This window comes from Streptomyces sp. NPDC006733, assembly GCF_040636125.1.
In the GTDB taxonomy this organism is placed as follows: domain Bacteria; phylum Actinomycetota; class Actinomycetes; order Streptomycetales; family Streptomycetaceae; genus Actinacidiphila.
On record NZ_JBEYJD010000007.1, the window covers coordinates 54684 to 112354 of the forward strand.

Annotated in this window: 47 protein-coding genes (1 of these 47 only partly in view); 31 read left to right on the plus strand and 16 right to left on the minus strand. The window is 72.0% G+C overall.

All coding sequences use genetic code 11. From position 1 onward, the window contains the following. Positions 1–7 precede the first annotated feature (7 nt). A complete protein-coding gene (locus ABZ721_RS08745; protein WP_358787887.1) occupies positions 8–1330 on the plus strand; it encodes a sensor histidine kinase in 1323 nt (440 codons plus the stop codon). Between the two features lie 83 nt (positions 1331–1413). Here ABZ721_RS08745 and ABZ721_RS08750 read toward each other — a convergent pair whose 3' ends face one another. After that, entirely contained in the window at positions 1414–1626 is a 213-nt protein-coding gene (locus ABZ721_RS08750; RefSeq protein WP_358787888.1) for a hypothetical protein, read from the minus strand. A gap of 259 nt (positions 1627–1885) precedes the next feature. Here ABZ721_RS08750 and ABZ721_RS08755 point away from each other — a divergent pair, with 259 nt between their 5' ends. Further along, positions 1886–2533, plus strand: coding sequence for a response regulator transcription factor (locus ABZ721_RS08755; protein WP_358787889.1), 648 nt, complete (start codon positions 1886–1888; stop codon positions 2531–2533). A gap of 72 nt (positions 2534–2605) precedes the next feature. Here ABZ721_RS08755 and ABZ721_RS08760 read toward each other — a convergent pair whose 3' ends face one another. Beyond that, positions 2606–3157 carry a DUF1203 domain-containing protein gene (locus ABZ721_RS08760; protein ID WP_358787890.1) on the minus strand — a complete coding sequence of 184 codons (552 nt, stop codon included), beginning with the start codon at positions 3155–3157 and terminating at the stop codon, positions 2606–2608. A gap of 336 nt (positions 3158–3493) precedes the next feature. On the opposite strand from ABZ721_RS08760, the gene ABZ721_RS08765 reads away from it, so the two are divergent. Further along, the gene (locus ABZ721_RS08765) at positions 3494–5515 is read left to right on the plus strand and encodes a hypothetical protein (protein ID WP_358787891.1); all 2022 of its coding nucleotides are present in this window, start codon (positions 3494–3496) and stop codon (positions 5513–5515) included. 14 nt (positions 5516–5529) lie between these two features. On the opposite strand, the gene ABZ721_RS08770 is transcribed toward ABZ721_RS08765, so the two are convergent. Continuing rightward, entirely contained in the window at positions 5530–6015 is a 486-nt protein-coding gene (locus ABZ721_RS08770) for a GNAT family N-acetyltransferase (protein ID WP_358787892.1), read from the minus strand. A gap of 66 nt (positions 6016–6081) precedes the next feature. Between ABZ721_RS08770 and ABZ721_RS08775 the strand changes: the two genes are divergently transcribed. Beyond that, positions 6082–6609, plus strand: a complete 528-nt coding sequence (locus ABZ721_RS08775; RefSeq protein ID WP_358787893.1) for a GNAT family N-acetyltransferase — start codon at positions 6082–6084, stop codon at positions 6607–6609. On the opposite strand, the gene ABZ721_RS08780 is transcribed toward ABZ721_RS08775, so the two are convergent. From ABZ721_RS08780 to pulA, 3 genes are all read right to left on the minus strand, one after another. After that, on the minus strand, positions 6602–7165 hold the full coding sequence (locus ABZ721_RS08780) for a Fic family protein (protein WP_358787894.1): 564 nt from the start codon (positions 7163–7165) through the stop codon (positions 6602–6604). The two genes, ABZ721_RS08775 and ABZ721_RS08780, sit on opposite strands and share 8 nt — an antisense overlap. Further along, the gene (locus tag ABZ721_RS08785) at positions 7162–7512 is read right to left on the minus strand and encodes a type II toxin-antitoxin system Phd/YefM family antitoxin (protein WP_358787895.1); all 351 of its coding nucleotides are present in this window, start codon (positions 7510–7512) and stop codon (positions 7162–7164) included. The genes ABZ721_RS08780 and ABZ721_RS08785 overlap by 4 nt, the downstream gene beginning before the upstream one ends. Positions 7513–7619: 107 nt before the next feature. Further along, positions 7620–13031 carry a pullulanase-type alpha-1,6-glucosidase gene (gene pulA / locus ABZ721_RS08790; protein WP_358787896.1) on the minus strand — a complete coding sequence of 1804 codons (5412 nt, stop codon included), beginning with the start codon at positions 13029–13031 and terminating at the stop codon, positions 7620–7622. A 344-nt stretch (positions 13032–13375) separates the two neighbouring features. On the opposite strand from pulA, the gene ABZ721_RS08795 reads away from it, so the two are divergent. From ABZ721_RS08795 to ABZ721_RS08820, 6 genes are all read left to right on the plus strand, one after another. Then, positions 13376–14665 (plus strand): extracellular solute-binding protein, encoded by a 1290-nt coding sequence (locus ABZ721_RS08795; protein ID WP_358787897.1) that lies wholly within the window; start codon positions 13376–13378, stop codon positions 14663–14665. 206 nt (positions 14666–14871) lie between these two features. Beyond that, complete coding sequence (locus tag ABZ721_RS08800) at positions 14872–15855, plus strand: sugar ABC transporter permease (protein ID WP_358787898.1); 984 nt, start codon at positions 14872–14874, stop codon at positions 15853–15855. 12 nt (positions 15856–15867) lie between these two features. Beyond that, entirely contained in the window at positions 15868–16779 is a 912-nt protein-coding gene (locus tag ABZ721_RS08805) for a carbohydrate ABC transporter permease (RefSeq protein ID WP_358787899.1), read from the plus strand. Positions 16780–16864: 85 nt separating this feature from the next. Then, positions 16865–18559 carry a glycoside hydrolase family 13 protein gene (locus ABZ721_RS08810; protein ID WP_358787900.1) on the plus strand — a complete coding sequence of 565 codons (1695 nt, stop codon included), beginning with the start codon at positions 16865–16867 and terminating at the stop codon, positions 18557–18559. 34 nt (positions 18560–18593) lie between these two features. Then, positions 18594–19685: a LacI family DNA-binding transcriptional regulator gene (locus ABZ721_RS08815; RefSeq protein ID WP_358788017.1), complete on the plus strand. Its 1092-nt coding sequence runs from the start codon at positions 18594–18596 to the stop codon at positions 19683–19685. 36 nt (positions 19686–19721) lie between these two features. Beyond that, the gene (locus ABZ721_RS08820; protein WP_358787901.1) at positions 19722–20594 is read left to right on the plus strand and encodes a phosphatase PAP2 family protein; all 873 of its coding nucleotides are present in this window, start codon (positions 19722–19724) and stop codon (positions 20592–20594) included. A gap of 247 nt (positions 20595–20841) precedes the next feature. Here the strand turns inward: ABZ721_RS08820 and ABZ721_RS08825 are convergent, their stop codons facing one another. After that, the gene (locus tag ABZ721_RS08825; RefSeq protein ID WP_358787902.1) at positions 20842–23805 is read right to left on the minus strand and encodes a bifunctional [glutamine synthetase] adenylyltransferase/[glutamine synthetase]-adenylyl-L-tyrosine phosphorylase; all 2964 of its coding nucleotides are present in this window, start codon (positions 23803–23805) and stop codon (positions 20842–20844) included. Positions 23806–24138: 333 nt separating this feature from the next. Here ABZ721_RS08825 and ABZ721_RS08830 point away from each other — a divergent pair, with 333 nt between their 5' ends. Both ABZ721_RS08830 and ABZ721_RS08835 read left to right on the plus strand, forming a co-directional pair. Continuing rightward, complete coding sequence (locus ABZ721_RS08830; RefSeq protein ID WP_358787903.1) at positions 24139–25029, plus strand: alkaline phosphatase family protein; 891 nt, start codon at positions 24139–24141, stop codon at positions 25027–25029. A gap of 20 nt (positions 25030–25049) precedes the next feature. Next, the gene (locus ABZ721_RS08835; RefSeq protein WP_358787904.1) at positions 25050–26072 is read left to right on the plus strand and encodes a TolB-like translocation protein; all 1023 of its coding nucleotides are present in this window, start codon (positions 25050–25052) and stop codon (positions 26070–26072) included. Positions 26073–26088: 16 nt separating this feature from the next. Here ABZ721_RS08835 and ABZ721_RS08840 read toward each other — a convergent pair whose 3' ends face one another. Together ABZ721_RS08840 and ABZ721_RS08845 are read right to left on the minus strand one after the other, a co-directional pair. Further along, positions 26089–27216 (minus strand): sulfite oxidase, encoded by a 1128-nt coding sequence (locus tag ABZ721_RS08840; RefSeq protein ID WP_358787905.1) that lies wholly within the window; start codon positions 27214–27216, stop codon positions 26089–26091. 105 nt (positions 27217–27321) lie between these two features. Then, positions 27322–28683 (minus strand): glutamine synthetase family protein, encoded by a 1362-nt coding sequence (locus tag ABZ721_RS08845; protein WP_358787906.1) that lies wholly within the window; start codon positions 28681–28683, stop codon positions 27322–27324. A 298-nt stretch (positions 28684–28981) separates the two neighbouring features. On the opposite strand from ABZ721_RS08845, the gene ABZ721_RS08850 reads away from it, so the two are divergent. The 8 genes from ABZ721_RS08850 (at position 28982) to ABZ721_RS08885 (ending at position 39475) form a co-directional block, all read left to right on the plus strand. Next, a complete protein-coding gene (locus ABZ721_RS08850; protein ID WP_358787907.1) occupies positions 28982–29383 on the plus strand; it encodes a hypothetical protein in 402 nt (133 codons plus the stop codon). Between the two features lie 90 nt (positions 29384–29473). Further along, a complete protein-coding gene (locus ABZ721_RS08855; RefSeq protein WP_358787908.1) occupies positions 29474–31042 on the plus strand; it encodes a multicopper oxidase family protein in 1569 nt (522 codons plus the stop codon). A 103-nt stretch (positions 31043–31145) separates the two neighbouring features. Beyond that, positions 31146–32195: a LacI family DNA-binding transcriptional regulator gene (locus tag ABZ721_RS08860; RefSeq protein ID WP_358787909.1), complete on the plus strand. Its 1050-nt coding sequence runs from the start codon at positions 31146–31148 to the stop codon at positions 32193–32195. Between the two features lie 241 nt (positions 32196–32436). Beyond that, positions 32437–33837, plus strand: coding sequence for an extracellular solute-binding protein (locus tag ABZ721_RS08865; protein ID WP_358787910.1), 1401 nt, complete (start codon positions 32437–32439; stop codon positions 33835–33837). A gap of 113 nt (positions 33838–33950) precedes the next feature. Beyond that, positions 33951–34928, plus strand: a complete 978-nt coding sequence (locus ABZ721_RS08870; RefSeq protein ID WP_358787911.1) for a sugar ABC transporter permease — start codon at positions 33951–33953, stop codon at positions 34926–34928. Positions 34929–34943: 15 nt separating this feature from the next. Next, positions 34944–35834, plus strand: a complete 891-nt coding sequence (locus ABZ721_RS08875; protein ID WP_358787912.1) for a carbohydrate ABC transporter permease — start codon at positions 34944–34946, stop codon at positions 35832–35834. Between the two features lie 108 nt (positions 35835–35942). Continuing rightward, positions 35943–37616, plus strand: coding sequence for an alpha-amylase family glycosyl hydrolase (locus ABZ721_RS08880; RefSeq protein ID WP_358787913.1), 1674 nt, complete (start codon positions 35943–35945; stop codon positions 37614–37616). Positions 37617–37711: 95 nt separating this feature from the next. Further along, positions 37712–39475, plus strand: coding sequence for an NAD+ synthase (locus ABZ721_RS08885; RefSeq protein ID WP_358787914.1), 1764 nt, complete (start codon positions 37712–37714; stop codon positions 39473–39475). Between the two features lie 12 nt (positions 39476–39487). On the opposite strand, the gene ABZ721_RS08890 is transcribed toward ABZ721_RS08885, so the two are convergent. The 3 genes from ABZ721_RS08890 to ABZ721_RS08900 form a co-directional block, all read right to left on the minus strand. Next, positions 39488–40489 (minus strand): endonuclease/exonuclease/phosphatase family protein, encoded by a 1002-nt coding sequence (locus ABZ721_RS08890; protein ID WP_358787915.1) that lies wholly within the window; start codon positions 40487–40489, stop codon positions 39488–39490. 183 nt (positions 40490–40672) lie between these two features. Further along, positions 40673–41302, minus strand: a complete 630-nt coding sequence (locus ABZ721_RS08895) for a TetR/AcrR family transcriptional regulator C-terminal ligand-binding domain-containing protein (RefSeq protein WP_358787916.1) — start codon at positions 41300–41302, stop codon at positions 40673–40675. Beyond that, on the minus strand, positions 41299–42891 hold the full coding sequence (locus tag ABZ721_RS08900) for an MFS transporter (protein ID WP_358787917.1): 1593 nt from the start codon (positions 42889–42891) through the stop codon (positions 41299–41301). The genes ABZ721_RS08895 and ABZ721_RS08900 overlap by 4 nt, the downstream gene beginning before the upstream one ends. Positions 42892–43051: 160 nt before the next feature. Between ABZ721_RS08900 and panB the strand changes: the two genes are divergently transcribed. From panB to ABZ721_RS08925, 5 genes are all read left to right on the plus strand, one after another. After that, positions 43052–43915 (plus strand): 3-methyl-2-oxobutanoate hydroxymethyltransferase, encoded by an 864-nt coding sequence (gene panB / locus ABZ721_RS08905; protein WP_358787918.1) that lies wholly within the window; start codon positions 43052–43054, stop codon positions 43913–43915. Positions 43916–44228: 313 nt separating this feature from the next. Continuing rightward, positions 44229–44762: a sigma-70 family RNA polymerase sigma factor gene (locus ABZ721_RS08910; RefSeq protein WP_358787919.1), complete on the plus strand. Its 534-nt coding sequence runs from the start codon at positions 44229–44231 to the stop codon at positions 44760–44762. Then, positions 44759–45526 carry a zf-HC2 domain-containing protein gene (locus ABZ721_RS08915; protein WP_358787920.1) on the plus strand — a complete coding sequence of 256 codons (768 nt, stop codon included), beginning with the start codon at positions 44759–44761 and terminating at the stop codon, positions 45524–45526. The genes ABZ721_RS08910 and ABZ721_RS08915 overlap by 4 nt, the downstream gene beginning before the upstream one ends. Before the next feature lie 98 nt (positions 45527–45624). Then, entirely contained in the window at positions 45625–46692 is a 1068-nt protein-coding gene (locus ABZ721_RS08920; RefSeq protein WP_358787921.1) for an ATP-binding cassette domain-containing protein, read from the plus strand. After that, the gene (locus ABZ721_RS08925) at positions 46689–47519 is read left to right on the plus strand and encodes an ABC transporter permease (protein WP_358787922.1); all 831 of its coding nucleotides are present in this window, start codon (positions 46689–46691) and stop codon (positions 47517–47519) included. The genes ABZ721_RS08920 and ABZ721_RS08925 overlap by 4 nt, the downstream gene beginning before the upstream one ends. A gap of 47 nt (positions 47520–47566) precedes the next feature. Here the strand turns inward: ABZ721_RS08925 and ABZ721_RS08930 are convergent, their stop codons facing one another. After that, positions 47567–50917, minus strand: a complete 3351-nt coding sequence (locus ABZ721_RS08930; RefSeq protein ID WP_358787923.1) for a BTAD domain-containing putative transcriptional regulator — start codon at positions 50915–50917, stop codon at positions 47567–47569. Between the two features lie 68 nt (positions 50918–50985). On the opposite strand from ABZ721_RS08930, the gene ABZ721_RS08935 reads away from it, so the two are divergent. Then, complete coding sequence (locus tag ABZ721_RS08935; protein ID WP_358787924.1) at positions 50986–51759, plus strand: site-2 protease family protein; 774 nt, start codon at positions 50986–50988, stop codon at positions 51757–51759. Here the strand turns inward: ABZ721_RS08935 and ABZ721_RS08940 are convergent. Together ABZ721_RS08940 and npdG are read right to left on the minus strand one after the other, a co-directional pair. Next, positions 51726–51935: a hypothetical protein gene (locus tag ABZ721_RS08940; RefSeq protein ID WP_358787925.1), complete on the minus strand. Its 210-nt coding sequence runs from the start codon at positions 51933–51935 to the stop codon at positions 51726–51728. The two genes, ABZ721_RS08935 and ABZ721_RS08940, sit on opposite strands and share 34 nt — an antisense overlap. Positions 51936–52056: 121 nt before the next feature. After that, complete coding sequence (gene npdG, locus ABZ721_RS08945; protein WP_358787926.1) at positions 52057–52794, minus strand: NADPH-dependent F420 reductase; 738 nt, start codon at positions 52792–52794, stop codon at positions 52057–52059. Positions 52795–52892: 98 nt separating this feature from the next. Here npdG and ABZ721_RS08950 point away from each other — a divergent pair, with 98 nt between their 5' ends. Next, positions 52893–53537, plus strand: a complete 645-nt coding sequence (locus ABZ721_RS08950) for a hypothetical protein (RefSeq protein ID WP_358787927.1) — start codon at positions 52893–52895, stop codon at positions 53535–53537. An 82-nt stretch (positions 53538–53619) separates the two neighbouring features. Continuing rightward, positions 53620–54972 carry an MFS transporter gene (locus ABZ721_RS08955; RefSeq protein ID WP_358787928.1) on the plus strand — a complete coding sequence of 451 codons (1353 nt, stop codon included), beginning with the start codon at positions 53620–53622 and terminating at the stop codon, positions 54970–54972. Between the two features lie 15 nt (positions 54973–54987). Here the strand turns inward: ABZ721_RS08955 and ABZ721_RS08960 are convergent, their stop codons facing one another. Then, a complete protein-coding gene (locus tag ABZ721_RS08960) occupies positions 54988–55236 on the minus strand; it encodes a hypothetical protein (RefSeq protein ID WP_358787929.1) in 249 nt (82 codons plus the stop codon). A gap of 67 nt (positions 55237–55303) precedes the next feature. Between ABZ721_RS08960 and map the strand changes: the two genes are divergently transcribed. From map to efeB, 3 genes are all read left to right on the plus strand, one after another. Then, complete coding sequence (map, locus tag ABZ721_RS08965; protein ID WP_358787930.1) at positions 55304–56161, plus strand: type I methionyl aminopeptidase; 858 nt, start codon at positions 55304–55306, stop codon at positions 56159–56161. 168 nt (positions 56162–56329) lie between these two features. Then, on the plus strand, positions 56330–57460 hold the full coding sequence (gene efeO, locus ABZ721_RS08970) for an iron uptake system protein EfeO (RefSeq protein WP_358787931.1): 1131 nt from the start codon (positions 56330–56332) through the stop codon (positions 57458–57460). 10 nt (positions 57461–57470) lie between these two features. Then, positions 57471–57671, plus strand: the 5' end (the start) of a protein-coding gene (efeB, locus tag ABZ721_RS08975) for an iron uptake transporter deferrochelatase/peroxidase subunit (RefSeq protein ID WP_358787932.1). 1122 nt of this gene lie beyond the right edge of the window; 201 of the gene's 1323 nt are visible here — the first part of the coding sequence; it begins with the start codon at positions 57471–57473; its stop codon lies off the right edge, out of view.

Genomic DNA, 57671 nt, shown 5'->3' on the forward strand with positions numbered 1-57671 from the left:
GGCGGGCATGAACATCCGCAACGCGGGACTCGCAGGGGTGAGGGCGCTCGCCCTGGCGGTGCTGGGCCTGGCCGAGTCGATCGTCCTGTTCGTGTTCTCCGTACTGTCGATCGCCTTCGTCGTGCTCGGCATCGGGATCTTCACCACGCCGCTGGTGCTCGGCGGGGTGCGGGCCGCGGCCGACCACCGCCGGGGGCTGGCGCTGCGCTGGTCCGGCGTCGAGATAGCCCGGCCCTACCGCCCCGCGCCGAAGTTCGTGCCCGGGCCAGCCGGCCGGGTGCAGCGCCTGCAGTGGCTCCTCAAGGACCCCGCCACCTGGCGTGACCTGCAATGGCTGCTGGTCGACATGACGGCGGGCACGATCCTCGCGTTCCTCATCGCCGGACTGTTCACGGAGGGCGTCTTCGGCTGGTTGCTCGCCGCTTCCCTGTGGCGGCCGATCGTGTCGGCGGGCGGCACGTACTGGTACGCGTTCATCCCGGTGCACAACCAGACGACGGCCGTGCTGGCGGCCCTCCTCGGCACCGTCTGGATCCTGCTCGGAGTGCGCTACGCCCCGGCGCTGCTGCACCGGCACGCCCTGCTCACCCGGGTGTTCCTCGCTCCCACCCCGGCGGCGGCGGAGGAGGCGCTGAAGCGGCGGGTGGCCCGGCTGGCGGAGACCCGTTCCGACGCGGTCGACAGCTCCGCCGCCGAGCTGCGGCGCATCGAACGGGACCTGCACGACGGGGCGCAGGCCCGGCTCGTCGCCATGGGCATGAACCTCGGACTCGTCGAGCGCCTCATCGAGCAGGACCCGGAGAAGGCCCGGAAGATCCTCTCCGAGGCCCGGCAGTCCTCCGCCGACGCCCTCACCGAACTGCGCGACCTGGTGCGCGGCATCCACCCGCCGGTCCTCGCGGAGCGCGGACTCGGCGACGCCGTGCGGGCGTTGGCGCTGCGCGGGGTGATCCCGGCGGACGTCGAGGTCGACCTGCCGGGCCGCTTCGAGGCGCCGGTGGAGTCCGCGGCCTACTTCACCGTCTCCGAGCTGCTCACCAACGCCGCCAAGCACGCGGACGCCGGGCGCGTCTGGATCGACCTGCGGTACGAGGACGGCATGCTGCGCGTCTCGGTCACCGACGACGGCACCGGCGGCGCCGACCCCGCGCGCGGCACCGGGCTGCGGGGCGTCGAACGGCGGCTGGGCGCGTTCGACGGCGTGCTGGCGGTGAACAGCCCGGTGGGCGGCCCGACGATGGTGACGATGGAACTTCCGTGTGCGCCGGTCGCGCCGGGGATCCCGGATGCTCCGGCGGACGGGGAGGGGCGGAGGGCCGGGACGGCCTGAACGGGAGCGACGGCCCGGGGCGGGTCAGGGACCGGCCCGGCTCGCTCGGTTCACCGACCGTTCCGGAAGGGGCCCGGGCCCGGTCAGGTGCCCGGCCGGTCGCCGCATCGGTCCGCCGTGCGATCCGCGCTCAGATCGCCGCACCTGGCCCGGCGCCAGGCGCGGCGCAGCCGGTCGAGCTCGGCCAGCTCCGCCCGCGTCCAGGCGCTGCCGGACCGCGACCGGACGAAGCGGCGGATCGCCTCGTTCGCCGCGGAGGCCGGGCTCTGGTCGGAGGCGGGCGAAGGAGCGGACATGCCCCTCACTGTGGACCGGCGGTGTGACAGGCGTGTGAGCCCGGCTTAAGAGCCGGATGAAGATTCACTGTCGTCCGCCTGTCGCGCGTGGGGCTGGTGAGGCCGGTGTGACGAGACCGGCCGTTCAGGTCCCGTTGTCGGTGGCGGCCGCTACGGTGAGCGGTATCCCATCAGCGCTGGCTGCGCCGGGAGGGCCCCGCCGACAGCGCGGCGGGGCCCAGCACCGCCCCACCCCGCTCCCGCCCACCATGGAGTCACCGTGCGCGTCGTCCTCGCCGAAGACTTGTTCCTGCTGCGCGACGGACTGGTCAGGCTGCTGGAGGCGTACGACTTCGAGATCGCCGCAGCGGTCGACAACGGGCCGGAACTGCAGCGCGCCCTGGTGGAGTTGCGGCCGGACGTGGCGGTGGTGGACGTGCGGCTGCCGCCGTCGTTCACCGACGAGGGACTGCAGGCGGCGCTGTACGCCCGGCGCGAGATCCCCGGCCTCCCGGTGCTCGTGCTCTCCCAGCATGTGGAGCAGCTGTACGCGCGGGAGTTGCTGGCCGACGGCAGCGGCGGGGTCGGCTACCTGCTCAAGGACCGGGTGTTCGACGCGGACCAGTTCGTCGACGCGGTGCGGCGGGTGGCCGGTGGCGGTACGGCGATGGACCCGCAGGTGATCTCGCAGCTGCTGGCCCGCAATGTGCGCAACGAGCCGCTGGGCCAACTGACGCCCCGCGAGAGCGAGGTGATGGCCCTGATGGCCGAGGGCCGGTCCAATGTCGCGATCGCGGAGCGGCTGGTGGTGACGGAGCGGGCCGTCGCCAAGCACACGTCCAACATCTTCGCCAAGCTCGACCTGCCGCTGTCCGACGACGACAACCGCCGGGTGCTGGCCGTGCTCGCCTACCTGGACCGCTCCTGACCGTCCGCCCCGCGCGCCGGGGCACGGACCGCCGCACCGGCCACCGGGCCGACCGCCGCGCGGCCGGGAGCGTCAGTCCGCCCGGCGGACCGCGAACATGAAGCAGCCGTACTCGACGGCCCGGACGTGCACCAGCGCGATCTCCGGGTCGGCGAACATCTCCGCCAGCTCCGCGTCCGCGGCGCCCGCCGCCACCTCGTCGTCGGTGAGCCGGACCTGCCGCCCGCCCAGGATGCGGCCGTCGGCGCTGTAGGCGCGGAAGACCCGTTCGGCGCCGTGCATCGCCGCCGGGTAGCCGGCGGCGGACGGCGGGCCGGGGCAGCCGGCGGCGTCCGCGTGCACGAAGACCGGTCCCAGCTCCACGTACGGGCCCGGGTCCGCGCCGGTCTCCGCCGCCCAGTGGCGCAGGGGGGCGTAGGAGAGCAGCGCGATCCGGTCGCCGGGCGCCGCGTGCCGCAGGCAGCAGCGCAGTGGGGCGCCGCCCTCCAGGTCGGTGCTCAGCTCGGGCGCCCGGCCCGCGTCGTCGGTGACACGCAGGCGGTCGAGCAGGGCCGGGTCGATGGCCCGGGTGCGGAAAGCGGTGGTCCGGGTACGCGATGGGGTGATCTGTTCCGTGGTCGTCATGGGTCAACGATCGCCCGGGGAGCGGCCGGGGTCCGGCGGGAATCGGACCTCGCGCTGGAGGGGCGCCACGCCGCCCTGCGCAGGGCCGACGTGCGTCGCGCGGGCTCCGGCGGAGAGGAATAATGCGGGGTCCGGGGTGCCCGCCGGACGGGCCGCCCCGGGCCGCCAAGGGCCGGGCGGGCGGCAGCGCCTTGAGTGACCATCGCACCAATCACTCGTTTGACGCCGTGTGGACACATCGGAAGCGAAAGTTCTGCACTCTTTCGGGGGGCACCCCCTGACCACCCAGGCATGTCCCGGGCCCAACTCCCGTGCTGCGCAAGGGGGTGAGGGCCGGTGAAGAGCCCGGCGAACCGCCCGGCGCGGGGTGCCGAGCCCCCCGAGCCCGGACCCGTGGAGGTCGAGGACGCCGAGGCCTCGATCGTCGAGAACTACCCGCACCTCGTGCGGCTGGCGTACCTGACGCTGCCGGCCGCCCTCGGCAAGCACCGCAGGGTGCTGACCGCGCACGCCCTCGTCCAGCGGGCCCTGCCGCGCGGGCGGCGCACCCCCGATCCGGTCGCCGCCGACACGGGCGGCCCGCGCGGTGGTCCGCCCGATCCGGCGTACTCGCTGGTGCGCCAGGAGGTGCTGCGCGGGGCGGTCGCGCACGATCCGGCGGAGGGGTGGCGCCGGCGGGTCGTCGAGGCCCGCGACCGGCTGCCGCTGCCGTACGTGTGGGGCCTGCGGTTGCACCCCAAGGCGGGCGGCACGGACGAGCTGGCGCTGGACCGCACGCTCTCCGGGCTCGGCAGCCCCGCGCGGGCCGCGTTCGCGCTGAGCGCGCTGGAGGGGCTCGGCGAGCGCGAGGTCCGCAAGGTGCTGGCCGCGGCGGGCGTCGCCGACCCGCGGGCCGCCGTCGCCGAGGCCGCGGCGGCGAGCGCCGAGGGCAGCGAGGGCGCCGGGGCGGTCCGGGTACTGCTGGGCGGGGGCGAGTTCGACCCGTGCACGGTGCAGGCGCGCCCCACCGACCTGCTGCGCCGCCGCCAGCACCTGCGGGCCGCGGGCGCCGCGGCCGCGGCGGCGGCGGTCGCCGCGCTGCTGCTGCCGCTGACCGGCACGGGCGGCGGCGACCCCGAGTCGTACGCGGGCGGTGCGTACACCGACGGCGCCCCCGCCGGGTCCGGCAGCCCGCTGGAGACGTCCGCGCTGGTGCGTACCGACGCGGCCCTGTGGGAGCACACGTCGCGGATGGACTTCACCGCCTGGCCCGCCCGGGGCGACCGGAAGGACGACACCGCGCTGCTGCGCCGCGCGCTCGCCGTGTGGTCGTACCCGGGGGAACGCGTGCAGGTCTCGGCGACCCCCGGCACCTCGCGCGGGCTGCCCGCCCAGCCGCCGCAGCTGCTGTACGCGGGCGACGTGGGCGAGGCGTCCGTGGTCCTGCTCTACGACGGGATGCGGATCGTGCGCTACGCGGAGCCGCAGGACGGCAAGGGCTTCGCGGCGCTGGACTTCGCGCGGGTGGACGACGCGGACGTCACCACCGGCGCGGCCGTCGTCGTCGGCCGCGTCGACGGCAACACCCGCTTCCTGACCGCCCCCTGGGTCGACGAGACGCAGACCCGCGACCTGCTGCGGCCCAACCAGCCGGGACAGCCGCTGCGCGTCGCGGCCGACGGGGTCACCGACCCCGTGCGCACCCCTGGTGCGGGCGCTCCGGCGGGCCAGTGCGGGACGGCGTGGCCGGTGCTCCAGTTCCGCTCCTCGGCGAAGATCGTGGAGCAGCACTCGTTCCTGCTGACCGATCTGGGCGACCTGACCCCCGTCCACCTGACCTACACCCCGCCGCCGGGCGGCTCGCCCGCCCCGGCGCGGCAGCCGCGCGAGGCCACCGGGACGCAGGCCCTGCTGAACTGGGCGCACAGCGCGTGCCGGCTCGGGGCGCTGCGCGGGCAGGGCGTCCGGGCCGTCAACAACTGGGAGTTCGCCGCGCAGCGGCTGCCCGAGGGCGGCGCCGCCGCGTCCTGGGTGTGCACGCGCACGGACACCTGGCGCGGGTCCGGTACCGCGATGGTGCAGTTCCTGCCGCCGGGCTCGTCGCCGACCGCCCTCGCCTCGGTGGCCGCCGAGGCCCAGGACACCAACGCCTGCAGCCGGTTCGGCCAGCACGTACTGGCCGGCGTCATGTGGAAGTCCCCGGCCGGTCACTGGTTCCTGCTCGCGGCGGGCAGCCGCGACGTCACCAAGGTCTCGGCCACCGGCGGCGTCCGCGCCAGCGCGGACGGCCCGCTGCTCGCGGTCCGCGTGGAGCGCGGCGCGAACGCCAAGCTGACGGCCCGGCTGACGACCGGAAAGACGCTGGAATCGCTGGGGTAGCGGCAGGGCGGAGGTCAGGCGCCGGGAACGCGCAGGAGCATCGTCACGTGGTCGTCCGCGCGGCCGTCCTCGACCCAGCCCTGGCGGGCGTAGAAGGCGCGGGCGCGCCGGTTGGGCTCGAAGACGTCCAGCCGGGCCGCGGTGACGGCTGCCTCCTGCCAGGCCGTGACGCAGGCGGCGTGCAGGACGCTGCCGAGCCCCGCCCGCCAGTGGTCCGGGTCGACGTGGAACTGGAAGAGCTTCTCCTCGCCGGGCCGGAACCCGAGCACCGCGAAGGCCACGATCCGGTCCTCGCGCACCGCGCAGAGCACCCGGCGGTCGGCCGACCCGATGGCCCGCCCGGTGCCGGCCCGGCAGCGGGCCAGCTCGTCGGGGCCGTTGTACTCCTCCTCGGGCAGGTGCCCCGCGTAGTACGTGGCACGCGCCCTGCGGTGCACGTCGGCGATGTCGTCCAGGTCGTCGGGGTGGGCGTCACGGACCGTGACGGAGGTGGCGTTCATGATCCCCTGGACGCCGTCGCGGGGGCGCCCGGTTCCGGGCCGGGGGCGCGGGCGACAATGGCGGCCATGAACGATCTCCACCGCGACGACATCACCTTCCGGCAGGCCACCGAGGCCGACGTGCCCACCCTCGTCGCCCTGTACGACGGCGCCGCGCACTGGATGCGGGAGCACGGCATCGACCAGTGGGTGCCCGGCCAGAAGGGCGCGGACCACTTCCTGCTGCGCATGAAGGAGGGCGAGGTCTGGCTCGCCGACGCCGGCGGCGTCCCGGTCGGCGGCTGGGAGCTGTGGTGGGACGACGAGCCCGCCTGGGGCCCGCAGCCCCCGATCGCGGGCTACATCCACCGCCTGATGACCGACCGCGCCACCGCCCCGCGCGCCCTCGGCCGCGCGATGCTCGCCCGGGCCGAACACCGCATCACCGCCACCGGCCGCACCCTCAGCCGCCTGGACTGCGTCTCCACCAACCCCCGCCTGCGCACGTACTACGAGTCGGCCGGCTACACGGTGACCGGCGAACAGCCCCACAAGGACGGCGGCGGGGGCAGCAGGTACGCGGTGACGCTCCTGGAGAAGCGGCTCGTCAGCTGACCAGCTCGGACAGCATCGCCTCGAGCGGCCCCGCGTCCCCCAGGAAGCTCTTGATGGAGGCCTCCTGGTTGCGCGCGGGGTCCATCGCCGCCCACGACACCGGGTGCCCGGCGGCCGCGCAGAGCTGCCCGAGGAACGCGCGCTGCGCTCGGCCGTTGCCCTCGCGGAACGGATGCAGGGCGTTGATGTCCCCGTACAGCTCGGCGAGTCGCGGGACGAAGTCGGCACGGGACAGGCCCCGCAGATGATCGGCGGAACGCAGGCGGTCGAAGACCTCGTCCGCATACGACCGCAGGTGGATCACCGGGCAGAACGGGGTGTGCTTGGCGATGTCCACCGTGCGCAGTTCGCCCGCCCACGGATAGATGTCGCCGAAGATCGTCCGATGTAAGCGGCAGAGGTGCGCGAGGTCGTACGCGCCGGCCGGAGGATCGGCCGCGAGTGCGATGAGCCGGGCACGGGTGATGTCCGCCTCGGCCTGGTCCAGGAGGGTCGGATCGGTGATGCCCAGGTTGTTGCGCAGCACACCGTTCGGCAGCGCGTAGGGGTCGCTCATCCGGCTTGCCGGTCCGACGTGCCGCGGTAGCGCTCGAGGGCCCGGGCGACGATCTCGTCGGCGCTGAGGCCGCCCCGCACGTACGCCTCGACGTCCCGGTCGGACTCCGCCGAGGCCCGCAGGCCTTCCGCCTCGATGGAGCCGGTCGCGGACTCGGCCGCTTCGCGGCGCTGCTGCCGTCCGGTCAGAGCCTCGAACGCTGCGACGGAGAGCAGCACGCCCTGCGGTTTGCGGTGGGCGCCGATGAGGACGGGGTCGGCGTCGGCTCCGTCCTGCGAGAGCACTGTCAGTATCTGCGAGAGGTGGGCGCGGGCATCGCTGACGGTGACGACCTCGGGAACCTTCATCTGTCCATCCTACCCAGTTTCTGTCCAGAAATCTGTACAGGAACAAGACAGGGCCCGCCCCCCGGGTCGGGGGCGGGCCCTGTGGTGGTTGTCGTGGGCGGCCGGTGTCAGTGGGTCGTGTAGACGGCTACCGTGCGGGCCGGGACTGTGAAGGTGCCGGTGGGGCGGTCGTAGGACGCCTGCTTGACCGTGGGGTCGGAGCCGGCGGACTGGATCGGGTGGAGGGTGTAGGGCGTGCCCGCCAGGGCGGGCACCTTCTGGGTCTGGGTGGCGGGGGTGGCGTTGAAGACCACCAGCAGGGCGCCGAGGCGCATCGTGATGACGCCCGGGGTCTCGCCCTGGCCCGACAGCGGGAAGGAGAGCCGGTCCTGGACCTGGGCCGCGGAGGTCAGGGCGAAGGCCGGTTCTGTGGAGCGGATCCTCAGCAGGTCCTGGTAGGCCGCGGAGGCGCCGGTGATCTCGGCGCAGCCGGGGCGCAGGGCCGGGGAGGCCAGCAGCGGCTTGGCGAACGGCCACTTGGACTGGTTGTCCGCGGCCGGCGGGAGGCCGCGGCCGAAGCCGTTGCCGGTGGCGCAGTCCCAGTGGATGGCGTTGAACCAGTCACCGGAGTCGAAGGAGTTGCGGTCCAGGGACTTGGACCGCAGCAGATCGCTGCCCGCCTGGTAGAGCGCCGGGCCCTGCGAGAGCATGGCGGTCGATTCGGCGAGCACCTGCATCCGGGCCCGGTCGGCGGCCGTCGTGGCGGCCGGGAGCTTGAACGCCAGCGCGTCGTACAGCGCCTCGTTGTCGTGCGCGTCGACGTACGCGAGCGCGTCGCCCGGCGCCGCCGCGTATCCGGCGGGCTGGCCGTTGTAGTCGACCCCGGAGCCCTTGACCTCCTTGCCGGTGGAGTCGGTGAAGGTGAACGCGCTCAGGTTGCCCGACAGCCCGACCTTGATCAGGTCCTGGTAGTGCAGCAGCCGGGCCTTCTGCTCGGCCGGGGTGCCGTTGGCGGTCGAGGCGTTGGGGTCGGTGTAGAGGCCGGTGGCGAAGCCCTGCACGCCGGGGTCGGCGTCGAACGGGCTGCCGCCGCGTACCGCGTCCCGCGCCCGGTCGCTGAAGGTGGCGATGCCGGTTCCGGCCATGTTCGCCTGGGTGGCCTGCTCGAAGCGGGCGTTGTCGGCGACCTCGCCGAAGTTCCAGCCCTCGCCGTACATGATGATCTTCTTGCCGTCGACGCCGTCCCTGGCGGGCGTCAGCGCGTCCAGCGCCTTGCGCACGGCGAGGATGTTCGCCTTCGGGTGGTGGCCCATGAGGTCGAAGCGGAAGCCGTCGACCTTGTACTGCTTCGCCCAGGTGACGAGCGAGTCGACGACCAGCTTGCCCATCATCGCGTTCTCCGGCGCGGTGTTGGAGCAGCAGGTGGAGTTGGCGACGCTGCCGTCGGCGAGCAGCCGCTGGTAGTAGCCGGGGACGATCCTGTCGAGGACGGAGGTGTCGGCCTGGCCGGAGGCGGAGGTGTGGTTGTAGACCACGTCCATCACCACCCGCAGCCCGGCCCCGTTGATCCCCTGCACCATCTGCCGGAACTCGGTGGTGCGGCCGGTGCCGTTCGGGTCGGTGGCGTAGGAGCCCTCGGGGACCGTGTAGTGGTACGGGTCGTACCCCCAGTTGTAGGCGTCCTTGGCCGCGACCTTCGCCACGCACTCCTGCTGCTTCTCGGAGTCGGCGGGGAAGGACGCGAGGTCGCACGCCGGGACCGCCTGGTCGGCGGCCTTCTCCGGGACGGTCGCGAAGTCGAACGCGGGCAGCAGGTGCACGTAGTCCGTGCCGGCCTTCGCCAGCGCGCGCAGGTGCGTCATGCCGGCCGAGCCGGACGCGGTGAAGGCGGTGTACTTGCCGCGCTGCGCGGCCGGGACGGTGCTGTCCGCGACCGAGAAGTCACGGATGTGCAGCTCCTGGATCTGCGCCTGGTTCAGCGGCACCGCCGCCGGCTTCGCCTGCCGCTGCCAGCCCTTGGGGGCGAGCTTCGGGTCGGCGAGGTCCACCAGCAGGCTGCGCGCCGAGTCGGCGGTCAGCGCGACCGAGTACGGGTCGGTCACCAGGTTCGTGACCAGCTTCTGGACGCTCGGCGCCCAGACGGTCACCGCGTACCGGTACGGCTTGCCGGACCAGTCGCGGCCGCCGGTCACCGACCAGACGCCGCTGGCGGCGTCCCGCCGCATGGGTACGGTCCTGCCGTTGAGCTCCAGCGCCACGCGGTGCGCGGTGGGCGCCCACACCGACAGGGTGGGCCGGCCGTGGTCGAAGACCGGGCCGAGCGCCGCGCGCTGCGCCGTCGCGGCGTACAGGTCGTCGAGCACCCCTTGCGTCTGCACGCCGGTGGCGGCCAGCAGCGCGCCGTTCGCGGCGCGCTGGGTGGCGATGAGCTGGCCGCGCAGCGCGGCGCCGATCCGGTCGCGGTCGCGCGGGTCGACGGTGAAGGCCGCGTACTCCTTCAGCTGCGGGTACTTCGCCTTCTGGGCGGCGGTCAGGCCGCCCGCGACCTGCGACAGGCGCAGCCAGTGGCCCTCGTCGGACAGGGCGCCGTCCTTGACGGTGATGCCGCCGTCGGGGGCGTAGACGAGCTGCCGGCTGGCGGACGCGCTCGCGTCGGTGTGCCAGGCGACGGTGTACCGGTCGATCCACTGCGCCTGCGCCTTGGTCAGGTCCAGGTCGCCGCCCGCGCCCTTGGGCTGCGGGAGCAGGTACTTCGGGGTCGCGGCCAACAGCCACACCTCATGCCCGTTGGAGGCGAGGTCCAGGGACTGGTCGGAGGGCAGGTCCTTGGCGTCGCCGTTGTGGAGGATGTAGCTCAGTGACGTGGCGCCCGGGGCGAGCGGCACTTCGTACACCGCACCATAGGCGTCGATCCGGGCCGGCTGGAGCGGCTTCGTCCAGTCGGTGGGCTCGGCGGCGCCGGTCCAGGTGTGCAGGCCCCAGTGGGCGTAGTCGCCGTCGGCGCGCTGGTAGTGCAGGACGGCCTTGGTGGTGTCCTGCGGCGGGTAGGAGCCGGCGGGCGCCGCGTTGAGCACCTGAGGGTCGCCCTGCTTGATCCACACCTCACCGGTCCGGGTGAGGTCGACGGCCCGGTCGGCGTCGGTGTCCTTGACGCCGTTCTTGTCGACGGCGATGAAGCCGACGCTGGACGCGCCCGGCTTGAGCTTGACCCAGGCGAAGGCGCCGTAGGCGTCGCGCCCGGTGAAGGGCTTGCCGTCCGGCCAGGTGGTGGCCTCGCCGTCCGCGATGTCGCCCCAGGTGTAGAGGCCCGAGTCGGCGTAGTCGCCGTCGGTGCGCTGGTAGTGGACGACGGCGTAGTCGCGGGAGACCGCGCTGGGCGGCGGCTCGTGGGCGGGCGTGCCGCTGGTGGTGGCGGCGATGGCGCTGCTCGTGTGCCCGGCGGAGTCGGTCACCACGGCCTTGTAGCGCAGCGCGGTACCGGCGGGGACGGCCGCGTCGAGCACCTGGGTGACGGTGTAGGGCGCGTGGTCGGCGGAGCCGAGCACCTGCCACTTGCCGTTGCCGACCTGGGCGGCGAAGACCACCCGGTCGAGCTGCCCGCCGGTCACGGCGGCGGTGAGCTCGACGGTGCCGGTGGCGCCGGCCGCGGGGGCGTGCAGCGCGATCGAGGGCCGGGTGACGGGGGCGCCGAGCGGCTTGCCCGCCTTGTAGACGACGGAGGAGAGCGCGGGGACGGTCAGGGTGATCGTGCCGTCGCCGCCGCTGCGCACGGTGCCGGTGGCGCCGTAGAGCGCGCCGAAGTCCGCTCCGGCGGAACCGGTCGGCACCGCCGCGGTCTTCGCCGTGGTCGCGTTGTTCACCGCGACCACGTACTCGGTCCGCGTCTTCACGTCCGTGCGGGAGTAGGCGTACACGCCCGCGCCGTCGGCCGCGTACCGCTCGGTCTGCACGCCGTCGCGCAGCGCCGGGTTGGCCTTGGTCAGCTGCGAGAGCGCGGCGATCGTCCGGTAGAGCGGGGCCGCGGTGTCGTAGGCGTCACTGGCGTGGGTGCGGTCGGTGCCCAGCTCGTCGTCGTCGAGGTAGTCGGCGACCTTCGAGGCGAACATCGTCTGCCGGGCGTCCTTGTCGCCGCCGGCGCCGGTGAAGCCCTGCTCGTCGCCGTAGTAGACGACGGGGTTGCCGCGGCTGAGGAACATCAGCTCGTTGGCGAGCCGGTCGCGCCGCACCAGCTCCGCGTCGGTGGCGCCGGGGTTGTCCTGCTTGAGGAAGGTCCCGAGGCGGCCCATGTCGTGGTTGCCGAGGAAGGTCACCGACTCGTAGGCGTTGGCCTTGTCGGTGGTGTACCGGTAGTCCTGCGCGAACAGGCCGGCGAGCTTGGCCGCGGAGCCGCCCTGGGAGGCGTAGGAGCGGGCGGCGTCCTGGAAGGGGAAGTCCAGGGTGGCGTCGAGCCGGCCCTGGGTGACGTAGGGCGAGGTGATCGCGGTGTCGGCGGAGTAGACCTCGCCGAACATGAAGAAGTCCTTGCGCCCGTGCCGGGCGGCGTACTGGTCGAGCGCGGTGGCCCACTGGGTCCAGAACGGCAGGTCGACGTGTTTGACGGTGTCGATCCGGAAGCCGTCGATCGCGAAGTCCCCGACCCACTTCTCGTAGATCTTCTCCATCCCCCGCACGACCTCGGGACGCTCGGTCCACAGGTCGTCGAGGCCGGAGAAGTCACCCTGGTCGGTGCTCTCGCCGGCGTAGGTGGAGTCGCCGCGGTTGTGGTACATCGTCGGGTCGTTGAGCCACGCCGGGACCTTGGCGTTCTCCTTCTCCGGTGCCACGACGGGCGTCCGCGGGAAGGAGCCGGCGTCGACGGCGGGGAAGTTTTTGCCGGTGGCGGCCGTGGAGTAGTCGGTGTCGTCGAAGGGCCTCCCGTCCTTGCTCAGGTACGGGAAGGCGCCCTTGGAGAGGTAGGAGTACGCCTTCTCCTGGTAGTCGACGACGTCGGCGGTGTGGTTGGTGATGACGTCGAAGAAGATCTTCATGCCCTTGGCGTGGGCGGCCGCGATGAGCTTCCTCAGGTCGTCGTTGGTCCCGAAGTGCGGGTCGACCTGGGTGAAGTCGGTGATCCAGTAGCCGTGGTAGCCGGCCGAGGCGTCCTTGCCGGTGCCCTGCACGGGCTGGTTCTTGAAGATCGGCGCCATCCAGATGGCGGTGGTGCCGAGCCCCTTGATGTAGTCGAGCTTCCCGGTCAGTCCCTTGAGGTCGCCGCCCTGGTAGAAGCCCTTGTCGGTGGGGTCGTAGCCGGTGACCAGCCGGGAGCCGGTGAGGCCGCCGGTGTCGTTGCGGGTGTCGCCGTTGGCGAACCGGTCCGGCAGGACGAAGTAGAACTGCTCACGCGTGAGGTCGTGGCGGGCCGGCTGGGCGGCGAGCGCCGCGTCGGACGGCGGGGCGGGTGGCGCGGCGGCCAGGGCGGGCACGGCGGCCGGCACGGTGGCCAGCAGCAGCGCCGACACCACCGTCGCTGCCACACGTCGTATGCGTGCGGGTACGGACACGGGCGGGTCTCCTCGTAGCGGAAAAAGCTCGTGCCGGGGGCACTACGCGCCGAGGTCCCGCGGCTGCCCGGCGACACCGCCGGGCGCTGCGGACGCTATCGCTGCCCGCCCCTTGCAGCAAGACCTTGCAACGTACTTCTGAGGCCCTGGGCCTGCATCGGACATCTGCAGGTAACGGCAACGTCACATTTGGGAGAGGTGGCCGAAACTTTCTTGCAGGCTCTTTCGCAAGGTCTTACATCGCTGTTACGTTCCTGCCCAGCCCGAGCAGCCGCACAGCACCAAGCGGTGCGCATCACCCACTCCAGGGTGAACCGGGTTTTACCCTCATCAAGGAGACAGGTATGCGACGCGGCATATCCGCCGTGGCGATGGCCGCGGCCATCGTTCTCGGGGCCACCGCCTGTGGCGGCAGCAGCGACGACAAGAGCACCGGGGACGCGGCGAAGGACCCGGCCGGAGTCTCCGGCGAGATCACGTACTGGGACACGTCGGACGCCACGAACGAGGCGCCCGTCTACCAGGCCCTGATCAAGACCTTCGAGGCCAAGTACCCGAAGATCAAGGTCAAGTACGTCAACGTCCCCTTCGCGGACGTGGAGCAGAAGTTCAAGACGGCGGCGCAGAGCGGCAAGGGCGCGCCCGACGTGGTCCGCGCCGACGTCGGCCTGATCCCGGAGTACGCGTCCCTGCACTACATCGCCCCGCTGGACGGCACCGCCGCCCTGAAGGACACCGCGGACTTCACGCAGGGTCCGCTCAACACCACCAAGTACGAGGGCAAGACCTACGGGGTCCCGTCGGTCACCGACACCCTGGGCCTGCTCTACAACAAGGAGATCTTCGCCAAGGCCGGCATCGCCAAGCCGCCGGCCACCTGGGACGAGTTCATCTCCGTCTCGAAGACCATCAAGGAGAAGACCGGGGTCACGGGCACGTACCTCAACCCGGACACCTACTTCCTGATGCCGATGCTCTTCGGCGAGGGCACCGACCTCGCGGACGCCGCCGCCAAGAAGATCACGATCAACTCCCCGGAGGCGGTCAAGGCGGTCACCAAGGCGAAGGAGATCTACGACACCTCCTCGCAGAAGGTGGACTTCGCCAGCGCCTACGACAACATGCAGACCTCGTTCAAGAACGGCAAGGTCGCCATGTTGATCCAGGGCCCCTGGTCGGTCAGCGACGACGTCAGCGGCTCGGCCTTCAAGGGCAAGGAGTCGAACCTCGGCTACGCCCCGGTCCCGGCCGGCTCCACCGGCAAGCCGCAGGCGCCCACCGGCGGCCACGACCTGGCGGTCTACCAGGGCTCCAAGAACCTGGACGCGAGCTACCTGTTCACCGAGTTCATGACCAACTCGGCCAGCCAGGTCACCATCGCGACCAAGACCGGCACCCTGCCGACGCGCACCTCCGCGTACACCGCGGCGGTCACCGCCGACCCGAAGATCGCCGGCTTCAAGGGGATCATGGACACCGCCCGCCCCCGCGTGGCGCTCCCCCAGGTCGGCAGCCTCTTCACCCCGCTGCAGCAGCAGTACGTGAAGATCCTTCAGGGCCAGGTCACGGTCCAGGCCGGACTGGACGCGGCGGCGAACGAGTTCGCCAAGCTCCTGCCGGGCTTCAGCAAGTAACCGCCACCGCACCAGACTCCGGTCCGGTCGGCCGGGGCCCCGTCCTCCCTCGGGAGGGTCGGGGCCCACGCGCCCGGCCGTCCGGGCCGGGCCGAACGCGCGGCCCCGGAGATCGAGCCACCCCGCCCGCCCCGCTCCGAGGGGCGCTCCGGGGCCGCGACACCACCAGCACCATCATCCGTAATCGTGGAAAGAGCCGATGAGTGATGACCACCGCAGCCCTTGACGGGCAACAGCACGGCAAGGCCCCGCGCCCCGGCCTCGTGACCCTGTTCAAGCGGTCGTGGGACAAGCACTGGTACGCCTGGGCCATGGTCGCCCCGGTGGTCATCGTGATCGGCGTCCTGGTGCTGTACCCGCTGGGATACGGCATCTACCTGTCGTTCACCGACGCCACCGAGACGAACATCGCCAAGGACATCGGGCCCGTCCACATCCCGGCGACCTACCACGTGGTCGGCTTCGACAACTACTGGAAGATCCTCTCGGGCCAGGACGGCGACTTCTACCCGCGGCTCACCTGGACCGTCATCTGGACGCTGACCTGCGTCGCCTTCACCTATGCCATCGGCATGGGCATGGCGCTGCTGCTCAACCGCCCGGCGAAGTTCCGGCTCTTCTACCGCCTGTCGCTGATCCTGCCCTGGGCGATCCCGGCGTTCGTCAGCGTCTTCGCCTGGCGGCTGATGCTCAACTCGCAGTACGGCGTCTTCAACTCGATCCTGACGCACGTCGGACTGCCGGCCCAGGACTGGCTGGGCACGCCCTTCGCGCAGAAGGTCGCCGTCATCATGGTGAACGTCTGGGCGGGCGTACCCTTCATGATGGTGGCCCTCCTCGGCGGCATGCAGTCCATACCCGCGGAGCTCTACGAGGCCGCCGAGATGGACGGCGCCTCCCCCTGGAAGCGGTTCCTGCACATCACGCTCCCGGGCCTGCGGCCGGTCAGCAACACCGTGATCCTGCTCGGGGTGATCTGGACGTTCAACATGTTCCCGATCATCTTCCTGCTGCTGGGGCAGACGAACAGCGGGGACACCGACATCCTCGTGACCTACGCCTACCGCAAGGCGTTCACCGGGGTGTCCGACTACTCGGGTGCCGCGTCCTACGGCATGGTCATCCTCGCCATCCTGCTGGTCTTCTCCACCTTCTACCGCCGCTACCAGGCCAAGACCGAGCAGGCGTAAGGAGCCATGACGATGAGTGCAACAGCCCACACCGGCACCACGGGGAGCGCCGACGCGTCCCGTTCCGCCGCGGTGCCCGCCCGCCGCACGGGCCGCAGGCGCGGCGAACGCAGCCGCGGCGCCTCGCTCGCCCTGCACACCACGCTCATGGTCGCCAGCGCGGTCGCCGTCTTCCCGGCGCTGTGGATCGCGTTCATCTCCTTCGGGCCGAAGAACGCGTGGACCGACCCGGGCGAGATCCTCTCCCACCTGAGCCTGCAGAACTACCGGAACATCCTGCACACCAACTTCCCGAAGTGGTTCCTCAACTCGGCGATCGTGGCGGCGGCGACGACCGTGCTCGGCGTCATGCTGTCGGCGAGCGCCGGGTACGCCATCTCGCGGATGAAGTTCCCCGGCCACAAGCAGCTGATGTGGACCTTCCTGACGACGCAGATGTTCCCGATGGCCGTGCTGATCGTGCCGCTGTACAACCTGCTCGGCGAGCTGGGGCTCCTCGACAGCTACCTCGGGCTGATCGTCACCTACTGCACGATCTCGGTGCCGTTCTGCGCCTGGATGCTCAAGGGGTACTTCGACACCATCCCGCACGAGATCGACGAGGCGGGCCGGATCGACGGCCTCACCCCGTTCGGCACGTTCTGGCGGCTGATCCTGCCGCTGGCCCGCCCGGGACTCGCCGTCACCGCCTTCTACAGCTTCCTGACCGCGTGGGGCGAGGTCGCCTACGCGAGCCAGTTCATGAGCACCAACGAGAACTTCACGCTGGCGGCGGGCATCCGCACCCTCGCCACCGACCAGCGCGCGGACTGGGGTTCGCTGACCGCCGCCGCGGTGATCATCGCCATCCCGGCCGCCCTCGTCTTCTTCGTGGTCCAGCGCCACCTGGTGTCCGGCCTGACCGCCGGCGCCGCCAAGTCCTGACCGAGCCACAGCGGCACCGCGGCCCGCAAGCAACCGTCTCCTGTCGTGCCCAGCGCACCAAGGCCCGCCACACCCGAAGGAAGTCATGAGCCAGCACCTCACCGACGCGCCCCGCTCCGCCGCCGACAACGCCGCCGACGCCGCGCGCAGAGACTGGTGGCGTGACGCCGTGATCTACCAGGTCTACCCGCGCAGCTTCGCCGACGGCGACGGGGACGGGATGGGCGACCTGCCCGGGATCACCGCCCGGCTGCCCTACCTGCGGTCGCTCGGCGTGGACGCCGTGTGGCTGTCGCCGTTCTACGCCTCCCCGCAGGCCGACGGCGGCTACGACGTGGCCGACTACCGGGCCGTCGACCCGATGTTCGGCACCCTGACGGACGCCGACGACCTGGTGCGGGCCGCCCACGGGCTGGACCTGCGGGTCATCGTGGACGTGGTCCCCAACCACTGCTCCGACCAGCACGAGTGGTTCAAGCAGGCGCTGCGCGAGGGCACCGGGTCCCCGATCCGCGAGCGCTTCCACTTCCGCGCCGGCAAGGGCGCCGACGGCGAACTCCCGCCCAACGACTGGGAGTCCATCTTCGGCGGCCCCGCCTGGACGCGGACGGTCGACGCCGACGGCACCCCGGGCGAGTGGTACCTGCACCTGTTCGCCCCGGAGCAGCCGGACTTCAACTGGGACCACCCGGCGGTGCACGACGAGTTCCGCTCGATCCTGCGCTTCTGGCTGGACCTGGGCATCGACGGCTTCCGCATCGACGTCGCGCACGGCATGGTCAAGGCCGAGGGCCTGCCCGACATCGGCTCCCACGAGCAGCTCAAGCTGCTGGGCACCGCGACGATGCCGTACTTCGACCAGGACGGCGTGCACGAGATCTACCGTAGCTGGCGCAAGATCCTCGACGAGTACTCCCCCGACCTCCGGCCGGGGGTGCCCGCAGGCGACCGCATCGCCGTCGCCGAGGCCTGGACGCCGACCGTCGAGCGCAGCGCGCTGTACCTGCGCCCCGACGAGCTGCACCAGGCGTTCAACTTCGAGTACCTGACGACCGGCTGGGACGCCGAGGCGCTGCGCCGCGTCATCGACACCTCGCTGGCCGCGATGGGTTCCGTCGGCGCGCCCGCCACCTGGGTGCTGTCCAACCACGACGTGGTGCGGCACTCGACCCGCTTCGCCGACGGCGACCAGGCGCTCGGCCTGCGCCGGGCGCGGGCCGCGACCCTGCTGATGCTGGCGCTGCCCGGCTCCGCCTACCTGTACCAGGGCGAGGAGCTCGGCCTGCCCGAGGTCACCGACCTGCCCGACGAGGTGCGCCAGGACCCGGCGTTCTTCCGCAACGCCGGCCAGGACGGCACCCGTGACGGCTGCCGCGTCCCGCTGCCGTGGTCGGGCACGGCGGCGCCGTACGGCTTCGGCCCGGTCGAGGGCGGCCCCAGCTGGCTGCCGCAGCCCGACGCCTGGGCCGGTCTCAGCGTCGAGGCCCAGGAGGGCGACCCGACGTCGACGCTGGAGTTCTACCGCGCGGCGCTGGCCGTCCGCCGCGAACACCCCGCCCTGGGCGCGGGTTCCGAGGTGATGTGGCTGGAGGCTCCGGAGGGCGTGCTGGCCTTCCGCCGGGACAGTGCGGAGGGCTCGTTCGTCTGCACCGCCAACGTCTCCGCGGCGCCCGTGACGATCCCGGCCCCGGGCCGCGTGCTGCTCGCCGAGGCCGGATTCGGGGTGGAGGGAGCGTACGCCGTCCTCCCCGCGGACACCACGATTTGGTGGGCGATCTGACGTGGCCACCATCCGTCCCATAACATCCGGTGCTGTGACCGCAAGGCTTGCTGACATCGCAACCCAGGCGGGTGTCAGCGAAGCAACGGTCAGCCGGGTCCTCAACGGCAAGCCCGGCGTATCAGCCACCACCCGCGAATCCGTGCTGGCCGCGCTCGATCTGCTCGGCTACGAACGACCGGTCCGGCTGCGGCAGCGCAGCGCGGGTCTGATCGGCCTGATCACCCCCGAGCTGGAGAACCCGATCTTCCCCGCGTTCGCGCAGGTGATCGGCCAGGCGCTGACCCGCGACGGGTACACCCCGCTGCTGGCGACCCAGACGCCGGGCGGATCGACCGAGGACGAGCTGGTCGAGATGCTCGTGGAACGGGGGGTCGCCGGGATCATCTTCGTCTCCGGCCTGCACGCCGATTCCACCGCCGACACCGAGCGGTACGCCAGGCTGCACGGCCAGGGCGTGCCGTTCGTGCTGATCAACGGCTTCTCGGAGAAGATCAAGGCGCCGTTCGTGTCCCCCGACGACCGGGGCGCGATGCGGCTGGCCGTCACCCATTTGGCGGCACTCGGACATGAGAAAATCGGACTGGCGGTCGGACCGAAGCGCTTCGTCCCGGTACTCCGCAAGATCCAGGGCTTCATCAGCAGCATGCGGGACGTGCTGGGACTGAGCACCGAGGAATCCGAACACCTGATCCAGCACTCCCTCTACACGCTGGAAGGCGGCCAGGCGGCCGCCACGGCGCTCATCTCGTCCGGGTGCACCGCGATCGTCTGCGCGTCCGACATGATGGCGCTGGGCGCCATCCGGGCCGCACGGCAGCTGGGGCTGGCGGTGCCCGAGGACGTCTCGGTCGTCGGTTTCGACGATTCCCCGCTCATCGCCTTCACGGATCCGCCGCTGACCACCATCCGCCAGCCCGTGGCGGCCATGGGGCAGGCGGCGGTGCGGGCGCTGCTGGAGGAGATCGGCGGCACCCCCGCCCCGCACAGCGAATTCGTCTTCCTTCCGGAGCTGGTCGTGCGCGGTTCCACGGCCGCGGTGCCCAGCATCCGGAACCCTCCGCTCCTGGTCCAGCAGGCGGCCGGGAGGCATACATCGAACGCACAGGGTCCGGCCGGCGTCTGAGCGGCGGGCTCCGTGTGTCTGGCAGACTATTCCTCCATGGGGGAACCGACCGCGAAGATCATGGACGGCCGTACCGCCGTCCCGCCGCGCTCCATCGGTTCCACTGATTCCGATGGAGCGCCGAGCGAGGGCCCAGGGGCACCCCGCAGAACTCTCGTGTCCCGGCTCCGTACCCCCCGCAGACCGCGCCTGTGGTTCGAGATCGCCCTGATCGGGGTCAGTTACTGGGTGTACTCGCTCGTGCGCAACGCCGTTCCCGAGCAGGAACCGGCGGCGATGCGGCACGCGAACGCGATCTGGAAGCTGGAGAACCAGCTCGGCCTGGCCGTCGAGCACGGCGTCAACCACGCGGTCAACTCGGTGACTTGGCTGATCGTAGGAATGAACTACTACTACGCGACGCTGCACTTCGTCATCACGATCGGCGTCCTGGTGTGGCTCTACCGCAGCCATCCCGGCCGCTACGGGCCGGCGCGCACGGTCCTCTTCGTCACCACCGGCATCGCGCTGGTCGGCTTCTACTTCTACCCGCTGGCCCCGCCCCGGCTGATGCAGGGCATCGACTTCATCGACACCGTCAAGGCGCACCACACGTGGGGCTCGATGGCCTCCGGCGACCTGGCGCAGGTGTCCAACCAGTACGCCGCGATGCCGTCGATGCACATCGGCTGGTCGCTGTGGTGCGGCATCACCCTCGCGACGCTCGCCCGGCCGCTGTGGGCCAAGGTGCTGGGCATCCTGTACCCGGTGGCGACCCTGGTCGTGATCATCTCCACGGCCAACCACTTCTGGCTCGACGCCATAGGGGGCGCCGTCTGCCTGGGCGCCGGCTTCGCCGTGGTCTTCCTGCTCTACGGCCGCTACGTCTACCGCCTGCCGCGCTACCCGGCGACGGCGCGCAGGCGCTGAGCCGCCTGCGGCGGGCCCGGGCGTGGAGGGCGGGCCGCGGCACTCTCCGCCGCCGCGCGGCGTCCGCCGTACGCGCTGCGCGCGGCCGTACGGGTGACGGTGTGAGCGCGCCCGGCGGACGCGCACGTCATCCCACGAAGCCGCGCGCCTGGCGCCGCCGACGGCACGCGCGGCACCCGCGGCGGGCAGGCGTCCGTCCTCCTGCGGGCCGGCGGCAGGCCGCCGTCACGCCTCGTACTCGTAGCCGTCACGCCTCGTACTCGTAGAAGAGCCGCTCGACGACCGTGCGGGCCCGGCGGGTGGTCCGGCGGTACTCCTCCAGCATGTCGCCGACGTGGCCGGCCGAGTAGCCGAGGTAGCGGCCCACGGCGGCGAGCTCCCGGCCGTCGCCGGGGAACGTGTCCCCGGGGCGGCCGCGCACCAGCATCACCGCGTTGCGGACCCGGGTGGCCAGCACCCACGCCTCGTCCAGGACGGCCGCGTCCTCGGCGCCGACCAGATCGGCGGCCCGCAGGGCGGCCAGCGCCTGGCGGGTGCGGGTGGTGCGCAGCTCCTTCAGCCGCCCGCCGTGCTGCATCTGCAGCAGCTGCACGGTCCACTCGACGTCGGAGAGCCCGCCGCGGCCGAGCTTGGCGTGGGTGGTGGGGTCGGCGCCGCGCGGCATCCGCTCGGACTCCATGCGGGCCTTGAGCCGGCGGATCTCGCGCACGGCGTCGTCGTCCAGCCCGTCCGCCGGGTACCGCAGCGGGTCGATCAGCTCGATGAAGCGCTCGCCGAGCCCCTCGTCCCCGGCCATCGGGTCGGCGCGCAGCAGCGCCTGGCTCTCCCACCCCAGCGACCAGCGCCGGTAGTAGGCGGCGTACGAGCCGAGCGTGCGGACCAGCGGGCCGCTCTTGCCCTCCGGGCGCAGATCCGCGTCCACGAGCAGCGGCGGGTCGGGGGTGGGGATCTGCAGCAGCCGGCGCAGCTCGTTGGCGATCTTGAGGGCCTGCCCGGCGGCCCGGGGCTCGTCGGCCCCCTCCAGCGGCTCGTGGACGAACATCACGTCGGCGTCCGAGCCGTACCCCTGCTCCCGGCCGCCGAAGCGGCCCATGCCGATGACCGCGAACCGGGTCGCCAGCGGCCCGTCCGCCGCCTCGACGGCGTCCATGGCGGCCCGCAGGGCGCCGACGACGGTGGTCGCGTTGATGTCCGTGACGGCGGTCCCCACCGCGTCGACGTCCAGCTCGCCGATGACGTCGGCCGCCGCCGTCCGGAACAGCTCGCGGCGCCGGACGCCGCGGACCGCGGTGACCGCCTGCTCGGGGGTGCCGGCGCGGCCGACCGCGGCCAGCACCTCCTGTTCGAGCGCCGCCGCGTTCCGCGGCCGCAGTCCCTCGGGGGCGCCGAGCAGCGCCACGGCCTCGGGGGCCCGCATGAGCAGGTCGGGGGCGAGCCGGCCGGAGGAGAGGACCCGGGCGAGGTGTTCGGCGGCGGCGCCCTCGTCGCGCAGCAGCCGCAGGTACCAGGGGGTCTTGCCGAGCGCGTCGGAGACCTTGCGGAAGCCGAGGAGCCCGGCGTCCGGGTCGGCGGAGTCGCCGAACCAGCCGAGCAGGACGGGCAGCAGGGTCCGCTGGATGGCGGCCTTGCGGCTGACGCCGCTGGCCAGCGCCTCCAGGTGGCGGATGGCGGAGGCCGGGTCGGCGTACCCCAGGGCCTGCAGGCGCTGCCGGGCGGCGTTGGCGCTGAGCCGGGTCTCGACCGGTTCGAGCTGGGCGACCGCGTCGAGCAGCGGCCGGTAGAAGAGCTTCTCGTGCAGCCGGCGCACCTCGACGGCGTGCCGCTTCCACTCCCGGTTCAGCTCGGCGACGGGATCGGCGCGAAAGCCCAGCGACCGGCCGAGCCGGCGCTGCCCGGCCGTGTCGTCCGGCACCAGGTGGGTGCGGCGCAGCCGGTACAGCTGGATCCGGTGCTCCATCAGGCGCAGGAACCGGTAGGCGGCGTCGAGCGAGGCGGCGTCCGCGCGGCCCACGTAGCCGCCGGCGGCGAGCTGGGCGAGCGCGGTGAGGGTGGTGCCGCTACGCAGTGAGGAATCGGTTCTGCCGTGCACGAGCTGCAGCAGCTGCACGGCGAACTCGACGTCGCGCAGCCCGCCGGGGCCGAGCTTCAGCTCCCGCTCGACGTGCGCGGCGGGGATGCCCTCCACGACCCGGCGGCGCATCTGCTGGACGTCGCTGACGAAATGGTCGCGGTCCGCGGCCTGCCACACCATCGGCGACAGCGCCTCGACGTACGCCAGGCCCAGCGCCCGGTCGCCCGCCATCGGCCGAGCCTTGAGCAGCGCCTGGAACTCCCAGGTCTTGGCCCACCGCTTGTAGTAGGCGACGTGGCTGGAAAGCGTCCGCACCAGCGGGCCGTTCTTCCCCTCGGGCCGCAGGTTGGCGTCGACCGGCCAGATGGTGCCCTCGGCGGTGGTGTCGGAGCAGACCCGCATCATCCGGGCCGCCAGCCGCGTCGCCGCCCGCAGCGCCGCGGCCTCCTCGGCGCCCTCGACCGGCTCCGCCACGAAGATCACGTCGACGTCCGAGACGTAGTTCAGCTCGTGGCCGCCGCACTTGCCCATGCCGATCACCGCGAGCCGGCACAGCGCCACGTCCTCCGGCGCCTCGGCGCCCGCGATGGCGAGGGCCGCGCGCACGGTCGCGGTCGCCAGGTCGGCCAGCTCCCCGGCCGTCTGCGCCAGGTCGCTCGTGCCGCACACGTCCCGCGCGGCGATCGCCAGCATGCAGCGGCGGTAGGCCGCCCGCAGCAGGTCCGGGTCGGTGGCCGCGGCCAGCCCGCGTTCGAACTCGGCGACGCCGGGGTGCAGGTCGGCGGACTCGTACGTCACCAGCGCGTGCCAGTCGTGCGGGTGCCGGGTGAGGTGGTCGCCCAGCGCCTCCGAGGCGCCGAGCACCCCGAGCAGCCGGTCGCGCAGCGGCTTCGCGCTGGTCAGGGTGTCGAGCAGGGTCCGCCGCTCGCCCTCGTCCAGCACCTCCACCAACCGGACCAGGCCCAGCAGCGCCTGGTCGGGGTCGGCGGTCGCGCCGAGCGCGTCCAGCAGCACCGGGTCGGTCCGGACCGCGGTCAGCCCCGCGGTCTCCACCAGCGCCTCGGCCGCCGCAGGATCGGTGAACCCGTGGCGCAGCAGCCGGGAGAACGTGCTGCTCCGGCGCCCCTGCGGCAGCGACATCTCGCCTCCGGTATGTCATGGCTCGCTACGACTCGTCCTAGGCCGTCACGGGCCGTCGTGGCCTGTCCTGGCCCGTCATGGCCTGTCATGCCTGCGATCAAGGTCTCAGGTGAGCGTAACCGCCCGGCCGCCGACCTGGAACGGTCGCGCCTCGCGCGGCGGTGGCCGGGCCGTCCGGGCGGCGGGGTGCCGGGCCGCCGGCGGGCGGCGCCCGCCCCCTGCGCCGGCCCCGTTCGTTTCCCGGCCATTCACGTCAACGGATCTTCTCTCTTCCAGCCGCCGCTCCTACGCTGACAGCGCTCTGCGCCCCCTTCCCCCCACCGGAGGTAAGCCGTGCCCGGCTTGTCCATATCCGCACCGCGTCCCCTCACCGCCCTCGCCGCCGCCCTCGGGCTGGCCGGCGCGTCCTTCGGTCTGTGGGCCGGCCTCGGCGGCGCGTCCACCGCGAGCGCCGCGGCCGCCGTCCCCACCCCGGACCACGTGATCGTCGTGATGATGGAGAACCACGCGTACAACCAGGTGATCGGCAGCTCCAGCGCCCCGTACATCAACTCGCTGAAGACCGGCGGCGCGAACCTCACCGCCTCGTACGGCGTCACGCACCCGAGCCAGCCGAACTACTACCAGGTGTTCTCCGGCAGCAACCAGGGCGTGACCGGCGACAGCTGCGTCACCCCCGGCTTCAGCTCCGCGCCCAACCTCGCCTCCGAGCTGATCGCCGCGGGCAAGACGTGGGCCAGCTACAACGAGACGCTGCCCAGCCAGGGCTCCACCACCTGCAGCAGCGGCAAGTACGCGCAGAAGCACAACCCCTGGTTCGGCTTCAGCAACGTGCCGACGTCGAGCGCGAAGACGTTCGCGCAGTTCCCGACGGACTACACGACGCTGCCGCAGGTCTCCTTCGTCGTGCCGAACCTCTGCAGCGACATGCACGACTGCTCCGTCGGCACCGGTGACACCTGGATCAAGAACAAGCTCGGCGCCTACGCCACGTGGGCCAAGACCCACAACAGCCTGCTCATCGTCACCTTCGACGAGGACAACCGGCTGGCCGGCAACCGCATCCCGACCGTCCTGTACGGGCAGCGCGTGACCCCGGGCAGCACCTCGGCGACGACGTACAACCACTACAACCTGCTGCGCACGCTGGAGGACATGTACGGCCTCCCGCACGCGGGCAACGCCGCCTCCGCGACCGACATCACCGGCATCTGGACCAGCTGACCATGGACGGAGCCGGCGCCATGAGCACCCGGAACCGGCTGCTGGTCCTCGTCGCGGCGCTCGCCGTGCTCGCCTGCGTGGCGGGCGCGGCGGTCTGGCACGCCTCCGACCGGGCCGCCCGCAAGGACACCGAGCAGGCGGGCGGCCCGCCGGTCGTGGGCGGCACGGTGTCGCTCGCCCCGGCCGGGGCCCGCGCCATGGTCTTCCGCAACATGGCCTGGGGCCCGCACCGCGACGAACTGGCCACGGTGCCGGCCGCCTCGCCGGGGGCGGTCCGCACCGCCTCGGGCGTGCGCTGCCTGCGCTTCCACGCCGCCGCGGGCACCGGGATCTGCCTGCAGTCCGTGCACGGCGCGGTCCAGGACACCTACCGCGCCACCGTCCTCGACGCGCGGCTGAAGGAGACCCGCCACTACCCGCTGAACGGGATCCCGACCCGCGCCCGGGTCTCCCCCAGCGGCCACCTCGCCGCCTGGACGGTCTTCGTCGGCGGCGACTCGTACGCGGGCACGGACTTCTCCACCCGCACCTCGCTCCTCGACGTGCGGACCGGGAAGCTCGACGCGACCCTGGAGGACTTCACGATCCTCAAGGACGGCAGGCGCTACCGCGCCGCCGACGTGAACTTCTGGGGCGTCACCTTCGCCGACGACGGCCACTTCTACGCGACCCTCGCCACCGGCGGCAGCACGTACCTCGTCCACGGCGACCTCGCGGCCCGCACCGTGACGACGCTGCGCACCAACGTCGAGTGCCCGTCCCTCTCCCCCGACGGCACCCGCCTGGTCTTCAAGAAGCGCGTCGCGGGCCTGTCCGCCGACGCGCCCTGGCGCCTGTACGCCCTCGACCTCGCCACCCTGCGCGAGACCCCGCTGGCCGAGGCGCGCAGCGTCGACGACCAGGCCGTCTGGACCGACAACGGCACCGTCGCCTACTCCCTGCCGGGCGACTTCGGCGCGGACCTCTACACGGTCCCCGCCAACGGCACCGGCACCCCCCGCCCCCTGACAGCGGCTGCCCTGGCCCCCGCCTACATCGGCTGAGCCGCGGGCGAGCCCGTCAGCCGGCGGGGCCGTCGGGCAGGCAGTGCACGGTGACCCGCTGGACGAGGTTGTTGCCGAAGCCGCCGCGGTTCCAGGGCTGGACGAGAGGCTGGGTGTTGCCGTCGGCGTCGGTGGCGCGGGCGCTGAGCACATGGCGGCCGGGCCCGGCCGTCCAGGGCGCCCGCCAGCTCCGCCAGGCCCGGTCGTGTCCGTCCGGCGGGGCCAGTTCGGCGTCCCGCCAGCGGTCTCCGCCGTCCGTGCTCACCGCGACCGCCGTGACCGGGGCCATCCCGGACCACGCCCTGCCTTCCAACAGCACCGGCCCCGGGCGCACCACGCGGGTCCTGGACATGAAGTCGGGGAATCCGGGCGGGATCAGCAGCGCCCGCGGGGCGATCCGGGTGACCGGCTCGCCCGGCTCACCGGCCCGCTGCCGGTAGCGGTACGCGACCGTCGGCTGGAACCCCGCGAACGGGGTGTCGGTGAGGACGATTTCGCGCAGCCACTTCACGTGCGCCATGCCGTACCAGCCGGGCACCACCAGCCGCAGCGGGTGGCCGTGCTGCGGCGGCAGGGGCAGGCCGTTCATGCCGTACGCCACCAGTACCTCGGGATCGCGCCCGGTGGCCGCCTCCAGCGGCAGACTCCACCGGTACGCCTGCTCGACCCCGCGCTCGACGCCGTGGTCGGCCCCGCCGAAGACCGCCTCGACGGCATCCGGCAGCGCCCCCGCCTCGGCGAGCAGCACGCGCAGCGGCACCCCGGTCCACTCCGCGGTTCCCACCCCTTCGACCAGCCACGGCTGGCTCACCGGCCGCGGCGTGAGCCGGGCCCGCCCGTTGCCCGCGCACTCCATCGTCACGCGGTGGGTGACGGCGGGGAAGGACCGCAGGGTCGCCATGTCCAGCGTCAGCGGCGTCCGGACGCCGCCGCCCACGGTGAGCCGCCAGTCGTCCTCGCGGGCGGCGGGGATGTCGTAGTGGACCAGCACGTAGTGCAGTCCCGGCGGCGTCACGTCGTAGCGCAGCGCCTCCAGCGGCAGGCCGTGGTTGCGCGCCGCGAGCGCGAGTTCGTCCGCGCCGATCCCCTCGCCGTCCTCCGCGAGGCGGCCGGCCGGACTGATGTCGCCGTAGCGCCCGTCCATACCTCCATGGTGCGCCCCCACCCCGAACCGGGCACCCGCACCACCGGACACAGCACCGGGCCGACGGCGTGACGCCGTCGGCCCGGACGCGGTCGCGGCCCGCGACTACAGGTTGGGCAGGTTCTTGCGCAGCTCGAAGGCGGTGACCTCGGAGCGGTACTCCTCCCACTCCTGCTTCTTGTTGCGGAGGAAGAAGTCGAAGACGTGCTCGCCGAGGGTTTCCGCGACCAGTTCGCTGCGCTCCATCAGGGTGATGGCCTCGCCCAGGTTCTGCGGGAGGGGCTCGATGCCCAGGGCGCGGCGTTCGGCGTCGGAGAGGGCCCAGACGTCGTCGTCGGCGCCGGGCGGGAGCTCGTAGCCCTCCTGGATGCCCTTGAGACCGGCGGCGAGCAGCACCGCGTAGGCGAGGTACGGGTTGGCGCCGGAGTCGATGGAGCGGACCTCGACGCGGGTGGAGCCGGTCTTGCCGGGCTTGTACATCGGGACGCGGATGAGCGCGGACCGGTTGTTGTGGCCCCAGCAGATGTAGGAGGGGGCCTCGCCGCCGGCGCCCGCGGTGCGCTGCGAGCCGCCCCAGATGCGCTTGTAGGAGTTCACCCACTGGTTGGTGACGGCGGAGATCTCGCCGGCGTGCTTGAGCAGGCCCGCGATGAAGGAGCGGCCGACCTTGGAGAGCTGGAACTCCGAGCCGGACTCGTAGAACGCGTTGCGGTCGCCCTCGAAGAGGGAGAGGTGGGTGTGCATGCCCGAGCCGGGGAACTCCGAGAACGGCTTGGGCATGAAGGTCGCGTGCACGCCCTGCTCCAGGGCGACCTGCTTCATCACCAGCCGGAACGTCATCACGTTGTCGGCGGTGGACAGCGCGTCGGCGTAGCGGAGGTCGATCTCCTGCTGGCCGGGCGCGCCCTCGTGGTGGGAGAACTCCACCGAGATGCCCATCGACTCCAGCATGGTGATCGCCTGGCGGCGGAAGTCCATGCCGACGTTCTGCGGAGTGTGGTCGAAGTAGCCGGAGTTGTCGGCCGGGGTGGGGATGCTGCCGTCGAGCGGCTTGTCCTTGAGCAGGAAGAACTCGATCTCGGGGTGGGTGTAGAAGGTGAACCCGAGGTCGGAGGTCTTGGCCAGCGCGCGCTTGAGGACGTAGCGCGGGTCGGCGTACGAGGGGGAGCCGTCCGGCATGAGGATGTCGCAGAACATCCGGGCGGTCCCGGGGCCCTCGGCGCGCCACGGCAGGATCTGGAACGTGCTGGGGTCGGGCTTGGCGATCATGTCCGACTCGTAGACCCGGGCGAAGCCCTCGATCGCCGAACCGTCGAACCCGATGCCCTCGTCGAAGGCCTGCTCCAGCTCGGCGGGGGCGACGGCGACCGACTTCAGGTAGCCGAGCACGTCCGTGAACCACAGCCGCACGAAGCGGATGTCGCGCTCTTCGAGCGTGCGGAGCACGAACTCCTGCTGCTTATCCATTTCCACCCATCCTCGCTGATCAGGCTGCCTGCTCCCGCGCCGCGGGGCACATCGGGGCACATGAGCATCCCACCACACGGTTACCGGCACGTTTCGGACCTCGTCCGAACACACAGAACCGGTGGGGGGCGTACTGCTGTGCCCATAGTGCCTGCTGATCCGCGCCCCGCGTAACGGGCACCGTCGTGGCGACGCCGTCGCACCGCCGTTCCGCGGGACACCCGCCGGGAGCCGTGTCCGGTTGTCGGTGGGCTTGTGTAGGGTCCAGTCAGGTTCCCATACCGGAGAGGGGTATGCGATGACACGCCGGATGCTGCTGTTCGCCGCTCTCCTGTTCGGGATCCTCACCATGCACACGGTGGGCCATCCGGCGGGCGGTGAGCACGAGGGGATGCCCCGCCCGGCCGTCGCCCAGGCGGCCGTGCACGAGGGGACGGGCATGACGTCCCCGGCGGCCATGCCGCCCTCCCACGCCGCCCACCCCTCCCACCCCGCCCCCGCGCACGGCATGAACCCGCTGGCGGTCTGCCTGGCCGTGCTCGGCAGCGCCGCCGCCGTGCTGCTCACCGCCCTCGGTCTGGCGGCCGCCCTGCCGTCCGCCGCCGTCGGCGCGGCCCGCTCCGCACTCCCGCGGAGCCGGTGGCTGTGGCCACCCGCTCCGCGGATACCCCTCTCCCGACTGCCGGTGCTGCGCATATAGGACGCCGCCCGACCGCCCGGCCCCCAGCGCCCGGGGCGGTCCCGCGTTCCGTCCTGCCCACCCATCGACACCCCTGAGGTGTATTCCGCTATGCGTACCTACCACCGCCGCGCCGTGCTCGGCGCGGGCATCGCCGTCGCCGGAGGCGGCCTGCTCGGCGCCTGCTCGGGCGGCTCCCCGACATCGGCCCACCCCGGTCACGGCAACTCGCGGGCCGCCGACGGCGGATACCTCGCGCCCGACGGGCCCGAGGTCGCCGCCGCCGAGAAGGCACGGGAGGGCGGCGGGCCGGTCAGCGAGGTCCGGCTGACCGCCGTCGAAGGCGTCGTCGACCTCGGCGGGCCCACCGTCAAGACCTGGACGTACGGCGGCGACCTGCCCGGCAGGGAGATCCGGGTGACGGCGGGCGGCACCCTGTCCGCGACGCTCGCCAACCACCTGCCGCAGGCCACGTCCGCCCACTGGCACGGCCTCACCCTGCGCAACGACATGGACGGGGTGCCGGGGCTGACCCAGTCCCCGATCAAGGCCGGGGCGGAGTTCGCGTACCGCTTCGCCGTCCCGCGGCCGGGCACGTACTGGTTCCACCCGCACTCCGGCGTCCAGCTGGACCGGGGGCTGTACGCGCCGCTCATCGTCGAGGACCCGAAGGAGCCGCTCTCCTACGACCACGAGTGGGTCGTCGTCCTGGACGACTGGCTGGACGGGGTCGACGGCAGCACCCCGGACGCCGTCCTCGCCGAGCTCACCAAGGGCGCCGCCCATACCGGCATGGAGGGCATGGAAAGCACCGGGAGCATGGAGGGGATGGACCACACGGCCGGCCCCGCCCGCATGCTGATGGGCGCCACCAGCGACCTGCTCGGCGGCGACGCCGGCGACGTGAAGTACCCGTACTACCTCGTCAACGGGCGCGTCCCGGCCGCCCCGCGCGGCTTCGCCGCCAAGCCCGGCGACCGGATCCGGATCCGCTTCGTCAACGCGGGCGGCGACACCGCCTTCCGCGTCGCCCTCGGCGGCCACCGGATGACCGTCACGCACACCGACGGTTACCCCGTCGTCCACGCCGAGACCGACGCGCTGCTGATCGGCATGGGCGAGCGGTACGACGTGCTGGTCACGGCGGGTGACGGCGTCTTCCCGCTGGTCGCCCTCGCCGAGGGGAAGGACGCGGCGGCGCTGGACGTGCTGCGCACCGGCGCCGGGGCGGCGCCGACCCCGGCCGACCGGCCGGGCGAGCTGTCCGGGCGGCTGCTCCAGGCCGCCGATCTGCGGCCCGATCCGTCGGTGGCGCTGCCCGGTGCCGGCCGGGCGGCGGACCGGACGGTCGCGCTGCGGCTGACCGGCAGCATGGCCGCGTACAACTGGGCCTTCGACGGCGCGGCGTACGATCCGGCGGTCCGCCGTGACGTGCGGCAGGGCGAGCGGGTGCGGCTGACGTTCGCCAACAGCACCCGGATGTGGCACCCGGTGCATGTGCACGGGCACACCTTTTCGCTGACCGGCGGCGGCGCCCGCAAGGACACCGCTATCGTGCTGCCCGGACGGACACTCAGCGTCGACCTCGACGCGGACAATCCGGGCCTGTGGATGGTCCACTGCCACAACGTGTACCACGCCGAGGCGGGCATGATGACGGTGCTCGGCTACCGGCAGTAACGAGGGACCGGTGTCCGGGAGTGATCTCCCGGACACCGAACCTTGCAGGATTGGCGCAAATTTCCCGCAAGAAACTTGCGTAACCTGTACTAGAGTTGACGTCATGACACGACGACTTGCCACGGTGGCAAAGAAGGTCGGGGTGAGCGAGGCGACCGTCAGCCGAGTGCTGAACGGGAAGCCCGGAGTCTCCGATGCGACCAGAGCCGCAGTGCTGACCGCACTCGATGTGCTCGGTTACGAACGACCGACCCAGCTGCGCGGGGAGCGTGCCCGCCTTGTCGGGCTCGTTCTCCCGGAGCTTTCCAATCCGATCTTCCCCGCTTTCGCCGAGGTGGTCGGCGGCGCTCTCGCACAGCAGGGGTTCACCCCCGTGCTGTGCACCCAGACCGTCGGCGGGGTATCCGAGGCCGACTACGTGGAGTTGCTGCTGCAGCAGCACGTCTCCGGGGCGATCTTCTTCGGCGGCCTGTACGCCCAGGCCGAGTCGTCGCACGAGCACTACGCCCGGCTCGCCGAGCGCAACCTGCCCACCGTGCTGATGAACGCCGCCATCGACCATCTCGACTTCCCCCGGGTCTCCTGCGACGACGCCGTCGCCGTGGAGCAGGGCATGACGCACCTCGCGTCGCTCGGCCACGAGCGGATCGGCCTGATCCTCGGGCCGCCGGACCACGTGCCGTCGCAGCGCAAGCTCGCCGCGGCCCGGCGCTGGATCGGGGCGCGCGGCGGCGAACTGCCCGACACCGCCGTCGAGCACGCGCTGTTCACCCTGGAGGGCGGGCAGGCCGCGGCCAGCCGGCTGATCCAGCGCGGCGTCACCGCCGTCATCTGCGCGAGCGACCCGATCGCCCTGGGCGCCATCCGGTCCGCCCGCCGCCGCGGGCTGTCGGTGCCGCAGGACTTCTCGGTCATCGGCTACGACGACTCGATGTTCATGAATTGCATCGATCCGCCGCTCACCACCGTCCGCCAGCCCATCGAGGCGATGGGACGGGCCGCCGTCGACCTGCTCAGCGGCCAGATCAGCGGCACGCCCGTCGACCACGACGAGCTGCTCTTCGAACCCGAGCTCGTCGTACGGGGCTCCACGGGCCCGGCGCCGCGAGCAGCGCAGCCCCAGCAGCCGGGGGTGGAAGCGGCCACCCGCTGAGCCCGGTCCGACCTCGGCAGTCGTTGGCAACCCTCCCCGACACCACTGGCTGAGAAACGGCTTCGTAATCAAGTCGTGTCTTTGCGAGCTTCGCGCGAAATCTTGCGGACATCTATCGGGTTCAGTACCTTGAGCCCACCCGAGACGGCGGCGCACACCCCGCGCCACGCAACCGCGCAGGGTTCGCAGATCTCAGAGCGCGGAGCATCGTCGCGCAGTGGTTCAGGGGAAGGGTTGATCAATGAAGACAAACCGCTACCGGACGCTGGTGGCCGTCGTACTGGTCGCCGGGGTCGGGATGACCGCCGCGGCCTGTTCGGACAGCAAGGACAGTGCGAAGGACCCCGGCTCGGGCGACAAGAGCGTCAGCGCCAAGCTGGATCCCAGCACCAAGGTCTCCATCACCGTCGACTGCCAGCCGCCGGCCACGAAGGCGGCCGAGCGCAAGCAGTGGGCCGACGACATAGCCGCGTTCAAGGTGCTCTACCCGAACGTCACGGTGAACAGCAAGGACGCGTTCCCTTGCGAGGACCCGGCGAAGTTCACGGCCATGTTGAAGGGCGGCACGCAAACCGACGCCTTCTACACGTACATGACCGACAAGGACCAGGTGCTCGACGCCGGTCAGGCCGCTGACATCACGGCGTACGTCACGCCGGAGACCGTCCCGAACCTGAACGACATCGACCCCAACGTCATGAACGTGCTGAAGGACGGGGGCAAGCTGTACGGCCTGCCGACCTCGAACTACCAGATGGGCCTGATCTACAACCGGAAGATCTTCGCCGACGCCGGTCTCGACCCCAACAAGCCCCCGACCACCTGGGAGGGCGTGCGGGCCGCGGCCAAGCAGATCCAGGACAAGCTGGGCAGCAAGGGCATCCACGGCTTCATCGAGAACGCCGGCGGCAACCAGGGCGGTTGGCACTTCACCTCGGAGCTCTACGGGCTCGGCGGCCAGGTGACCTCGGAGGACGGCAAGAAGGCCGCGTTCAACACGGAGGAGGGCAAGACCCTGCTCCAGACCCTGCACGACATGCGCTTCACGGACAACAGCATGCCCGCCACCCCCGGACTCGCGTGGGGCGACGTCCAGAAGGCCATGGGCACCAGCAAGGTCGGCATGTACGTCGGCGCCCCCGACGACATCCCGCTCGTCGTCCAGCAGTACCAGGCCAAGTTCGAGGACCTCGGCATGGCGCCGATCCCCGGCGGCAAGACCTCGCTGTTCGGCGGCGCCGACTACATGTTCAAGAAGTCGGCCTCGCCCGACCAGATCAAGGCCGGCATCGCCTGGGTCAACTTCAAGTTCCTGACCCTGGAGAAGGGGCAGTTCAACTACCCCCGCAACAAGGCGGACGGCATCCCGGTCGGCCTGCCGCAGCCGTTCTTCTTCACCGGCGCCTCGAAGGACAAGGACACCGCCACCAAGACCGCGAACGCGACCGTGCCGGTGGCGAACTTCGCGAGCTACGTGGCCGCCCAGGTCCCGGTCAAGCCCGAGCCGCCGAACGCCCAGAAGATCTACACGGTGCTCGACAACGCGATGTCCGGCGCGCTGACCAACAAGAACGCCGACGTCGCCAAGCTCCTCTCGACCGCTGAGACGCAGGTCAACACGTTGCTGGCAGCCAGCCAGTAACAGCCCGGGCGGGGGCCGGCGAGAGCGCCGGCCCCCGCACCCGCGGCACCGTCCGCCGATCAGTAGTCGCTGTGCCCACCGGGGGTGCCCCCGGCCCCAGTCGAGGAGTTCCTATGGCGGCCACCACCGTCTCCCACAACAAGGCCAAACGCGGTTCCGGGCATTCGTCGCCGAGGGGTTCCCGGCGCCGTCCGGGACGCCCGGACGAGAACGCCCGCGCGGGGTTCGGCCGGAGACTGCGCCGCGATCTGCAGGCGCATGCGTTCATGATCGGTGCGGTGCTCTGCTTCGGATTCTTCTCCTGGTATCCGATGGTCCGCGAAGTCATCATGAGCTTCCAGAAGACCAAGCGCGGCGAGACCACCTGGGTGGGCTGGAAGAACCTCGAAACCGTATGGAACGACCCGGGGTTCTGGCCGGCCTGGCGCAACACGATGCAGTTCACGCTGTACGCGCTGGTGATCGGGTTCGCGGTGCCGTTCGTCATCGCGATCGTGCTCAACGAATTCCGGCACGCACAGGCCTATCTGCGCATTCTGGTGTACCTGCCGGTGATGCTGCCGCCGGTCGCGGGCGTGCTGCTCTTCAAGTACTTCTACAACCCGGAGTACGGCCTCTTCAATCACATCCTGCATTTCCTGCACCTGCCGGAACAGGCCTGGCTCGATTCGTCGAGCACCGCGATGATCTCCGTGGTGATCGCGGCCACCTGGATGAACGCGGGCGGTGCCACCCTCATCTACCTGGCGGCGCTGCAGAACGTCCCGGGTGAGCTGTACGAGGCCGCCGACCTGGACGGGGCCGGGCTGCTGAGCAAGATCTGGCACATCACCATCCCGCAGACCCGGTCGGTCCTGTCGCTGATGCTCCTGCTCCAGATCGTCGCGACCATGCAGGAGTTCACCAACGTCTATCTGCTCACCGGAGGCGCGGGACCGGAGAACTCCACCGGGACCGTGGTCTACATGGTGTACCAGTACGCGTTCCGCTACGACAGCTTCGGCAGCGCCTCGGCGCTCGGACTCATCATGCTGGTGGTACTCGGCGGATTCTCCGGCCTGTACGCGCGGCTCAGCCGCGACAGCGACTAGGACGGGGAGAAGGACATGGCAGCCAACCAACCGCACCAGCGGACCCTCATATCCTCGGCCGCGCTGAACAGGCCGCACGGAAAACTCATCTACTGGACCGTTCTCTCCGTCACCGTCCTGGTCTTCACCCTGGTGTTCCTGGGACCGCTCTACTGGATGGTCTCCGGCGGATTCAAATCCGCGCAGGAGGTCCTGCAGAATCCGCCGACGCTCTTCCCACAGCACCCGAAGCCGGAGAACTACAAGACGGCGTGGAGCCAGCTGAAGATCGCCCGGCTGCTCTTCAACACCATGTACTACGCGTTCGGCGCGCTCGCCTTCCAACTCGTCTTCGACGTCGCGGCGGCCTACGCCATCTCCAAGCTGCGGCCGGTGCTGGGGAACCTGATCCTCGGCATGATGCTGGCGACGCTGATGATCCCGGCCGCCGTGCTGATCGTGCCGCAGTACCTGACCGTGCTCGACCTGCCGCTGCTGCACATCAACCTGATCGGCACCCCCTGGGCGATCTGGCTCCCCACCGTCGCCAACGGGTTCAACATCTTCCTGCTCAAGCGGTTCTTCGACTCGATCCCCGAGGACCTGATGTCGGCGGCCGCGATCGACGGGGCGAGCCCGCTGCGGACCCTGTGGTCGATCGTGCTCCCGATGTCGCGGCCGATCCTCGGCGTGGTGTCCATCTTCGCGGTGGTCAACGTGTGGAAGGACTTCCTCTGGCCGATGCTGGTGCAGCCCGACACGGACAAGCAGCCGATCAACATCGGGATCAACTCCCTGTCGCAGGGCGTGCCGCAGAACGTCCTGATCGCCGCGCTGGCCATCTCCGCCCTGCCGACGATCGCCATCTTCCTGCTCTTCCAGCGCAACATCATGTCCGGCCTGACCGCGGGCAGCCTCAAGGGCTGACCAGCGCTTCGCCAGGACTGAACCCCTCAGAACTCCGCCGCCGGTCCCATGCCCCATCCCCGCTGAAAGGCCGGCGGCGGGGTCCCTCCTGCCCGAAAGGACGTCTCCGTGGCAGACACCCGCCCGCCCGTCTCCGACCACCACTCCGCCTCGGGCGACTGGTGGCGCAACGCGGTCATTTACCAGGTGTACCCGCGTAGTTTCGCCGACGGCAACGGCGACGGGATCGGAGACCTCGCCGGTGTCCGGGCCAAGCTGCCGTACCTCGGCGAGCTGGGCGTCGACGCCCTCTGGTTCAACCCCTGGTACCCCTCCCCCATGTTCGACGGCGGCTACGACGTCGCGGACTACCGGGACATCGACCCGGTGTTCGGCACCCTGGCCGAGGCGGAGAAGCTCATCGCCGAGGCGCTGGACATGGGCATCCGCACCATCATCGACATCGTCCCCAACCACGTCTCGTCCGCGCACCCGTGGTTCCGCGAGGCGCTGGCGGCCGGCCCCGGCAGCCCGGCCAGGGAGCGCTTCTGGTTCCGTCCCGGGCGCGGCGAGCACGGCGAGCTGCCGCCCAACAACTGGCCGTCGCAGTTCGCCGGCGTTCCCTGGACGCGGACCGTAAACGATGACGGGACCCCCGGCGACTGGTACCTGCACCTGTTCGACAGCGAGCAGCCGGACCTCAACTGGGACCACCCGGACGTGCGGCGCGAGCACGAGGACGTGCTGCGCTTCTGGTTCGACCGCGGCGCGGCGGGCGTCCGCATCGACTCCGCCAGCCTGCCCGTCAAGGACCCGGCGCTGCCGGACCTGACGGAGGACCGGGAGGGCCCGCACCCCTACGACGACCGCGACGAGCTGCACGACATCTACCGCTCCTGGCGGCGCATCGCCGACTCCTACCCCGGCAGCCGCGCCCTGATCGGCGAGGTGTGGATGCCCGACGCCGAGCGGTTCGCGCGGTACCTGCGGCACGACGAGATGCACACCGCCTTCAACTTCGACTTCATGTCGTGCCCCTGGGACGCGGGCAGGCTGCGCACGTCCATCGACACGACGCTCGCCGCGCACGAGCCGGTGGGCGCGCCCGTCACGTGGGTGCTGTGCAACCACGACGTCACCCGCACCGTGACCCGCTACGGCCGCGCGGACACCGGCTTCGACTTCGCGACCAAGGCGCACGGCACGCCGACGGACCTGGCGCTCGGCACCCGCAGGGCGCGGGCCGCCGCGCTGCTGACGCTGGCGCTGCCCGGGTCGGTCTACCTCTACCAGGGCGAGGAGCTGGGGCTGCCCGAGGTGGAGGACATTCCGGCCGAGCGGCTGCAGGACCCGATGTACCTGCGCTCGGGCGGCACCGTGCCGGGGCGGGACGGCTGCCGCGTGCCGATGCCGTGGTCGGGCACCCGGTCCCCGTTCGGCTTCAGTCCCGAGGGCGCGACGCAGCCGCCGTGGCTGCCGCAGCCCGCCGACTGGGCGGACCGCACCGCCGCCGCGCAGACCGGTGACCCCTCCTCGATGCTGGAGCTCTACCGCTTCGCGCTGCGGCTGCGCGCGGCCGAGCCCGGTCTGGGGGACGGGCCGATCCGCTGGCTGGAGAGCCGCCCCGGGGTGCTGGCGTTCCGCAGGACGGACGCGTTCACCTGCGTCGTCAACCTCTCCGGGGACCCCGTCGAGCTGCCGCCGAACACGTCGGTGCTGCTGTCCAGCGGCCCGCTCGCCGGTGAGCTGCTGCCGTCCGACACGGCCGTCTGGCTGCGGACCCGGGGCGGTCCCGCCGCCTGACGGGGGGACGGGGGACGTGTCCGGCCGGCGGGGTGTGCCGCCGGACACGCCGCCCCCTCCGGACATCGCGTCGGTTTGACGATTACACTTCAGGGGTGCCTCAACTTCGCCTCGCCCTGAATCAGATCGACTCCTGCGTCGGTGACATCGCCGGGAACGCCGAGTCCGTCGTGCGCTGGACCCGGCACGCGGCCGAGCAAGGCGCCCATCTGGTGGCGTTCCCCGAGATGGTGCTCACCGGCTACCCCGTGGAGGACCTCGCGCTGCGCTCGTCCTTCGTCGAGGCCAGCCGCTCCGCGCTGGCGGAGCTGGCCGGCCGGCTGGCCGCCGAGGGCTTCGGGGAACTGCCCGTCGTCGTCGGCTACCTGGACCGCGGCGAGAAGGAGCAGGCGCGTTACGGGCAGCCCGCAGGGTCCCCGCGCAACGCGGCGGCGGTGCTGCACCGCGGCGGGGTCGCGCTCCGCTTCTCCAAGCACCACCTCCCCAACTACGGCGTCTTCGACGAGTTCCGCTACTTCGTCGCCGGCAACACGCTCCCGGTGGTCCGGGTGCGCGGGGTGGACGTCGCGCTCGCGATCTGCGAGGACCTGTGGCAGGACGGCGGGCGGGTGCCCGCCACCCGCGCCGCCGGCGCCGGGCTGCTGCTGTCGATCAACGCCTCGCCGTACGAGCGGGACAAGGACGACACCCGCCTGGAGCTGGTGCGCAAGCGCGCCCAGGAGGCCGGCTGCACCCTCGCCTATCTGGCGATGGTCGGCGGCCAGGACGAGCTGGTCTTCGACGGGGACTCGATCGTCGTCTCGGCCTCCGGCGAGGTGATCACCCGTGCCCCGCAGTTCGAGGAGGGCCGCGTGCTGGTCGACCTGGAGCTGCCCGCCGCCGGCGAGGTGCCGTCCGGCGTGCTCGACGACGGCCTGCGGATCGAGCACGTCACCCTCTCGGCCGAGCCGGTCGCGCACTACGAGCCGGAGGTGGCCGCCGGGTGCGCCGAGCCGCTCGCGGACGACGCGGAGATCTACGCCGCCCTCGTCACCGGCCTGCGCGCGTACGTCGCGAAGAACGGCTTCCGGTCGGTGCTGATCGGGCTCTCCGGCGGCATCGACTCCGCGCTGGTGGCCGCCATCGCCTGCGACGCGGTCGGGCCCGCCAACGTGTACGGCGTCGCGATGCCGTCCCGGTACTCCTCGGAGCACTCGATCGGGGACGCCGAGGAACTGGCCCGCCGCACCGGGCTGAACCTCAGGACGGTCCCCATCGCGCCGATGTTCGACGCGTACATGGCGGCGTTGGGGCTCACCGGCCTCGCCGAGGAGAACCTGCAGTCCCGGATCCGGGGCACGACCCTGATGGCCATCTCCAACCAGGAGGGCCACATCGTGCTCGCGCCGGGCAACAAGAGCGAGCTGGCCGTCGGCTACTCGACGCTCTACGGGGACTCGGTCGGCGCGTACGGGCCGATCAAGGACGTCTACAAGACGACCGTCTTCCGGATCGCCCGCTGGCGCAACGCGTCGGCGCAGGCCAGGGGCGAGACCCCGCCGATCCCCGAGAACTCGATCAGCAAGCCGCCCAGCGCGGAACTGCGCCCCGGCCAGGTCGACACCGACTCGCTGCCCGACTACGACGTGCTCGACCGGGTGCTGGAGCTCTACGTCGACCGGGACCAGGGGCGGGAGGCGATCATCGCCGAGGGGTACGACCCGGAGCTGGTGACGCGGATCCTGAAGATGACGGACACGGCCGAGTACAAGCGCCGGCAGTACCCGCCGGGCACCAAGATCTCGGCCAAGGGCTTCGGCAAGGACCGGCGGCTGCCGATCACTTCGCGGTGGCGCGAGACCGGCCGCGCGGCCAACTGACCCGCCCCCGGGTCACATCTGCAGGCGGGCGGCGACCGGAAGGTGGTCGCTGCCCGTCTTCTCCAGCGTCCAGGACGACATCGGCTCGATGTCCCTGACCATGATCTGGTCGATCCGCGCCATCGGGAAGTCGGCCGGCCAGCTGAAGCCGAAGCCGTTGCCCGCCGCGCCCTGCGTGGAGCGCATCTGCGAGGTGACGGACGCCAGCGAGCGGTCGTTCATGGTGCCGTTGAGGTCGCCGAGGAGCACGACCTTGCCCAGCGGCTCGCGCGCGATGGACTCGCCGAGGGCGTCGGCCGCGCGGTCGCGCTGCCCGGCGGTGAAGCCCGCGTTGAACTTCACGCGCACCGACGGCATGTGGGCGACGTAGACGGCGATCCGGCCCTGCGGGGTGGCGACGGCGGCGCGCATCGCCCGCGTCCAGCCGAGCCGTATGTCGACCGCGTGCACGCCGTCGAGCGGGTACTTGCTCCACAGCCCGACGGTGCCCTGCACCGAGTGGTACGGGTAGGTGCCGGCGAGCGCCGCGCGGTACGCGGGGACCTGACCGGCCGCCAGTTCCTCCAGCGCGACGAGGTCGGCGCCCCCGGCGATGACGTCCTCGGCGGTTCCCGCGGGGTCGGGGTTGTCGGCGTTCACGTTGTGCGTGAGCACCGTCAGGTTGCCGCCCGACTTCTCGTTGTCGGTGAGCAGTCCGCCGAAGAGGTTGAACCAGACCAGGAGCGGCAGCAGCACGGCGATCAGCGCCGTCGCGGAGCGCCGGAGCAGCGCCACCACCAGCAGCACCGGAAGGATCAGGCCCAGCCACGGCAGGAACGTCTCCACCAGGCTGCCGAGGTTGCCGATCCGGTTCGGCACGTCGGAGTGGAAGGACAGCAGCAGGGCCAGGATCACCGCGACCGCCGCCGTGATGATGCCTCTGCGCCACATGCCGTCGCGCTGCCAGCCGAAGCGACGTCGCGCTCCTGAGGCTGAACGGTCCGGCTCGGGGCCGTCCGTGGCTGCGTCGGTCATGTGCGCCTGGGTCATGTGGGGGGTCCTCACTTGCCTTGCCGAGTGCCATGCCGACCCTAAGGGATCGACACAGGAACCGACGGGCCGGAAGGGGCGGCGGGTTCCATCGGAACCCCCGCCACCGCCCCCTGTGACACAACGCGTACATAACGGTCACCGCAGTCGACACCGGTCAACACCCGTTCAACGCGGGCGCGCGCCCTCCAGAACCGTGTCGACGATCGACTCCGAGAGCCCCTCCTCCAGCGACGCGCCCGGCCGCATCATGGCCCGGCTCAGCATCGGGCCGGCGAATATGTCGCCGAGCAGTTCGAGGTCGAGCCCCTCCCGGATCTCGCCGGTGCGCACCCCGCGCTGCAGCACGCCGATCATGGCGTCGCGACGGGTGACGATCACGGTGTCGTGGTACTGCTTCCACAACTCCGGTACCTGCTGGAACTGCAGGATGATGTTGCGCATCACCGCCGAGGAGCGCTTGGCCAGGCCGCGCCGCCGGATGGCGTCGACGATGGTGACCAGGTCGTCCCGCACCGATTCGCCGGCCAGTTCGGGCGTCGGCTCGTCGATCGAGTTGAGCACGTACATCAGCAGCGCGTTCTTGCCCGGCCAGCGCCGGTAGACGGTGGCCTTGCCGACCCCGGCGTCGCGGGCGATGCCCTCGATGGAGAGCTCCCCTATCGTGACGCCCTCCTCCAGCATCCGGAGCACCGTTTCGGTGATGGCGCTGTCGGCGGCGGCGCTGCGCGGGCGGCCGCGCGGTACGGCGTCGGCCGCCGCCGCACCGGCGGCCCCGGCCGTCCCGGTCTCGTTCATCGCCCGGCTCCGACCGCCTCCGGGGCACGCTCCCCGCCCTGCTTCGGAACGGCGTCCTTGCGCGGCAGGAAGGCCAGCACCACGAGGGCGCCGATCGCCGCCACGGACGCGGAGCCGATCGCGGTGATGTGCATGGCGTGGATGAAGGCGTCGTTGGCGGGCTGCAGCAGCGCCTTGCCCGCGGGCCCCATGTGCTCGGCGGCGCCGTAGGTGGCCTGGATCGACTCGCCCGCCGCGTGCCGTTCGGAGGCCGGCAGGCCGCCGAGGTGGCTGTCGATGCCGTCGCGGTACGTGGTGGAGAGCAGCGAGCCCAGGATGGCCACCCCGAGCGCGCCGCCGACCTGGCGGAAGGTGTTGTTGACGGCGGAGCCGGAGCCGGCCTTCTCCCGCGGCAGCGACGACATGATCATCACGGTGGCGGGCGGCATGACGTGGGCCATCGCCGTGCCCATCAGGAAGAAGAGGACCTCCAGGATCCAGATCGGGCTGTCCTGGTCGAGCAGCAGGAAGCCGAGGAACGCGACGGCCGTCAGCGCCAGGCCCATGGCGCACACCGCACGCGGGCCGAACCGGTCGACGACCAGCCGGGCGCGCGGCGCGAAGACCATCTGGGCGGCGGCGAGCGGCAGCAGCAGCACGCCGGACTGCAGGGCGCTGTAGCCGCGCACGCTCTGCGTGTAGAACACGACGAAGAACGTCACGCCCATGAGCGCGAAGAAGACCAGGCCTATGGCCGCGACCGAGGCCGAGAACTGCCGGTTGCGGAAGTAGTTGACGTCGAAGGCGGGGTGGTCGCTGCGCTTCTCGTACAGCACGAAGCCGGCGATGACGACGAGGCCGGCCAGGATCGTCAGCCAGACCTTGGGCTGGGTGAAGTCGCCGAGTTGGCCGCCCTTGATGATGCCGTAGATCAGCACGACGAGGCCGACGACCGAGAGCAGCACGCCGACGGGGTCGAGGCGGCCGGGGTCGGGGTCCTTCGAGTCCGGCACCAGGACGACCATCGCGATCAGGGCGACGGCCACGATCGGCACGTTGATCAGGAAGACCGAGCCCCACCAGAAGTGCTCCAGCAGCGCGCCGCCGGTGATCGGGCCGATCGCGATGGCGAGGCCCACCACGCCGGTCCAGATGCCGATGGCCTTGGGCTGCTCCTCGCGCTCGAAGACGTTCATGATGATCGCGAGCGTCGCGGGCATGATGAACGCGCCGCCGAGGCCCATCACGGCGCGGAAGGCGATGAGCTGCCCCGACGAGTCGGAGACCGCGGAGAGCGCGGAGCCGATGCCGAAGACGAGCATGCCGAAGAGCAGCACCTTCTTGCGGCCCAGCCGGTCGCCGAGCAGGCCCGCGGTGAACAGCAGCCCGGCGAAGACCAGGGTGTAGGAGTTGATCGCCCACTCGAGCTGGCTCTGGGTCGCGCCGAGGCCGGTCGGGGCGGGCTGGGCGATCGTCTTCATCGCCACGTTGAGGATCGAGTTGTCCAGCACCACCACGAGGAGGCTGAACAGCAGGACGGTGAGGATCGCCCAGCGGCGGCGGTGGACCGCCTCGGGAACGGCTCGGCTCTGACTCGAGGATATGGACATGGCTCCACGCTAGCCCGCATTTCCGATACGGGACCGTCTCGTATCGTAAAACAGGGGTAAAAACAGGGGGCCTCTTTGCGTACAGGCCCGCACGTGCCAGCATGGAAGGGATCCGGGGACGCCGTCAGGGTGCCTCGAGATGACTGAAGGAGCCGTTGCAATGACGCAGATTCCGGCTGCCCAGAAGCAATCCGACAGCGTCCGCGCGCTGTACGGGGGCACGGGCACGCGCCGCATCACCGTCCGCGACATCACCGCCGCCAAGGAGCGCGGTGAGAAGTGGCCCATGCTCACCGCCTACGACGCCGTCACCGCCTCCGTCTTCGACGAGGCCGGGATCCCGGTGCTGCTGGTCGGGGACTCGATGGGCAACTGTCACCTGGGCTACGACACCACCGTCCCGGTCACCATGGACCAGATGACGATGCTCTCCGCGGCCGTCGTGCGCGGCACCAGCCGCGCCCTGATCGTCGGCGACCTCACGTTCGGCTCCTACCAGGAAGGCCCGGTCCAGGCGCTGCGCAGCGCGACCCGGCTGGTCAAGGAGGCCGGGGTGCAGGCGGTCAAGCTGGAGGGCGGCGAGCGCTCGCTGGCCCAGACCGAGCTGATCGTGCGGTCCGGGATCCCGGTCATGTCCCACCTGGGCCTGACCCCGCAGTCCGTCAACGCCATGGGCTACCGGGTCCAGGGCCGCGGCGACGAGGCCGCCCACCAGCTGCTGCGCGACGCCAAGGCGGCGCAGGACGCGGGCGCCTTCGCGGTCGTCCTGGAGCTGGTGCCGGCCGACCTGGCCGCCGAGGTCACCCGCTCGCTGCACATCCCGACCGTCGGCATCGGCGCCGGGCCCGAGTGCGACGCCCAGGTGCTGGTGTGGACCGACATGGCCGGCATGACCGGCGACCGCGTGCCGCGCTTCGTCAAGCAGTACGCGCAGCTGCGCTCGGCGCTCGGTGACGCGGCCAAGGCCTTCGCCGAGGACGTGACGGGCGGGGCGTACCCGGCCGAGGAGCACAGCTTCCACTAGGCCCGTTTCCACTGGGCCGTTTCCGACACGACCGTGTCCGACACGGCCTGGCCAGGGCACGACGCCACCGTTCCGGATCCGGAACGACTCGTTCGCCGCGCGGATGAGTCGTCCGGGTCCGGGATGCGTACTACAGGGTGAGCGCCGCCTCCGGTGGCGGAGCCCGCACAGTACGGGAAGTCATCATGCCCATCGCTTTCAACGGCAGTACCGCGCCGCCCGCACCGGCCCGCACCGGCTCGAACGGTCACTGATGCGGAACGACTCATCGCCGACACTCGCGCCGCGGCGCCGGGTACGACAGGATGCCGCCGTGGACGGGGATGCGACCGGGCCGCTCCCGGAAGAGGAATTCATGCGCGCGCTCTACCGCGAACACGCGGGCGCGCTGCTCGGCTTCGTGCTGAACCTGGTGGGCGGTGACCGCTACCTGGCGGAGGACGTCGTCCAGGAGACGCTGCTGCGGGCCTGGAAGAGCGCGGGACGGCTCGATCCGGCGGCCCGTTCGCTGCGGCCCTGGCTGGTGACCGTCGCGCGACGTATCGTGATCGACGGCCACCGCAGCCGGCAGTCCCGGCCGCCGGAGGCTCCGCCGGCCGCGCTCGACCAGCTGCCCGCCGAGGACGAACTCGACCGGTCCCTGCGGCTCATGACGATCTCCGACGCGCTCGGCGATCTGACCGAGGCGCACCGGCAGGTGCTGATCGAGACGTACTTCGCGGGCCGTACGGTGACCGAGGCGGCGGACGAGCTGGGCGTACCGGCGGGCACGGTGCGCTCCCGGGTCTTCTACGCCCTGCGGGCGCTCAGGAACGCTTTGGAGGAGAGAGGGGTGACCACCTCATGACCGAGTACGCACCCGGGCCGGGGGCACCCCTCGACCCGCACCTGGAGGTCGGCGCCTACCTCATCGGCGCGCTCGACGACGCCGCGATGACGCGCTTCGAGGAGCACCTCGTGGGCTGCGACGCGTGCGGACGCCAGCTGGACGAGCTGAGCGGACTCGTACCGCTCCTCGGTGAGCTGCGGCAGAGCGGCGGCATGCCGGAGCCGGTGCAGGAGTGGCCGGCCGGCGGCACGTCGGCCCAGCCGTTCGCCCGGTCCCACCCCCAGCCCGTGCCGCCCTCCGCGTACCCGGCGCCGCAGGTCCCGACGCACCGCCCCTCGCGGCGGCGGCCGGGTCGCGGCCGGCGGCTGGTGCTCGCGCTGGCGGCCTGCGGGGTGCTGGCCCTCTGCGGCTCGGCCGTCGCGGTCCTCGTCACCCAGCAGGACACCCCCTCGACGCAGGCGGCCACGCAGTTCACCGGGGGCGACCCGGCGACCGGGGCCAGTGCCACGGTCGGGGTCACCGGCAAGAAGTGGGGCACCCAGGTCGACCTCCGGCTCTCCGGGGTCAACGGCCCGCTGACCTGCAGTCTCGTCGCCGTGGGCCGGGACGGCAGCCGGCAGACCGTCGCCACCTGGTCGGTACCGGCGGCCGGGTACGGCACCACCTCGCAGCCCGAACCGCTCACCGTCCAGGGCGCGGCGGGCCTCTCCCCCGCCGACATCACCGGCTTCGACGTCGTCACCTCCACCGGGAAGCACCTGGTCACCGTTCCGACCGCCTGAGGGCCGTGTCGGCGCCGTGTGATCGCCGTGTCAGTTCGGCGGGCGCGCTGTCAGGTCCGTGTCGGTCCGCTGTCAGCCGGTCCCGCCAAGGTTGACCCATGACGACGCGACAGAGTGACGAGATGGGCGCCGCCGTCGAGGTACGGGGGCTGGTCAAGCACTACGGTGAGACGAAGGCCCTGGACGGTGTGGACCTCGATGTACGGCCGGGCACCGTGCTGGGTGTACTGGGGCCGAACGGCGCGGGGAAGACGACGCTGGTCCGGGTGCTCTCCACCCTCATCCAGCCGGACGCGGGCACCGCCCGGGTCGCCGGGTACGACGTGCTGAAGCAGCCGCGGCAGCTGCGCCGGGTGATCGGTCTGACGGGGCAGTACGCCTCGGTGGACGAGAAGCTCTCCGGCTGGGAGAACCTCTACATGATCGGGCGGCTGCTCGATCTCTCCCGCAAGGACGCGAAGTCCCGCGCCGACGGGCTGCTGGAGCGGTTCTCGCTCACCGAGGCCGCCAAGCGGCCGGCGAGCGGGTACTCCGGCGGCATGCGGCGCCGGCTGGACCTGGCGGCGTCCATGATCGGCAACCCGGCCGTGCTCTACCTGGACGAGCCGACGACGGGCCTCGACCCCCGCACCCGCAACGAGGTGTGGGCCGAGGTCAAGCGGATGGTCGCCGAGGGCGCCACCGTCCTGCTGACCACGCAGTACATGGAGGAGGCCGAGCAGCTCGCCACCGAGCTGACGGTCATCGACCGCGGCCGGGTGATCGCCAACGGCCGGGTAGCGGAGCTCAAGGCCAAGGTCGGCGGGCGGACCCTGCAGATCCGGCCGATCGAGACGGTGACGCTGCCCGCGATGGCGGCGGCGCTCGCGGACGCGGGGCTGGACGGGGTGGCCGGCGCCACCGTCGACCACGGGGAGGGCGTGCTGAACGTCCCGATCCTCAGCGACGAGCAACTGACGTCGGTGGTCGGGCTGCTGGGTGCGCGCGGCTACGGCATCGCCGGCATCGGAACCCATCTCCCCAGCCTGGACGAGGTGTTCCTCTCCATCACCGGCCAGAAGCCGGAGCAGGGCGAGCAGTCCGACAGCGCCGGCGGCACCGGCTCCGGCGAGCGGTCCGGGTCCGCCACCGAGAAGTTCGACGTGAAAGAGGGGGTAGCGGTATGAGCGCCGCAGTCATCACCACCACCGCGCCCGCGAAGGCGCAGAACGACGAGGGCCGGATCGGGTTCCGGGCCAACCTGCGGCACATCGGGGCGCTCGCGCGCCGCAACATGCTGCAGATCAAGGAAGACCCGGAGTCGATGTTCGACGCCGTGCTGATGCCGATCATCTTCACGCTGCTGTTCGTGTTCGTCTTCGGCGGCGCGATCTCCGGCAAGGGCAACCAGCACGAGTACGTGAACTACGTGATCCCCGGCCTGATGGCCATGATGGGCATGAACATCTCGATGGCCGTCGGCAGCGGGGTCAACCAGGACTTCAGCACCGGGGTGATGGACCGCTTCCGCACCATGCCGATCGCCCGGTCGTCGGTGCTGATCGCCAAGATCATCGTGGAGATCGGCCGCATGCTGGTCGCCACCACGATTCTGCTGATCATGGGGTTCATCCTGGGCCTGTCGATCTCGACGTCCGTGTTCCACCTGCTGGCCGCGGTCGCGCTGTCGATGGTCTTCGGCGCCTCACTCATGTGGATCTTCATCCTGCTGGGACTGACGATGAAGACCGCGCAGGCCGTACAGGGGGTGGCCATGCTCGTCCTGATGCCGCTGCAGTTCGGATCGTCGATCTTCGCTCCGCCGACGACGATGCCGGGCTGGCTGCAGAGCTTCACCGACGTCAATCCGCTGTCGAACCTGGCGGACTCCGCGCGCAACCTGATGAACGGCGGGCCGGTGGCCCACTCGGTCCTGGTCACCCTCGCCTGGGCGGTCGGCATCACGGTGGTCACGGCGCCGCTGGCCGTACGCAAGTTCCGCAACAAGACCTGACCGGCACCGGCCGGCCCGTACCGGGCCGGCTTGCGGGCAGGTGCTCGTCACGCACGCATCAGGGCGACGGTCTCCACGGCGGAGAGACCGTCGCCCGCCGCGTAGGCGCGTCCGAACGCGGTGTCGCCGAGCAGCTCCAGAAGGTCCCGCCTGCCGTCCGCCAGCTCCTCCCGCTCCAGCGGGGAGGGGACGGTGGGCCGCAGCCGGTCGTGCGCCCCGAGCAGCCCCGCGGCCCGGGTCGCCAGCTCCGTCGCCTCCTGCGGGGTGGCGGAGGACGCCTTCGCGACCAGGATGGTCACCGCCACCGGCACCAGCAGCATGCCGATCCGCGGGGCGATGACCTCGGTGAGCGTGGTGGCGGTCAGCTCGTCGAGCCCCTGCCGCAGGTACCGCAGACCCGCTTCGGGGTCGCCGCTGCGGCAGGTCAGCCAGCCCTTGATGCCGAGCAGCATCCCGGAGACGAACTTCGGGACGCCGACCGGCGGGGCGGCCAGCATCTCGTCGACGATGGCGTGGCCCTCCTCGAGCTCCCCCCGGCGGCCCAGCAGCGCGCAGAGCAGGACCCGCCCGTAGAAGGCGGAGCCGCCCGCGGCGGGGCCGACCTCGTCGGCGTCCAGGATCGCCGCCCGCAGCAGCGCCTCGCCCGCCTCCGCGTCCCCGGTGTTGATGATCATGTCGCCGAGCCGCACGTTGAGCAGCGGCACCATCTGGTACGAGCCCAGCTCCCGGGCCATCGTGATCGCCTCGCGGCAGCACTCCGCCGAACGCTCCCACTGACCGCTGTTCGCGGCCGCCTCGGCCTCGGCGGCGAGCGCCTCGGCCATCCCCCAGCGGTCGCCGACCTGGCGGAAGAGCTCCCGGCTCTCCCGGACGTCGGCCATCGACTGGTCGAGCTTCTCGGTCACGTCGTTGAGCATCTTCGCGCGGATCTGCAGCGCGAAGGCCAGCTCCCACGGGCCGCCGAACTCCCGGCAGCTGCGCACCAGGTTGTCCACCAGCTCCGGCATCCGCTCGAACTCCCCGGACAGGAAGGCCGCGAAGGGGCTCATCAGCCCCGGCCGGCGGGCGGTCTGCGGCAGGTGCGGCGGGTAGCTCTCGATGATCGCCCGGCCGACCCTGGCGACGTCGGGTTCGCCCCAGCGGTGCTCCACGTCCCCGCCGTTGGTGACGAGCTTCATCATCCGCACCCAGCGCCGCGCCTCGTCCAGCTGCGCGGGGCCCATCGGCGGCGGGGTGTGCAGCGGGCCGTGCTCCACCGGCTCCAGCACCGGCGGCACGTCGAACGGGTCGGGCCCCAGCGCCGCCACGGCGGTCGGCCAGGTCTGCTGCTCGGTGTAGTAGTTGCGCATCTCCCAGAACCAGCCGCAGGCCAGCACCAGTTGCAGCGCCTCCTGCTCGTCGCCCAGCTCCACGGCGCGGCGCAGCGCGGCCCGCAGGTTCTCGTGCTCGCGCTCCAGCCGCGCCAGCCACAGCAGCTGGTCGGCGCCGCGCAGCTCGGGGTCGGCGGTGCGGATGTACTCGCGGAAGCAGCGCAGGTGGCGGCCCTCGACCACCGCGCGCTCGCCGGACTCCGCCAGCCGCTCCGCCGCGTACTCCCCGATGGTCTCCAGCATCCGGTAGCGGGCGCCGTCGTCGGTGAGGTCGGCGAGGACCAGCGACTTGTCGACGAGCGACCCGAGCAGGGCCGGGGCGTCGGCGGCGTCGATCCCGTCGTCGGAGCACACCTCCTCGACGGCCTCCAGCGTCCAGCCGCCCGCGAAGACGGCCAGCCGGCGCAGCAGGATCCGCTCCGCCGGGTCCAGCAGGTCCCAGCTCCAGTCGACGACCGCGCGCAGCGTCTGCTGGCGGGGCAGGACGGTCCTGCTGCCGCCGGTCAGCAGCCGGAAGCGGTCGTCGAGCCGGTCGGCGAGCTGGCGCGGGGTGAGGCTGCGCAGCCGGGCGGCGGCCAGTTCGATGGCGAGCGGCAGCCCGTCCAGCCGGCGGCACAGTTCGGCGCACGCGACCGGGTCGTCCTCCACCGTGAAGCCGGGCCGGGCGGCGGCGCCGCGGTCGGCGAGCAGCCGCAGCGCGAACGGGTCCGGCAGCGGGTCCAGCGGCCTGACGCGCTCGCCGGGCACGCCCAGCGGTTCGCGGCTGGTGGCGAGGACGGTGACACCGGGGCAGTGCTCGAGGAGCTGTTCCGCGAGGGCGGCGGCCGCGTCGATGACGTGCTCGCAGTTGTCGAGCACCAGCAGCAGGCTGCGGCCCGCGCAGTACTCGACGAGCGCCCTGGCCGGGTCCTTGGTCATGCCCTCCTTGGCCAGCGCCTGCTCGGAGACGCTGCCGGGGTGCAGCAGCGTCTCGCGCAGCCCGAGCGAGGTGAGCACCGCCTCGGGGACCGTCCGCGGGTCGCTGACCGGCGCCAGCTCCGCGTACCAGACGCCGTCGGGCCAGCGCTCGCCGACCAGGTCGCCCGTCTCCTGCGACAGCCGGGTCTTGCCGGTCCCGCCGGGTCCGGTCAGGGTGACCAGCCGGGCCGCCGCCAGGTCCTCCCCGATCGCGGCGAGTTCGGCCGCCCGGCCGACGAAGCTGGTGAGCCGGGCGCGGGCGTTGCCGGAGCGGCGGGCGGTGGCGGCGGACGGCGGCCCGGAGGGGGCCCGCGCGTCGGCGCGCGGTGGCGGCGCCGGATCGCCCTCCGGCGCGGGCGCCAGCAGTTCCGTGTGCAGGGCGCGCAGCTCGGGGCTCGGGTCGGTGCCCAGCTCGTCGGCCAGGTCGCGGCGGACGTCCTCGTACGCGGAGAGCGCGTCGGCGGTACGGCCCGCGTCGCGCAGCGCCCGGATGTGCAGGGCGCGGATGGACTCGTTGAGCGGATGGGCGGCGGCGAGCCCGGCGAGTTCGGGCAGCTGCCGCTCGGCGCGGCCGAGCGCGAGCCCGGCGGTCAGCCGCAGCCGGACCGCCTCCAGCCGCAGTTCGTCGCAGCGCACCGCGAGGGTGTCCCGGTCGGGCAGGTCGGCGAACGCCGGTCCCCGCCACAGGGCGAGGGCGTCCTCCAGCAGGTCGGAGGCCTTCACCGGGTCGCCGTCGGCCAGTGCCCGGCCGCCCTCGTCCACCAGCCGCTCGAAGCGGTGCGCGTCGACCGCCTCGGGCGGGGCGCAGAGCCGGTAGCCGCCGTCGGCGGACCCGATGGCGTCATGGCCGATGGCCCGGCGCAAGCGCGCGACCAGTGCCTGGAGCGCACCGGTCGCGTTCGCGGGCGGATCGTCGGCCCACAGTTCGTCGATGAGGGACTCGGCGGCTATCAGCCGTCCGGGGCGCAGGGCGAGCGCCGTCAGCAACGCACGAAGGCGCAGCCCCGCGAGCGGGACGGGGGTACCGTCGTCGCGGAATACCTGAGTGGAGCCGAGGATCGCGTAACGCACGCCCCCATCTTGCCCTCATTCCCGGGACCGGCTTGTAAATTACGGCCGTCCGGCGACATCATCCCCGTATGAGCAGCACAGATACCCGTAGCGACCACCGGGTCAGCCCGATCTTCCTGGGCATAGCGGCGATCATGGCCGTGTCGGGCTGGGCGGTGTGGACCGGGTTCTCGGCCAGCCCCGGCTTCGCCGTCTTCCTCTTCGTGGTCTCCGGGTGGGTCGTCTCGCTGTGCCTGCACGAGTACGCCCACGCGCGCACGGCGCTGCACAGCGGGGACATCACGATAGGCGAGAAGGGCTATCTGACGCTGAACCCGCTGAAGTACACGCACGCCCTGCTCAGCATCGTGCTGCCGGTGCTCTTCGTGATCATGGGCGGCATCGGGTTGCCGGGCGGCGCGGTCTTCATCGAGCGCGGCCGGATCCGCGGGCGCTGGCGGCACAGCGCGATCTCGGCGGCCGGACCGCTGATGAACGTGCTCTTCGCGATCGTCCTGATGCTGCCGTTCACCCTGGGCGCGACGGACTCCTGGCCGGTCGGCTTCCTGGCGGCGTTCGCGTTCCTGGCGATGCTCCAGGTGACGGCGGCGATCCTGAACCTGCTGCCGGTGCCGGGCCTGGACGGCTACGGGATCATCGAGCCGTGGCTGTCGTACGACGTCCGCCGGCAGGTGGAGCCGTTCGCGCAGTTCGGTCTGCTGGCGGTCTTCGGGTGCCTGTGGATCCCGGAGGTCAACCGGGCGTTCTTCGACTTCGTCTACACCCTGATGGACTGGTTCGACGTGCCGGCGGGCGCGAGCGACTACGGCTACACGCTCTTCAGGTTCTGGTCCTCCTCCTGAGCCCTGGCCCTGGCCTCGGCCTTCGCCCGGCGCAGGTAGAACCAGCACATGTTGCTGGACAGGCCCGCCAGCAGGATCCAGACGACGCCGGTCCAGCTGCCGTTCGCGAAGGAGACGACGGCCGCGGCGGCCGTGAGCACGAACACGGCGAGGGCGTAGACGGCGAGGCGGGGCATGGGGAGGAGCTCCTGTCCGGAAACCGGTGACATACGGTCCCGTCGATTGTCCCCCATGCCCCGCCGTGTCCCACGACCCGCCGGCTCCCGTGCCCCGCCGGAACCGCCGCGGGACCCGTCGCTAGATGTCCGTGACGCGCAGCCCCGCGTGGGCCTTGTAGCGCCGGTTGACCGAGATCAGGTTGGCGACCAGCGACTCGACCTGGTGCGCGCCCCGCAGCCGGCCCGCGAAGACCCCGCGCATGCCGGGGATGCGGGCGGCCAGCGCCTGGACGAGGTCGGTGTCCGCGCGGACCTCGCCCAGCACCATCACGTCGGTGTCGATCTCCGCGATCTCCGGGTCCGACAGCAGCACCGCCGACAGGTGGTGGAAGGCCGCGGTCACCCGGGACTCCGGGAGCAGCGCGGCGGCCTGCTGGGCGGCGCTGCCCTCCTCGGGCTTGAGCGCGTACGCGCCCTGCTTGTCGAAGCCCAGCGGGTTGACGCAGTCGACGACGAGCTTGCCCGCCAGCTCCTCCCGGAGCGACTGGAGCGTCTTGGCGTGCCCGTCCCACGGCACCGCCACGATCACGATGTCGCTGCGCCGGGCGCACTCCGCGTTGTCGGCGCCCTCCACCCCGAACCCCAGCTCGTCGGCGGCGGTCCGCGCGCGCTCCGCGTTGCGCGACCCGATGACCACCTTCTGGCCGGCCTTGGCCAGCCGGTACGCGAGCCCGCGGCCCTGGTCGCCGGTGCCGCCGAGCACGCCGACCACCAGGCCGGACACGTCCGGCAGGTCCCAGGGGTCCTTGGCCGGCGCCTTGGCGGGGGCTGCGGGGGCGGACGCGGGGGCGGTGTTCACATCGTCAGGGGAAGTCATGCGGGCGATCCTGCCACGCCGTGCCCGGCACCACTCGTTGTGGGGGAAGTGCCGCGAGCGGGCCCGGGCGGCACCGGCCGTCCGGCAGGATGCCCGGCATGGACGCGGTGCGGGTGGCGTTGTTGCGGGAAGTACTGGCCGGGACCGAGTGGCTCCAGGCCACCCGGTCCTTCGCCGCGTCGCTGCGGACCTCGGTGCACCGGCGTCCCGGCGGCCTGCTGCTGGTGGGGACCTCGGAGTACGAACCGTGGCATCTGGCGGCGCACCTGGACGACGAGGCGGCGTGGAGCGGGCTGACGGGGCTGTCGCCGACGCTGGTGCGGTTCCGGATCCCGGCCGGGGCGCCCGCGCACCTGGCGGTGGGACTGCGGCGGCTGGAGGCCGCCCGGCGCGGCGAGACGGTGTTCGTGGCCAGCCCGCAGCCGCCGGGGGACGCGCTGCTGGAGCGGGTGGCGGACGCCCGCCGGGCCGGCGCGACGGTGCTGGCGATGGACGCGGGCGACCCGGGACTGCGGCAGCTGGCGCACGACGCGCTGACCGTGCCGCCGGAGGCGGACCCCGGTCCCGGGGAGCGGGATCCGGCGGGCGCCCCGGCGCCGATGGGGATGGACCTGCTGCAGCACCTGGTCGCCGCCGCGGCCGGGGAGAACACCCTGCCGGCCCCCCGCCGCCGCGGCTCGTTCCGCGACCGGCTGGCCCGGCTGGCCGACCAGCTGACGTCACCTCCACCGGCCCGCTGGTAGCCGCCGAGCGCCGCCCGCCAGGATCGGCACGGGCCGGAAATCGATTTGCCCCGCGCGGCCCGGAGGCGGAGCATGCGAACCCGTGAACGACAGCCTTCCCGAACCCGGTCCGTCCACGTCACGGTGGAGAGCCCTCCTCCCTGACCTGGCCCCCTGGCGCTCCTCGCGCGACTTCCGCCTCATGTGGCTGGCCGGGGTGGTGACGGTGTTCGGCAGCTTCCTGACCTTCGTGGCGCTGCCGGTGCAGATCAAGGAGCTGACCGGCTCCGCGGTCGCGGTCGGCGCGATCGGCGCCGTGGAGCTCGTGCCGCTGATCGTGTTCGGGCTGTACGGCGGCGCGCTGGCCGACTCCATGGACCGCCGCAAGCTGATCCTCTACAGCGAGGCCGCGCTCGGGCTGCTCTCCGCGCTGCTGCTGGCCAACACGCTGCTGCCGCACCCGATGGTGTGGCCGCTGTACGTGGTGGCCGCGATGTCGAGCGCCCTGACCGGCCTGCAGCGCCCGGCGCTGGACTCGATCGTGCCGCGGATCGTCGCGCACGACCAGTTGTCGGCCGCGGCGTCGCTGAACGCGCTGCGCTGGCAGGTCGGCGCCATCGCGGGCCCGTCGCTGGCGGGCGTGCTCATCGCGTTCGCCGGGCTGTCGTGGGCGTACGCCATCGACATCGGGACGTTCGCCGTCTCGGTCGCCCTGGCCATGGGGCTGCGGCCGTCACCGGCGGCGCACGACGCGGAGAAGCCGTCGCTGCGCGGCATAGCGGAGGGCGCGCGCTACGCCTGGAGCCGCAAGGAGCTGCTGGGCACGTACGCGATCGACATGGCGGCGATGTTCTTCGCCTTCCCGACCGCGATCTTCCCGTTCCTCGCCGACGACCTGCACGCCCCCTGGGCGCTGGGCCTGATGTACGCCGCCGGGTCGGTCGGCTCGCTCGCGGTCAGCGTGACCAGCGGCTGGACGACGCGGATCCACCGGCACGGCCGGCTGGTGGTGGTCTCCGCGGTCGGCTGGGGGGCGGCGATGGCGGTCGCCGGGTGGATGGCGAACATCTGGCTTGTCCTGCTGCTGCTCGCCGTCGCCGGGGGCTGCGACATGGTCAGCGGCATCGGCCGGAGCACCATGTGGAACCAGACGATCCCGGACGAGCTGCGCGGCCGGCTGGCCGGCATCGAGCTGCTGTCGTACTCCGTCGGGCCGCAGCTGGGCCAGGTCAGGGCCGGCGGCATGGCGGCGCTGACCAGCGCCCGCGCCTCGGTGTGGAGCGGCGGCGTGGCCTGCGTCGCGGCGGTCGGGCTGCTCGCCCTGGCGCTGCCCAAACTGATGTCCTACGACGCCCGCACCAACGAGCACGCGGTGCGGATGCGGCAGGCCAAGGCGCGGCCGGAGCCCGGACCCGCCGCCCCGCCCGCCGCGTCACCGGCGGCCGCGGCGCTCTGAGCCCGGCGCCGGCCCTCAGGGGCCGGACGGGCCCGGCGCGTCGTCCCCGGCCGCCGGCTTGTCGTGCCAGCGGGGGTCCGTCTCCCACTGCAGGTTGCGGTCGGCCGCCGTCTGCATCGCGTGCTCGGCCTCGGCGCGGGTGGCGTAGGGGCCGAACCGGTCCTTGGCCGGGCACTCGGGCCCTTCCTCGACCTTCTTGTGCTCCAGGCAGTAGAACCATTCGCCCGGCTTGCCGGCCGGCTTCTTCGCTCTGAACAGCGCCATGTCCGCCTCCTGATGTACGAGTACCTGCCGCCAGCCTGCCCGATCGCCCGCCGATACACTCGTCGGCATGTCTGGTCAGCCGCTCCTCGTCCCCGGCAAGCTCTCCCCGCCGCGCCCGGTTCCCGCCTCGATCCCGCGGCCCGAGTACGTGGGCAAGCCCGCGCCCACCCCGTACACCGGCCCTGAGGTCCAGGACGCCGAGACCGTGGAGAAGATGCGGATCGCCTCGCAGATCGCCGCCCGGGCGATGGTCGAGGCGTCGAAGCACATCGCGCCGGGGGTGACGACGGACGAGCTGGACCGCGTCGCGCACGAGTACATGTGCGACCACCGCGCCTACCCCTCTGACCTCGGCTACCGCGGCTTCCCGAAGTCGCTCTGCGCGTCGATCAACGAGGTCATCTGCCACGGCATCCCGGACTCGACCGAGCTGCGCGACGGCGACATCGTCAACCTGGACGTGACGGCGTTCATCCACGGGGTGCACGGCGACACCAACGCCACCTACCTGTGCGGCGACGTGGACGACGAGTCACGGCTGCTGGTCGAGCGGACCGAGGAGTCGCTGAACCGGGCGATCAAGGCGGTCAAGCCCGGCCGGGCGATCAACGTGATCGGGCGCGTCATCGAGTCGTACGCCAAGCGCTTCGGCTACGGGGTGGTCCGGGACTTCACCGGGCACGGCATCAACACGTCCTTCCACTCCGGGCTGATCGTGCCGCACTACGACGCCCCGCACGCCACCACCGTGATCAAGCCGGGCATGACGTTCACCATCGAGCCGATGCTCACGCTGGGCACCCACGACTACGAGATCTGGGAGGACGGCTGGACGGTGGTCACCAAGGACCGCAAGCGCACCGCCCAGTTCGAGCACACCCTGGTCGTCACCGAAACCGGCGCAGAGGTGCTCACGCTGCCGTGACGGGGGCAGGGGGCGCGCCGCGGCGCGCCCCCGCGTGCGTCCGGTGAGACCGGAATCACTGGACATCGGGCGACCCTGCGGGTACCACAAAGGCAAGGCTCAGATAAGTTAGGCCAGCCTCACCGGCCGAACCTGTCGTGAGCGTCCCTGAACCGCCTGGAGCCCCGCATGCCCGCAGCCCGTCTCTCCGTCGTCACCGCCGTCGCGGTCGTCGCGGCGCTCGCCGCAGTCAGCGGGTGCTCCAAGAAGACGGACGCGAACGCGTCCGACGCGGTCCAGGTCACCGCCTCCGACGACTCCTGCAAGGTCTCCAAGACCAGCTTCCCGGCCGGGCACGTGAAGTTCGCGTTCGAGAACAAGGGCTCCAAGGTCAACGAGCTCTACGTCTACGCGCCGGGCGACAAGATCGTGACCGAGCGCGAGAACATCGGCCCCGGCACCAAGGCCGACATCTCCGCCGAGCTCAAGGCCGGCGAGTACGAGGTCACCTGCAAGCCGGGCATGAAGGGCGACGGCCTGCGCACCAAGGTCACCGTCACCGGCACCGGCGCGCCGAAGAAGAACGACCCGCGGCTGGACACCGCCGTCGCCGAGTACCGCAAGTGGGCGCAGAGCGAGGCCGACGCGACCATCCCGAAGGTCAAGGTCTTCACCGACGCGGTCATCGCGGGCAACATCGAGGCGGCCAAGGCGGCCTTCGCCCCGTCCCGCACCGGCTGGGAGTCCACCGAGCCGATAGCCGAGTCCTTCGGCGACATCGACCCGAAGACCGACACCCGCGAGGACGGCCTGGAGCCCGGCCAGAAGTGGACCGGCTGGCACAAGCTGGAGAAGTCGCTGTGGGCCACCAAGGCGATCTCCGCGGAGGACAAGCAGCTCGCCGCGCAGCTGCTCACCGACCTCACCGGCTGGCAGAAGCGGGTCGGCACGGCGGAGATCACGCCGACCAGCATGGCCAACGGCGCCAAGGAGCTGCTGGACGAGGTCGCCACCGGGAAGGTCACCGGTGAGGAGGACCGCTACAGCCACACCGACCTGTCGGACTTCAAGGCCAACGTGGGCGGCGCGCAGAAGGCGTACGAGCTGCTCAAGCCGGTCGCCTCGCAGAACAGCCCCGAGCTGGCCAAGGAACTGGACAAGCAGTTCGCCGCCATCAACACCCTGCTCGACAAGTACCGGAGCGGTGCCACCTTCGTCTCGTACGACACCGTGAACGCGGCCCAGCGCAAGGAGCTCTCGGACGGCGTCAACGCGCTGGCCGAGCCGCTCTCCAAGCTGGCCGCGGCCGTCGCGAAGTAACGGAGACCCCATGGCTGACGAGAAGACCACCGAAGCGGCCCCGTCCCAGCAGGACGGGGCGGCTGGGGACGGCACGGCAGGGCGGGCCAAGGGCCCGGTCTCCCGGCGCGCCGTCATCGGCTGGACCGGTGCCGGCATCGCGCTCGGCGCCGCCGCCGCAGGTGGCGCCGCGGCAGCCGTGCGCACCGGCGGCGACGTGCAGCCCGCGGGC

Excerpts from the sequence above, each read along its gene's own strand:
- ABZ721_RS08745 (WP_358787887.1), top strand. The coding sequence starts at position 8 with ATGAACATCCGCAACGCGGGACTCGCAGGGGTGAGGGCGCTCGCCCTG.
- ABZ721_RS08750 (WP_358787888.1), bottom strand. The coding sequence starts at position 1,626 with ATGTCCGCTCCTTCGCCCGCCTCCGACCAGAGCCCGGCCTCCGCGGCG.
- ABZ721_RS08760 (WP_358787890.1), bottom strand. The coding sequence starts at position 3,157 with ATGACGACCACGGAACAGATCACCCCATCGCGTACCCGGACCACCGCT.
- ABZ721_RS08770 (WP_358787892.1), bottom strand. The coding sequence starts at position 6,015 with ATGAACGCCACCTCCGTCACGGTCCGTGACGCCCACCCCGACGACCTG.
- ABZ721_RS08775 (WP_358787893.1), top strand. The coding sequence starts at position 6,082 with ATGAACGATCTCCACCGCGACGACATCACCTTCCGGCAGGCCACCGAG.
- ABZ721_RS08780 (WP_358787894.1), bottom strand. The coding sequence starts at position 7,165 with ATGAGCGACCCCTACGCGCTGCCGAACGGTGTGCTGCGCAACAACCTG.
- ABZ721_RS08785 (WP_358787895.1), bottom strand. The coding sequence starts at position 7,512 with ATGAAGGTTCCCGAGGTCGTCACCGTCAGCGATGCCCGCGCCCACCTC.
- ABZ721_RS08795 (WP_358787897.1), top strand. The coding sequence starts at position 13,376 with ATGCGACGCGGCATATCCGCCGTGGCGATGGCCGCGGCCATCGTTCTC.
- ABZ721_RS08800 (WP_358787898.1), top strand. The coding sequence starts at position 14,872 with ATGACCACCGCAGCCCTTGACGGGCAACAGCACGGCAAGGCCCCGCGC.
- ABZ721_RS08805 (WP_358787899.1), top strand. The coding sequence starts at position 15,868 with ATGAGTGCAACAGCCCACACCGGCACCACGGGGAGCGCCGACGCGTCC.
- ABZ721_RS08810 (WP_358787900.1), top strand. The coding sequence starts at position 16,865 with ATGAGCCAGCACCTCACCGACGCGCCCCGCTCCGCCGCCGACAACGCC.
- ABZ721_RS08820 (WP_358787901.1), top strand. The coding sequence starts at position 19,722 with ATGGGGGAACCGACCGCGAAGATCATGGACGGCCGTACCGCCGTCCCG.
- ABZ721_RS08825 (WP_358787902.1), bottom strand. The coding sequence starts at position 23,805 with ATGTCGCTGCCGCAGGGGCGCCGGAGCAGCACGTTCTCCCGGCTGCTG.
- ABZ721_RS08835 (WP_358787904.1), top strand. The coding sequence starts at position 25,050 with ATGAGCACCCGGAACCGGCTGCTGGTCCTCGTCGCGGCGCTCGCCGTG.
- ABZ721_RS08840 (WP_358787905.1), bottom strand. The coding sequence starts at position 27,216 with ATGGACGGGCGCTACGGCGACATCAGTCCGGCCGGCCGCCTCGCGGAG.
- ABZ721_RS08845 (WP_358787906.1), bottom strand. The coding sequence starts at position 28,683 with ATGGATAAGCAGCAGGAGTTCGTGCTCCGCACGCTCGAAGAGCGCGAC.
- ABZ721_RS08850 (WP_358787907.1), top strand. The coding sequence starts at position 28,982 with ATGACACGCCGGATGCTGCTGTTCGCCGCTCTCCTGTTCGGGATCCTC.
- ABZ721_RS08855 (WP_358787908.1), top strand. The coding sequence starts at position 29,474 with ATGCGTACCTACCACCGCCGCGCCGTGCTCGGCGCGGGCATCGCCGTC.
- ABZ721_RS08860 (WP_358787909.1), top strand. The coding sequence starts at position 31,146 with ATGACACGACGACTTGCCACGGTGGCAAAGAAGGTCGGGGTGAGCGAG.
- ABZ721_RS08865 (WP_358787910.1), top strand. The coding sequence starts at position 32,437 with ATGAAGACAAACCGCTACCGGACGCTGGTGGCCGTCGTACTGGTCGCC.
- ABZ721_RS08870 (WP_358787911.1), top strand. The coding sequence starts at position 33,951 with ATGGCGGCCACCACCGTCTCCCACAACAAGGCCAAACGCGGTTCCGGG.
- ABZ721_RS08875 (WP_358787912.1), top strand. The coding sequence starts at position 34,944 with ATGGCAGCCAACCAACCGCACCAGCGGACCCTCATATCCTCGGCCGCG.
- ABZ721_RS08890 (WP_358787915.1), bottom strand. The coding sequence starts at position 40,489 with ATGACCGACGCAGCCACGGACGGCCCCGAGCCGGACCGTTCAGCCTCA.
- ABZ721_RS08895 (WP_358787916.1), bottom strand. The coding sequence starts at position 41,302 with ATGAACGAGACCGGGACGGCCGGGGCCGCCGGTGCGGCGGCGGCCGAC.
- ABZ721_RS08900 (WP_358787917.1), bottom strand. The coding sequence starts at position 42,891 with ATGTCCATATCCTCGAGTCAGAGCCGAGCCGTTCCCGAGGCGGTCCAC.
- panB (WP_358787918.1), top strand. The coding sequence starts at position 43,052 with ATGACGCAGATTCCGGCTGCCCAGAAGCAATCCGACAGCGTCCGCGCG.
- ABZ721_RS08915 (WP_358787920.1), top strand. The coding sequence starts at position 44,759 with ATGACCGAGTACGCACCCGGGCCGGGGGCACCCCTCGACCCGCACCTG.
- ABZ721_RS08920 (WP_358787921.1), top strand. The coding sequence starts at position 45,625 with ATGACGACGCGACAGAGTGACGAGATGGGCGCCGCCGTCGAGGTACGG.
- ABZ721_RS08925 (WP_358787922.1), top strand. The coding sequence starts at position 46,689 with ATGAGCGCCGCAGTCATCACCACCACCGCGCCCGCGAAGGCGCAGAAC.
- ABZ721_RS08935 (WP_358787924.1), top strand. The coding sequence starts at position 50,986 with ATGAGCAGCACAGATACCCGTAGCGACCACCGGGTCAGCCCGATCTTC.
- ABZ721_RS08940 (WP_358787925.1), bottom strand. The coding sequence starts at position 51,935 with ATGCCCCGCCTCGCCGTCTACGCCCTCGCCGTGTTCGTGCTCACGGCC.
- npdG (WP_358787926.1), bottom strand. The coding sequence starts at position 52,794 with ATGACTTCCCCTGACGATGTGAACACCGCCCCCGCGTCCGCCCCCGCA.
- ABZ721_RS08950 (WP_358787927.1), top strand. The coding sequence starts at position 52,893 with ATGGACGCGGTGCGGGTGGCGTTGTTGCGGGAAGTACTGGCCGGGACC.
- ABZ721_RS08960 (WP_358787929.1), bottom strand. The coding sequence starts at position 55,236 with ATGGCGCTGTTCAGAGCGAAGAAGCCGGCCGGCAAGCCGGGCGAATGG.
- map (WP_358787930.1), top strand. The coding sequence starts at position 55,304 with ATGTCTGGTCAGCCGCTCCTCGTCCCCGGCAAGCTCTCCCCGCCGCGC.
- efeO (WP_358787931.1), top strand. The coding sequence starts at position 56,330 with ATGCCCGCAGCCCGTCTCTCCGTCGTCACCGCCGTCGCGGTCGTCGCG.